This window comes from Paraperlucidibaca baekdonensis (assembly GCF_003387535.1).
GTDB classification, from domain to species: Bacteria; Pseudomonadota; Gammaproteobacteria; order Pseudomonadales; family Moraxellaceae; genus Perlucidibaca; species Perlucidibaca baekdonensis.
In genome coordinates, this window is sequence record NZ_QUNR01000004.1 from 225,688 (window position 1) to 283,358 (window position 57,671).

Sequence of the window (57,671 nt, forward strand, 5' to 3'; positions counted from 1 at the left end):
GCCGTCGTCTTCGGAAATGGCATCGGTGCCGTAGAGTGCGTCGTATAAGGAGCCCCAACGCGCATTGGCGGCGTTTAATGCATAGCGAGCATTTTTGACCGGCACCACCAACTGCGGGCCGGCGATATGAGCAATTTCATCATCCACCTGTTCAGGTGTGACGCTGAAATCAGCGCCTTCGGGCACCAAATAGCCAATCTCAGTCAGGAATGTTTTGTAGGCACTGAACTCGGCTTTGGGGTTAGCTTGGTGCCAGGCATCAATTTTCGCCTGAATGGCATCGCGCTTGGCCAGCAAGGCTTTATTTTTGGGCATCAGGTCGGTCATGATCTGTTCGAACTGCTGCCAAAAGTGCTCAGGGCTAATGCCCGTGCCTGGAGCGACCTCATTATTCACTAAATCAAACAATGATTTGGCGATGTCGAGTTCGCCGTGCTGGACGCGTTGTTCAGTCATATCGATGCCTCAATAATGCAGATGGGAATATTCACGAGGGCAATAGTTTACCCAAGTCTCGCGCGTTGGTCATTCCCGAATACGTCGAATGCGCGCATTGCGCCGCGCCCAGCCCGGCTCATTGACCGCCTTTTCTTCCTGCTCAGTGATCTGCCGTGCCACAAAGGTAATGAGCTGACGCAGCCATCGGTGCGCTGGGCTGTGATGCAGCAGCGGCCCCCAGGCCATCTTTAACTCAAAGGCCGGAATGTGAAATGGCGGCTCTTTAATCACCAACTGCGGATGGTTGTGCTGCAACAAGGCAATGCGCGTTGGCAGCGTCGCCACCAAGTCAGCCTTATGTGCCACCAGCGCGGGCATTTGGTAGTGCCGTGTGTAAATCGTGATGCGCCGGCGCTGACCCAAGCGCTCCAGCGCCGCATCGATTTGGCCTAAATGACCGCGCTCAGGATTGACGCCAAAACCAATGCCCATGCCGGTTTTCGACACCCAAATATGCTGCGAATCGAGATAGCTTTTGAGATTAAAACGCAGCGCGGCGGGATTATTACGATTGAGCAAGCAGGAAAAACTGTCGCTCCACAGGGAAATCTGGTGGAACGATTGTGGAATTTCATTAAATCGGTTGATGGCTAAGTCGACTTTGCCCTGCTCAATGTCTTGCACGCTGACATCCGATGGCGTGAGAAAATCCAAGACCACATCGGGAGCCTCCGAGCGCAGCGCTTTCACCAATGCCGGCACCAGTGTGGCCTCTGCATAGTCACTCGACATGATGCGAAACACACGGCGCGAAGTCAGTGGCCGAAACTCTTGGCGCGGCTCTAATATGTCGGTGACTTGCGAGAGTGCTTGGCGCACCATGGGCGCGAGCTCGAGCGCGCGCTCAGTGGGCGTCATGCCATGGCTGGCACGAATTAATAGCGGGTCATTAAAGAGATCGCGTAGGCGCTTGAGGCCGTTAGACATGGCCGGCTGCGTAATGCCCAATTGGGCGGCGGCGCGCGTGACACTTTGTTCACGCAGCAAAACATCTAAATAGACCAGCAAGTTCAGATCAACGCGTTCAAGATTCATGGCATGAATACCGACTATAAAAACTATAAACTTTGAAAATTATGCCATGAAGTCATACACTGCGCGCACTGTTAATAGTGCCCGTAGCTTTTAACATCCACCCCTCCTGACAGGAAGACGCCATGACTACGTACACCTCTGCGATTGATGCTGTTCGCGCCGTTAAAGCCAAATTTGGCGATACATGGAGCGCAATTAGCCCTGAAGATGCTGCTCGCATGCAAATGCAAAACCGCTTCAAAACCGGTTTAGACATCGCCAAGTACACCGCCGGCATCATGCGCCGTGACATGGCTGAGTACGATGCTGACACCAGCAAGTACACACAGTCGCTGGGTTGCTGGCACGGTTTTGTTGGCCAACAAAAAATGATTGCCAACAAAAAATACTTCGGCACCACCGAGAAAAAATACCTGTACCTGTCCGGCTGGATGGTTGCTGCGTTACGTTCAGAATTCGGCCCACTGCCCGACCAATCCATGCACGAAAAAACTGCCGTGCCAGCATTGATCGAAGAGCTTTATACATTCTTGCGTCAAGCCGATGCAAAAGAAATGAACGATCTTTTCCGCAACTTGAAAAAAGCGCAAGACGCTGGTGACAGCGCCAAAGCGGCTGATCTCGAAGCCCAAATCAACAACTTCGAAACGCACGTTGTGCCAGTGATTGCTGATATCGACGCCGGCTTCGGTAACGATGAAGCGACATACTTGTTGACCAAGAAAATGATCGAAGCCGGTGCCTGCGCCATTCAGATCGAAAACCAAGTATCCGATGCTAAGCAGTGCGGCCACCAGGCTGGCAAAGTCACCGTGCCACACGAAGACTTCATCGCGAAAATCAACGCGGTGCGTTATGCATTCTTAGAGCTCGGTGTTGAGGAAGGCGTGATTGTTGCCCGTACTGACTCCGAAGGTGCCGACCTGACACAAAAAATCCCTGTCTCTAACCAGAAAGGTGATTTGGCATCGCAGTACATCAGCTACTTAGACACGCAAGAAATCGACATCTCCGAAGCACAAGATGACGAAATCCTCATCAAGCGTGACGGCAAACTGCATCGTCCAAAGCGTTTGGCTTCTGGTCTGTATCAGTTCCGCGAAGGCACACAAATCGACCGCGTGGTGCTCGATTGCGTCACCTCGCTGCAGAACGGCGCTGATTTATTGTGGATCGAAACACCAACGCCAAACGTGCAAGAAATCGCTCACATGGTTAACCGCGTGAAAGAAATCGTGCCAAACGCGAAGCTGGTCTACAACAACAGCCCATCGTTCAACTGGACGCTGAACTTCCGTCAGCAAGCCTATGATCGTATGGCCGCTGCTGGCAAAGATGTGTCGGCCTATGATCGCGCCAAACTGATGAGCGTTGAATACGACAACACCGAGTTGGCCAAAGATGCAGATGAGAAAATCCGCACCTTCCAAGCCGATGCAGCCCGTGAAGCAGGCGTATTCCACCACTTGATCACACTGCCTACTTACCACACTACTGCTCTGCACATGCACGAACTGTCCAAAGGCTACTTTGGCGACCAAGGCATGTTGGCTTATGTGGCTGGCGTACAACGCAAAGAGATCCGCGAAGGCGTGTCATGCGTGAAGCACCAAGCCATGGCTGGCTCAGACATTGGCGATGATCACAAAGAGATCTTCGCTGGCGAGCAAGCACTGAAAGCCGGTGATGACAGCAAAAACACGATGAACCAGTTCGGCGGCTAATCGCTTAACTGATTCAAAAAAACCCACGCCACGGCGTGGGTTTTTTTATCAATTAAATTTGTAATAACCGCATTTCCGTCTTGCTATGAGGCTAGTGTCTGTAGGAAATTCAATGTATTAATAACAAGAATATCGAGGATGCTCTATGGTATCGCAACGCCCTCTTTTCACGCTCCGCGCCCTCACCTTCTCTATGCTTTCTCTGGCTGCATCCTCTGGCATAGCCGGTGGTTTGGATTTGCCAACCATTACGGCGTCCCACCAAGGTACTTCCAATGCCAATGGCGCTGAAGCTAACGACCCTTCCGTCCTTTATTACAACCCCGCTGGCCTGGCTCGCCTGAAAGGCGGCTTGCAGGTGTCGCAGGGCTTTTCGTTGCTGATTCTGAACGGCAAGGTTGAGGCCGATAAAGCGGGATCAACCGGCACACCTCAAATGGGAGATACGGAAGGTCGGTCATTAGAAAACGACCCGAATGCCAATGGCGAACCAGGCACATTTTGGCCGCGTCTTCTCGGTGCTGGTGGTGCGTTTATTTCATTACCCGTCGATGACATCGTGACGGTAGGCTTAGGTGTTTTTGCTCCAGGCGGCGGTAACTTGAACTACAAGTCGAACTGGACTGGCGCATATCAGATCGACAGCATTGCCATCGAATTGATCAATATCAACCCATCCATCGGCATTCGCTTTGATGAGCAGCACAGCCTTGGCCTTGGCGTTTCGGTGATTGGTGGCCATATTCGTCAGAGAACGCAGATTGATGTTGTTGGTGTAGAGCCCTATCTACTGAAAAGCGCATTGGATAATGACACTCTCCCTGTACCAACCTCACAGGTTTGTACGCTTCTTCCACCGCTCTGCACAATTGGCACGAGTAATATTTCACTCGTGGAGGCCGGCAGCACAGGCAGTGCAAAAGTTGAAATGTATGGATACGGCCTTGGCTTCAATTTAGGCTACATGTTCGCAGTCAACGATAAAACACGCTTTGGCTTGGCTTATCGCTCAGAATCAACGATGAAGATGCGTGGCAAGTTGGAGTGGGACTTGTCTAATGTTGAGGGCAATAGCACATATTCGCTATTACAACCTGCACTGGGTGGTGCCACGCTTGAAGAACTTCTCAGAAGTAGCTTACGGCCAGATACTACAGCTAAAGGCGACTTGATTCTTCCTGCACGCACATCTGCCAATTTCTTTCATAAGCTAAACGATAAAATTGATCTGATGGCTGATTTCACATTTATTGAAACATCAGCTGTTGATAAGATTCGCGTTGAGTTTCTTGATGTTAAGAAAAAAGATGGCTCAGGCACAATCAAGCAAGGTGCCGGTGGTATCGATACCAAATGGAAGGACTCGTTCAAGGTGTCTGTCGGTGGCAACTATCATTACGATGACAAGCTGACCCTGAAGTCTGGCTTCCAGTATGACAAGACTCCGGTTCCATCAGCTGAATATCGTCATCCAGGTGCACCTGATAGCGATCGCTACATGTTCTCTGTGGGCGCAAACTACAAGCTGAAGAAAAACCTGACTTTGGATGCCGCTTATAGCGTCACATTCTTGGCAGACTCCGAGTCAAACTATCGTGATCGTTGCCGTGTTACATCGCGTGAAAATGAGGATGGCACCGAAGATACAAGCGGTAATGCCGAACCTTGTACCGGCAATGGTGGCACATTCAAGGGCCGCTTCTACGATACATCGATTCAGACACTTGGCATTCAGATGAACCAGAAGTTCTAATAGCAAGGCTATCAAAATATAAAAAGCCGGCAATTGTGCCGGCTTTTTTATGCTCAACTTGATTCAGATCATTATATTGACCAGCTCAAGTTCATTGGCTTTTCGCGCGCGCACCTCAGCCTTGCGACGGTTGTTCTCCAGTCCGACAAAGTCAAAAAAATCAGTGTCTGCCAGCTGCGAGGGCGCAATATTCTGAATGGCCGTGAACATGCTATCCAGACGCTGCGGAAACTGCTTGTCCCAATCTCTCAGCATCTGATTAACCACGGCGCGCTGCAAGTTTGCCTGTGAGCCACACAGGTTACATGGAATAATCGGAAACTCTTTTAGTCTGGCATATTCCGCAATATCTTTCTCTTTGCAGTAGGCCAGCGGCCTGATCAGAATATTCTTGCCGTCATCCGAGAGTAGCTTGGGCGGCATGGCTTTCAAGCGGCCATTATGAAAGAGATTCAGCATTAGGGTTGCCATGATGTCATCGCGATGATGACCCAGCGCCACTTTGGTTGCGCCAATCTCTTGCGCAAAGGCATAAAGATTGCCACGACGCAGTCGGCTACAGACGGCACAATAAGTCTGGCCTTCAGGCGTCAGTTCTTTGACGATGCTGTAAGTGTCTTTCTCGAGAATATAAAACGGTACGCCGCGCTGGGTCAGGTAAGCAGGTAATACCTCTTCTGGAAAGTCTGGCTGCTTTTGGTCCAGATTAACCGCGACAATCTCGAATTTTATCGGGGAACTGATTTGCAGGCTAAGCAAGATTTCCAGCATGGTATAGCTATCTTTACCGCCAGACAGGCAAACCATAATCTTGTCGCCATCCTGGATCATATTGTAATCGGCGATAGCTTGCCCGGTGAGTCGACGCAAGCGCTTTTGTAGCTTATTAAACTCAGTGCGCGATTTACTTTCAGCGGGCTTGGTTGTTTGCATGATGTCAGCAGATGTGGACATATCAGTGCCTAGGCATTCCATAAGTGACGCGCATTTTCGCGAAAGCCGCTGCCCATGTAAACCTAGCTTATGCGTCAAAGACCTCTTTACTTACGATAAAGAGGCCTGGTTGCTATAGCTTAAAAGCGCTGGTTCAGCTGAATGCCGGCAGAATGCACATAGGTGTTTTTAAACACACCACGGAAGGTGCCGCCATTGCCCGTGCACTGCGTTGTTGATGTGGCGCCATCCGCTGGAGCTTGCGAAAGTAAATAGCCCGATGGATGGCAGTCATCCGTATAGTTGGCTGCCGCATCCTCAATCACGATATAGCTATAAGCAAGATCGATATCCAAGCCCTTTCGTGGCGAGATATTCGCACCTAAGGAATACACAAAGCGGTTGTTATCCGGTAGCGCGGCATGACGTGCCTCTGCATCCGGCAATGGTGTTTGCTCATAACCAAAGCCGGTACGCAGCATGAGCTTGTCATTGACGCGATAATTTAGGCCGACGGCCCCTTTAAATGTGTCCCGAAAGCGAGTGTTAACAACAGCATCACCTTGCGTAATAGTGCCATTGGGCCCTTCTCGATCTTCAGCAACAACGCGTAACTCTTGAATGCGACTAGTACGCGTCCACGTTAACGAGCCCATTAGCGCTAAACGGTCATTTACCTGATGAAATAATGCTGTACCGATAGACTCTGGCGTGACTATTTTCAGCTCCGCCTTTGAATCAGGCCGCACATAATTCTCAACATAATCCCGAAGCTCTATACGATTAGTTAATGCACCAACGAGGGATAATAAGTTGCCCTCACGTACACCAGTGATGTCAGGTATCGTGCCCGAAACATCGCTAAAGTCCCAATCATAATCAGCTTTAATGGTTTGGCGTATCAATGAGCGATACGTTAGGCCAAAGCGCGTACGGTCATCATTGAAACGATACATATAACCTGCATTCCAGCCGAAACCATAGCCAAAACCCTCTATGGTTAGCGAGCCCTCACCTTGTGCCTCAGACACTAAAGGCCCTGCGAGTAAGTTAGCTACACCAGTACAGGTAGCGGCAGTTATACCGCCGATTAGCGGTAAGCCAGATGGACTACAAGCTAAGCTAGCGCCTGTTTGAATAGTGCTCTTGCTAATGCCGTATGCCGCCTCTTCGACATCGGCGCCTGCACGTAGCTTCATATGCATGATTTGTGCAGACAAGCCAAAGCCAATGCTGTGCTTATCATCAAAGCGTATAGACATCGAAGGGTTTATATTGACTGTCTCAATCGTGCCTTCATCTTGAAACATCCGACCAACCCAGTCCGATTTATAATTAACATTGGCACCATAGGGAACAAAAATGCCTAGGCCTAAGGTGATGGTGTCGCTATAGGGCATTACGGCGTAAAACTGACCTGCAGGGATGGCTTGTGGATGATAGCTGCCGCCATTGCCACCAGTTTGTAGCTCAGTGCCCGAGCCATTGTTTAAGCGTGTCGTGCCCATGTTTTCAAACTGCCCACGAACAGACAAAACCTGTCCGGCTTGCGAAACCATGGTGGTTTTTAAGCGCGCCATGCCGGCTGGGTTGAAAAATACCGTTGAAGCGTCGTTTGCTTCGGCAGCATTGGCTTGCGCACTCCCCATGGCACTAGTTGATTGCCACGGGTATTCGAGACCGGCTGCGTGCGTAGTTAATGAGAAGCTAGCTATAGCAATAGTAATAGCGGATTGGCGAACAATATGGCGATGCATTGAACACTCGATAATCTGAAAGTGAGGGTTAGTACTGACAAATGTCAGAACTTGCTAGTCACCAGATCATATCGACCATTCGTCGCCAATTGGGAAGCCTTTGTCAGACAAAAATGCTAAATGGTCAAAAGCCATACAAAAACTTAAATTAGTTCGGCGCAGATCGCAGCAAGTGCCGTGCTAGGATTTTTTGCCTGCGTGATTGGCCTACCAATCACTAGATAACTAGAGCCTGCAGCCATTGCTTGAGTGGGCGTCATGATTCGGCGCTGGTCATCGCTGGGATGATCAGCTGGGCGGATGCCTGGCGTGACTAAAACAAAGCCTTTACCAAAGCGCTCGCGCAGCATTGAAGCCTCATGTGCCGAGCATACGACGCCATCGAGCCCACAGCTTGACGTGAGGTCTGCCAACGCAATGACTTGGCTTTCAGGGCTCTGTGTAATGCCGATCTCCAGCAAGTCTGATGCTTCCATGCTGGTAAGCACGGTAACAGCCGTTAGTAAAGTGCAGTAATTACCTTTAACTAGGCGCTCGCTAGCCGCTGTCAGCATACGTCGACCACCACTAGCATGCACATTGACCATCCAGACGCCGAGATCAGCAGCCGCAGCTACCGCAGAGGCTACCGTATTGGGGATGTCATGAAACTTAAGGTCTAGAAAAACTTCAAAACCCCGCTGATGTAGCTCACGCACGAGATTTGGGCCGGCATAGGTAAATAGCTCTTTGCCTACCTTCAATCGCGCTTTTGTTGGATCTATATCATCGGCAAATGCTAAGGCTTGCCCAGCGGACGTGAAATCTAAGGCAATAACAATTGGTGAGCGTTTAACGCTATTAATGACTGACATAAAACGCCTGATTAATACACAGGTGGTGGCGCAGGTGGCTCGTGGCTACGCACAGCGAGTGCTTGCTGGCGCGCAGTTTCACGCACCTGCGCTAGTGCTTCGGCATCGGCGGCCTGGGTCGCTTCTTGCGCTCTCGCCTGCTCAGCCTCACGTGCTTTACGCCACATGCTTAGGCGAGTGCTAAAGCTGCCAGCGATGAAGCCAACAATGACGCCAACGGTTAGTGACATGAAAATAACAAAACCAGCATTTACCGGGCCAGTATTGGTAAACAATAAGTTCAAGCTGACCGAGTCGTTATTAACAATAACCATCCAAAACCCAGTAAATAGAAAAACGAGCATAAAAGCCCAGAAAACAGCCTTTTTAATGGCAGTCATGATTGATTACCCTCAATGGCCGTGTGACTAGCACTTTCATCGACGCGGTCACGTAATGCTTTGCCGGGCTTAAAGTGAGGCGAGCTTTTCGCTTGCAAGGAAACCGATTCGCCAGTCTTTGGGTTGCGACCAATGCGAGGCGCACGATGATGCAGACAGAAACTACCAAAGCCGCGTATTTCAATGCGCTCATTGGTGGCTAGCGTTTCTGACAGCTGCTCGACCATGGTCTTCACAGCAAGCTCCACATCTTTACCTGTGAGCAGCGTTTGACGAGCACTGAGGCGCTCGATGATGTCTGATCGGGTCAATGTCATTGTGGCTCTCTCATTTGCGCGAAATAGTGAAAAATCAACACACTGATTCTAAACATAAAAAAACGGGAGTAGTCACCTACCCCCGTTTATTTTTACCACAGATCGCTAAGATCAGTTACCCATCTGGGCCTTGATCAAATCACCAATGGTCTTAGGACCAGCGGCATCTTCTGGCTGATCTTTCAGATTGGCAATCGCTTCGCGGTCATCAGCTTCGTCTTTGGCTTTCACCGACAAGCTAATTAAGCGAGTTTTACGATCGATGCTGATGATTTTAGCTTCAACAGTATCGCCAACAGTCAGATGCTTAGTAGCATCTTCAACGCGATCGCGGCTCAATTCAGACGCACGCAGGCTGCCTTCCACACCGTCCATCACTTCGATGGTCGCGCCTTTGGCATCAACCGACTTCACCGTGCCTTTGATGATGGCGCCTTTATCGAACTGGGCAACGAAATCACCGAAAGGATCGCGCTCTAATTGCTTGATGCCTAAGGAGATACGCTCGCGCTCTGGGTCAACCGACAAGATGGTGGCTTCGATGGGATCGCCCTTCTTGTAGTTGCGAACAGCTTCTTCGCCTGGCTCATTCCACGAAATGTCGGAGAGGTGAACCAAACCATCGATGCCGCCGTCGAGGCCGATGAAGATACCAAAGTCAGTGATCGACTTGATGTTGCCGGCCACTTTCTCGCCCTTCTCATGTTGACGCGCAAAGGCATCCCATGGATTTTCGCGGCACTGTTTGATACCCAAGGAGATGCGACGACGTACTTCGTCGATGTCCAAGACCATAACTTCCACTTCGTCGCCGATTTGTACGACTTTAGATGGGTGGATGTTTTTGTTGGTCCAATCCATTTCTGATACGTGCACGAGGCCTTCCACGCCTTCTTCGATTTCAGCAAAGCAGCCGTAATCGGTCAGGTTGGTGATCTTGGCTTGGACGCGTGTACCTTCTGGGTAACGGCCCATTAATGCTAACCATGGATCTTCGCCCAGCTGTTTCAGACCCAAGGACACACGATTGCGCTCACGGTCAAATTTCAGCACTTTCACGGTCAGCTCAGTGCCCACTTCAACGATTTCGCTTGGATGCTTGATGCGCTTCCAAGCCATGTCGGTGATGTGCAACAGACCATCGATACCGCCGAGGTCGACGAATGCGCCGTAATCGGTCAAGTTTTTCACGATGCCTTTAACCACTTGGCCTTCTTGCAGGTTGGCCAGTAGTTGTTCGCGTTCTGCGGAGCTTTCAGCTTCCATCACAGCGCGGCGTGACACCACAACGTTGTTGCGTTTAGCGTCGAGCTTGATGAGTTTGAATTCAAGCTCACGGCCTTCTAAATGTGCTGTATCGCGGATTGGGCGAATATCGACCAATGAGCCCGGCAAGAACGCACGAATAGAGCCGATATCGACGGTGAAACCGCCTTTAACTTTGCCAGACATGATGCCTTTGACGATTTCGCTGGCTTCGAAGATTTTCTCTAAGCGAATCCAGGTTTCGGCGCGTTTAGCTTTTTCGCGTGACAGCAGGGTGTAGCCCATGCCGTTGTCGAGAGCATCGACAACAACGTCTACTTCATCACCTACAGCGACTTCTAGCTCGCGGCGATCATTCAAAAACTCTTCGCGGGCAATGACGCCCTCGGATTTCAAGCCAGTGTCGACCGTTACCCAATCACTATCGATGGCAACAACGGTACCCTTGATCAGAGCACCGCGCTCTACATCTAGGGAAACTAAGCTTTCTTCAAACAGGGCGGCAAATGAATCAGTCATGTAATCCTTCCAGTGCCAAGGTGGCACTTCTATTCAGCCGACGGACCAGCTCCGACGGGTTTATGGGGTAAGAATCAATGCCAGCCACACTGGTAGACGCTAGGCATTGATTCGCCAACAGCAAGAACACCGGGCGATGGTCTTGCGCTAGTACTGTAGCCGCCGCTAAGGCGTCGGCTATTAATTCAGAAACTTGGCCAGTTCGGGCGCGGCTCGGGCGGCATCAATAACACGCTGCACAACGGCCTCAATGCCCAAGTCCGTGCTATCGAGCACTAAGGCGCCCTCGGCTGGCTTCAACGGCGCAATGCTGCGCTCCATATCGCGCGTATCACGTGCACGAATATCGTCAATTAGGGCGGCGAGGCTAGCATCAAAGCCCTTTTCAAGCAACTGCTTGTAGCGCCGCTCGGCTCGCGCCTCTGCTGAGGCCGTGAGAAATACCTTGAGATCGGCGTGCGGAAAAACCACGGTGCCCATGTCGCGGCCATCGGCCACTAAGCCGGGTGATTCGCGGAATGCTTGTTGGCGCGCCAACAGGGCATTGCGCACGCGCGGCAGCACGGCCACCTGAGAGGCCGCACGACCGGCCTCCTCGGTACGAATTTCTAAGCTCACGTCTTCGCCTTCGAGCATGATGATGGCGTCGCCATTGGCATCGGCAGTGAATTGCACATCTAAATGCGCCGCCAAGACTTCGAGCGCGGGTTCATTATCGATGGACACCGCATGACGCTTAGCCGCTGCGCCGAGCAGACGATAGAGCGCACCGGAGTCGAGCACATGAAAGCCTAAGCGCGCCGCAACGCGATGGGCAATGGTGCCTTTACCTGATCCGCTCGGGCCGTCAATGGTAAGCACGGGCACATAAATCGTGGCGGTGCGGCGTTCAATTTCATCACTCATGCAAACTTTTACTCTAACGCTTAATGAAGGTCGTGTTCGCTGGCGCGAATGCGAAGACCGCAGCGCCGAGCAAGACCAATAAAGTCTGGAAAACTGGTGGCAACATTGGCGCAGTCACGAATCACTATCGGGCCAGTAGCACGCAAACCAGCCATAGCAAATGACATGGCGATACGGTGATCGCCGTGGCTGATGACCTCACCACTGCCGATCGGGCCGCCGGTAATGACAATGCCATCGGCGGTCGGCACTGCGCTGACACCGAGCGTGAGCAGACCATCAGCCATGACTTGAATACGATCAGACTCTTTTACGCGCAACTCTTCAGCGCCGGTCAGCGTAGTCACGCCTTCGGCACAGGCTGCTGCAATAAATAGGGATGGGAACTCATCGATAGCCAGTGGCACTTGATCTTCGGGGATATCAATGCCCTTTAGCTGCGCACTGCGCACATGCAGATCCGCCACTGGCTCACCGCCGACTTCACGGCTATTGAGCACCTCAATATTGCCGCCCATGGCGCGCAAAATATTGATCACGCCAACGCGTGTGGGGTTCATGCCCACGTGCTCAAGAACCAGGTCGGAGTCCGGTGCGATGCTGGCCGCGACGAGGAAAAATGCCGCCGAGGAAATATCCGCGGGCACATCGATTTGTGTGGCTGTCAGCTTGCCGCCACCTTGCACATTGGCGGTGGCGCCCTCGGTTTTCACCGCATAGCCAAAACCGCGCAACATACGCTCGGTATGATCACGGGTGGGTGCCGGCTCAGTCACCGAGGTCGTGCCCTGAGCCCATAGCCCGGCAAGCAGCACGCCCGACTTGACTTGGGCGCTGGCGATCGGCATGTCGTAATGAATGCCCTTCAGTGCAGCATTGCCAGTAATGGTCACTGGCGGTGTGCCGCGTTCGCCGGTGGTTTGAATATCGGCGCCCATCATACGTAGTGGCTTAGCGATGCGCTCCATCGGGCGTTTTGCCAATGAGGCATCGCCGGTGAGCACGGCATTGAAGGGTTGCGCCGACAGCAAGCCCGAGAGCAGGCGCATGGTGGTGCCGGAGTTGCCAACGTAAATTGGCCCCGGCGGCGCTTTCAGGCCGTGCAGGCCGACGCCATGGACGCGCACGCGGCCAGCGGTTGGCCCCTCAATGACCACGCCCATGTCGCGGAAGGCTTGTAGCGTGGCGAGTGCATCCTCGCCTTCTAAAAAGCCGGTGACATCGGTCACACCGGTGGCCAGCGAGCCAAGCATGATGGAACGATGCGAAATGGATTTATCGCCGGGCACGCGCGCGCGACCCGTGAAATTGCCGCCGGGCTCGACGGTAAAACGTAATTCTTTGGTATGGGTCATGGACTTTGCATAGGCCGTACCGGCCAACATGTGGGTGAAGTGTTCGCGAGCGGCACGAGCACGGGTAAACATGCCGAGCAAGGCGTCGCTGTCATTGCTGGTAATGGCGTCTCGCACGCGTTGAGTACCAGCCTCAAAGGCATCTAAGGCGCTGATCACGGCGTCGCGATTGGCCAGAAAAATATCGTGCCACATGCGTGGATCGCTGGCAGCAATGCGGGTGAAGTCGCGAAAACCGCCGGCAGCATACCGAAAAATGTCGAGATTGTCTGATTCTTGCGCCAAGGTATCGACGAGTGAGAAGGCCAGCAGGTGTGGCAAATGACTAGTTCGCGCTAATACCGCGTCGTGCTGCTCAACGCGCATAGTCATCACTTCAGCGCCAGCAGCCTGCCAAAGTGCCGTCACCAACGCCACGGCATCGGCACTGGTGTGCGTAAGTGGCGTGAGAATGACTTTATGCGCGGCAAATAGATCCGCCCTACCCGCCATCACGCCGCTTTGCTCAGAGCCGGCAATGGGATGACCGGGCACAAAGGTTGCTGGTACGTGGCCCCAGACGGCTTCGGCGGCGGCCACGACATTGCCTTTGGTGCTCCCCACATCGGTGACCACAGCACTTTGGCTCAATGCCGGCTTAATGGCGGCCATGACGGCTTCGGTGGCATTCACCGGCATCGCCAAGATCACTAAATCAGCACCGCGCACAGCATCGGCAGGATTGGCATAACCGATATCGATAATGCCCAACTGCTGCGCAGTGGCGAGAGTTTGGCGACTACGACTGGCGGCGGTAATGCGCTCAACCAGGCCACGCTCGCGCAGCAGTCGCGCTAAGCTCGAGCCAATGAGGCCGAGACCAATAAAGGCGACTTGACGTAATGGCCAGCGTTGCATTAGCCGTCCACCTGCTGATTAAGCACACGCGCTAAGGCATTAATCGCAAAGCTATTTTCTTCTTCCGTGCCAATCGATATGCGTAGGTGATTGGGCAAGCCATAAGCGCCCACGGGTCGCACAATCACGCCCTCGCGCAGCAAGGCCTGAAAGATCGGCATGGCCTCGGCGGCCATATCCACGCAGAGAAAATTCCCGCGCGATGGCAAGCAGCTCAGGCCGAGCGCTTGTGTGGCGGCGAGCCATTGCGACATACCGGCATCGTTTAGTGCACGGGTTTGCTGAACAAAGGCCTCATCGGTGATCGCCGCCTCGGCAGCTATGAGCGCTAAGCTATTGACATTAAACGGCTGTCGCACGCGATTAAGCAGGCCGCTGAGCTCGGCACTGGCCACCCCATAGCCCACGCGCAACGACGCCAGACCATAGGCTTTCGCCAAGGTGCGGGTGACAATCAGGTTGGCGTAACGACCAAGCTGCGCCAGGCCGTTGAGTGCCGATGCATCGCTGACGAACTCGCCATAGGCCTCGTCGAGCACCACAATCACATGAGCGGGTACGCGGGTCATTAAGGCGTGAAAATCGGCCTCGCTAAACCACGTGCCGGTGGGATTGTTGGGGTTGGCGAGGAAAATCACCTTGGTTTTTGTGGTGATGGCCTCCGCCATGGCGACTAAGTCGTGGCCATAATCCCGCGCCGGCACACACACGCCGGTGGCCCCCACGGCTTGCACGCTGAGCGGGTAGACGGCAAAGGCGTATTGGCTATAAATAGCCTCATCACCCTCACCCAAAAACACCCGCGCGATGATATCGAGCAGGTCATTCGAGCCGTTACCGAGTGTGATGGCCTCAAGCGCACAGCCAAACTTGTTGGCAATCGCCTGCTTTAAGCGAAAACCACTGCCATCAGGGTAGCGCCCGAGTTCAAGCGGATTGGCTAAGGCTAGTTGCAGTGCGGCCAAGGCTTTCGGCGATGGCCCGAGCGGATTTTCATTGCTAGCTAATTTCACCACGCGTGTTAGGCCGAGCTCACGCTGTAGCTCATCGACCGGCTTGCCGGGCTGATACGGCGCAAGACCCTGCACACCCAGTCGCGCTTGTTTAATAAAATCAGTCATGTAAAGCGATACCTTCGCGTTGAGCCCTAGCCATTTACAGCACCGCTTTTGGGTAAGAGCCCAGCCATTTAACTTCACGCATGCGCGGCTCCAGCTCGGCCATCACGGCCTGTACGGCGGGATCGTCTTGATGGCCTTCGAAGTCGATAAAAAACGCGTAGGTCCAAATATCGTGCTTGCTCGGGCGGCTTTCAATGCGCGTGAGGTTGATACCGCGGCGATGAAACGGCTCCAGCAGTGTAAACAGTGCACCCGGCTGATTTTTCGCGGTAATGATGATGGAGGTTTTATCCTGACCACTCGCCGCCACGGCCTCTCGGCCAATAATCAAGAAGCGCGTGGTGTTATTGGGGTTGTCTTCAATGCGCTGATGCAGCTGCGTTAAGCCATAAAGCTCAGCGGCAGTCTCGCCAGCAATCGCCGCCGAATGCCATTCGCCTTTGATGCGCCGTGCCGCTTCAGCATTGCTCGATACCGCCACGCGCTCCGCACTTGGGAAATTGGCATCGAGCCATTGCCGGCATTGTGCTAAGGACTGCTGATGCGAATAAATCCGCGAAATGGCCGCTGTTTTGGTGCCCTCACTGACCACCAAATGATGGTGAATTCTGAGCTCAACTTCGCCGATAATACGTAAATTTGATGTTAAAAATGAGTCTAGCGTGTGATTAACCATGCCCTCGGTGGAGTTCTCTACCGGCACCACACCGTAATCGGCAGAGCCGGCGGCGACATCACGAAAGACTTCATCAATAGTTGCTAATGGCGACGTTTTCACGGCATGGCCAAAGTGCTTGACCGCTGCGGTTTGCGTAAAGGTGCCATTGGGACCCAAAAATGCGATGGTCAGCGGATGCTCGAGTGCCAAACACGCCGACATGATTTCGCGAAACAGTCGCGCCATGGTCTCGGGGTGCAGCGGTCCGGCATTGCGCGCCATGACCTTTTGCAGGACTTGCGCCTCGCGCTCCGGCCGATAAAACACCGTGGTCTCGGGGCTTTCGCGGAGTTTTATCTGTGCCACATGCTGCGCGCACTGAGCACGTTCGCTAATCAGCGTTTGAATTTGCGCATCGAGGCTGTCGATGCGTTGACGCACATCATCTAAGTCTGTCATTGGCGAGTTCCGTTAGGGCTTAGCCGTGGCGGCGTTCAAAGTCGGCCATGAAATCGATGAGGGCATCGACGGCGGCTTCTGGCACGGCGTTGTAAATACTCGCGCGCATGCCGCCAACCGAGCGATGACCGGCTAAATTCAGCAAATGCTGAGCCTCGGCTTCTTGCAAAAACGTCGCCTCTAAGCGGGCATCGGCCAGCGTAAAGGGCACGTTCATGCGCGAACGATTGGCGATCGCCACCGGGTTGGCATAGAAGCCGCTGGCATCAATGGCGCCATAGAGTTTGGCCGCCTTGCGGGCGTTCAGCGCAGCTATGGCCTCGAGGCCGCCCTGCGCTTTCAGCCATTGAAAAACCAGTCCAGACAAATACCACGAATAGGTTGGCGGCGTGTTGTACATGGAGCCGTTTTTCGCCGCCACGGCATAGTCCATGATCGTGGGCATGCCAGCAGCATACCGCCCGAGTAAATCCTCGCGCACGATGACCACGACAATGCCGGCCGGACCAATGTTCTTTTGAGCACCGGCATAAATGAGGCCGAACTTTGAGACATCTAAAGGCTCAGACAAGATGCTCGACGAGTAATCGGCGACCAAGGGCACATCGACCGATGGAATAAAGTCGAACTCAACGCCGTGAATGGTTTCATTGGGCGTGTAATGCAGATACGCGGCATGGTTGTCGAGCTGCCAGGTGCTGACATCGGGCACGGCACGAAAGTGATTGGCAACATCGGTGGCAGCGACATTTACCTGAGCAAATTTCTTCGCCTCGGCAATGGCCTTCTCCGACCAAACACCGGTACAAATATAGTCAGCTGATGCCTTGCCGCCGAGCAGATTCATCGGCACTTGCGCGAATTGCTGCGTAGCCCCGCCCTGTAAGAACAACACTTTATAGTTGTCAGGGATCGCTAATAAATCGCGCAGGTCTTGCTCGGCTCGCTCGGCTATCGCAACAAAATCGGCGCCGCGATGGCTCATTTCCATGATCGAGCAGCCACGCCTCTGCCAATCGACTAAATCGGCTTGGGCTTGCTGCAACACGGCCTCTGGTAAGGCTGCGGGTCCTGCACAAAAATTAAACGCTCGACTCATGGCGCGCTCTCATCATCGCCAGCCTCGGCTGGCTTATCTTCTGGGATATCTGCTTCAGCGCCTGCACTGGCCTCAAGAAGGCCTTCGCCGGCAGCGACTTCTGGCATGATGATATTGCCATCTTCATCGAACGCTTCGACCTCAAGCTCATCCACACGCACGGTGCGTACGAGCTTTTCTTCTTTGCCGAGCTTGATCAGCGTCACGCCTTGGGTATTGCGCGAGAGCACGGAGACCTCGCTAATACGCGTACGCACCAGCGTGCCTTGGTTAGAAATCAGCATCAGTTCGTCGCTATCGACCACTTGCACGGCGCCAATCAGCTCGCCATTGCGATCGCTGGTTTGCATGGCAATGACGCCCTGCCCGCCGCGTTTATGGGTGGGGAACTCATCAACAGCCGTACGTTTGCCAAAGCCATTGCTGGAGGCGGTTAGCACGTAAGCCTCGGGGTTGGCGACAATTAAAGACACCACGCGCGCACCTTCGGCGAGACGAATGCCACGCACACCCATGGCGGTACGGCCCATGCAGCGCACATCACTTTCGGCAAAACGCACGGCCTTGCCTTCATTGCTAAAGAGCATGATGTCTTGCTGACCATCAGTGACGGCCGCGCCAATTAAGACGTCATCATCAACGAGATCGATGGCAATAAGACCGGCTGTGCGTTGCCGCGAAAATGCCTGCGCTTCGACCTTTTTTACGGTGCCATCGCCGGTAGCCATAAACACATAATGGCCTTCGGGATACTCGCGCAATGGCAAGATGGTGGTGATACGCTCGCCCTCGACCAGCGGCAAAATATTCACGATGGGCTTGCCTTTAGAGCCGCGGCTGGCTTGCGGCAACTCGTAGACCTTCAGCCAATAGACCTTACCGGCACTGGTGAAACAGAGTACGGTGTCGTGCGTGCTGGCGACCAACAGATGCTCAATATAGTCTTCATCTTTCATTGACGTGGCTGAGCGACCGCGACCGCCACGGCGTTGCGCACGATAATCACTGACCGGCTGAATTTTCGCATAGCCGGTGTGCGATAGCGTCAGCACCACATCTTCTTCGGTGATCAAATCTTCCAGGGTGAGATCCAAGCGCGTGGCAATAATCTCGGTGCGACGCTTGTCACCATAGTTGCTGAGCACATCGGCGAGCTCTTCGCGGATGACATTAAGCAAACGCTCAGGCTCGGCCAAAATCAGCATTAAGGCTTGAATTTTCTCGAGCAAATCGCTGTATTCGGCAACCAATTTGTCTTGCTCAAGGCCGGTTAAGCGGTTTAAACGTAAATCCAGAATAGCCTGCGCTTGTTCCGGCGAAAGCTTGTAGCGACCGTCAATAAAACCCATGCCATTGGCCAAGCCATCGGGGCGACAGGCATTGAGATCCCCGGCGCGCTCAAGCATGCCTTGCACCGCACCAGGCAACCAGGACTCACTCATCAGGCGCTCTTTCGCCTCAGCGGGGCTGGGTGATTTTTTAATCAGCGCAATGACCGGGTCGATATTGGCCAGCGCCACCGCCAAACCTTCGAGGATATGGCCGCGTTCGCGCGCTTTGCGCAGCTCAAACACCGTGCGACGCGTCACCACTTCGCGGCGATGACGAATAAACGCTTCAAGAATCTGCTTCAGATTCATGATCTTAGGCTGACCTTCGTCGATCGCCACCATATTGATGCCAAACACGCCTTGCAGCTGGGTTTGCGCAAACAGGTTATTAACGACAACTTCAGCGACTTCACCGCGCTTTAAATCAACCACAATGCGCATGCCGTCCTTGTCGGACTCATCGCGTAGCTCAGAGATACCTTCGATTTTCTTTTCTTTCACCAGTTCGGCGATTTTCTCAATCACACGCGCTTTATTGAGCTGATAGGGAATCTCAGTAAATACAATGGTTTGCCGATTAGTCTTGGCGTCCGTTTCAATATGATGGCGGGCGCGCATATAGATGCGACCACGACCGGTGCGATAAGCCTCAATGATACCGGCGCGGCCATTAATAAAACCGGCGGTGGGGAAGTCGGGGCCGTGGATATGCTCCATCAGGCCATCGACATCGAGGTTGGGATTGTCGATCAAGGCCAGCACGCCATTGACCACTTCGCTCATATTGTGTGGCGGGATGTTGGTGGCCATGCCCACGGCGATGCCGCTGGAGCCATTGACCAATAAATTCGGAATGCGCGTGGGCATTACGGCCGGGATCATCTCGGTGCCGTCGTAGTTGGGCACCCAGTCGACCGTTTCTTTGTCGAGGTCGGCGAGCAGCTCGTGGGCGAGCTTGGTCATGCGCACTTCGGTGTAACGCATGGCGGCGGCGTTGTCGCCATCGACCGAGCCGAAGTTGCCTTGGCCATCGACCAATAAGTAGCGCAGCGAGAACGGCTGTGCCATGCGCACGATGGTGTCGTAGACAGCGGTATCGCCGTGCGGATGGTATTTGCCGATAACATCGCCAACGACACGTGCGGATTTTTTGTAGGCCTTATTCCAATCGTTGCCGAGCTCATTCATGGCAAATAACACGCGCCGGTGCACAGGCTTGAGGCCATCGCGGACATCGGGTAGTGCCCGACCGACAATGACGCTCATGGCGTAGTCTAGATAGGATTGGCGCAGCTCATCTTCGATGTTTACGGGTTGAATTTCATTACCAACGTCGGTCATGCAGTTTTCTCTTTATTCGGCCGTCGTTAAAGCATGAGATTCTAGCACAGCAGACGCCATTCAGTAGCACCGATGACCACCGCGAAACCCTAGTTTCGAGCTATACTTTGCCGCACATTATTGAGGCGCCAAGCCACTTTCGCCAGCGCCTCCTCAGCGAATTAGGACTGCTTTATGACTCAAGGCCCCGCGCATACGCAAAACGTTGATGCCAGCGAAATCGCTAAGTTTGAGGCCCTCGCCTCACAATGGTGGGATAAGCAATCGCAATTTAAGCCGCTACACGACATTAATCCGCTGCGTCTGAATTGGGTCGATGAGCGCGTGGGCTTGTCGGGCAAACGTGTTTTAGATGTGGGCTGTGGTGGCGGCATTTTGTCGGAAAGTATGGCGCGCCGTGGCGCCGAGGTGCTCGGCATCGATATGGGCGAAGCGCCATTGGCCGTGGCCACGCTTCACGCAGAGCAAGAGCGTGTGACCTCAGTGACTTACCGCCAATGCACGGTAGAGGCCTTGGCCGATGAGATGCCGGGCAGTTTCGACACAGTGACCTGTTTAGAGATGCTCGAGCATGTGCCCGATCCGGCGGCGATTGTGGCGGCATGCTATCGCCTAGTGAAACCCGGCGGCCACGTATTTTTCTCGACGCTCAATCGCAACCCGAAGTCGTGGCTGTTTGCTATTGTGGGTGCCGAGTATGTGTTGCGCATGCTGCCGCGCGGCACGCATGACTACAAAAAGTTCATCCGCCCCGCGGAGCTTGCGCGCTGGGTACGCGAGGCTGGCCTCACGCTCAATGAAATGACCGGCTTGCACTTTAACCCCATCACCGGACGTTATTGGTTAGCGCCCAATGTCGACGTGAATTACATGATCGCCACCACGCGCCCGAGCGCCACGTGAGTCGTCCCGCGGCGGTTTTTTTTGACCTCGATGGCACACTGGTCGACACCGCGCCGGACTTTCACGCTGGCGTCAATCGCCTGCGCGCGGCGCGCGGTGAGTCTGCACTGCCCTATGCACCGATTCGTGCGGCGGTCTCAGCGGGCTCCAAAGCCGTGATGGCAGTGGCCTATCCTGAGCTGGCCGAGCATATTGTAGAGCCATTAAGGCAGGCTTTTCTCGATGACTATGAGGCGCATATTGCCGATCATTCCTTCATTTTCGCTGGGCTCGTCGCCATACTGGCGCAACTGGAGTCCGAAGGCATCGCATGGGGCATCGTCACCAATAAGCCCACGCGCTTCACTCGACCGCTTTTACAGGCGCTTGGACTGGATACACGCGCCAGTGCCGTGGTTTGTGCCGATGAGGTTACGCGCACCAAGCCAGACCCAGAGCCTATGTTATTGGCCTGTGCTCGCGCTGGCGTGAACGCGCGTGCATGTATTTATGTGGGCGATCATGCCCGCGATATTGAAGCCGGACGGCGTAGCCACATGCTCACCATAGCCGCAGGCTGGGGCTATTTGGCCGATGGCGAGCAGCTCAGCGACTGGCAAGCCGATGTCGACTGTGCCACCGTGGCTGACTTCGCTGCCTGGCTCAACACACAGCTGTCGTGAGCCGTTCACCCTCATTTATTTAGGAGCTTGCTATGTCTGCACTCGCCCAACGCGTTATTTTAATTACCGGCGCCAGCCGCGGCATTGGCCGCGCGGTGGCGTTGGCCTGTGCACAAGCCGGCGCCACAGTGGTGCTATTGGGCCGCGAAGAAGCCACACTCAATGCCACCTATGACGCCATCACGGCACAAGGCGGACCAACACCCGCCATCATCACGCTCGATTTAAGCGTGGCGCCGGTGGAGCTTTGCCAACAGGTAGCTGAACAAATCCAAGCCACGTTTGGTCGCCTCGATGGCATTGTCCATAACGCAGCGGATTTGGGCGATATCACGCCGCTGGAAATGTATGACCCCGACACCTACGATCGCGTCATGGCGATCAATCTGCGCGCGCCCTTTGTGCTCACGCAAACGCTATTGCCGCTGCTCAAAGCCAGCCCTGATGCCAGTGTGATCTTTACCGGCAGCAGTGTTGGCCGCCAAGCGCGCGCGTTTTGGGGTGCCTATGCGCTATCGAAGTTTGGCGTTGAAGGCCTGACACAGTTGTTTGCTGAGGAGCTCAAAAATACCAGTGACGTGCGGGTGAACTGCGTCAATCCGGGCGCCACACGAACATCCATGCGCGCCAGTGCCTACCCTGGCGAGAACCCAGAGAGCGTGAAAACACCGGAGTCCATTGCGCATCATTATGTGCATTTATTGAGCGATGCCGCGCGTGGTACCACGGGGCAGTCGTTGGACTTAACGGCCGCCTAGCGCCGGCGAAAGGCGCTTTGTTGGTCGTGCAGCTCTTCAATATCCGCAAGATGCATGGCCAACGCCCGATAGGAAATCAGAATTTCACGCAATGACAAGGCGAGTGAAGCCAGCATCAGCAGCAAGCTCAAAACAAAGCTCACCAACGCCAGCAGCGGCTGACTCAACAGCACCAAACCAATACAGATAATGCACATCACCAGACTCGCCACTCCACAGGCCTGCATATTGCGGATCAGTAGTAAGCGCTGCTGGAGGTGCGCCATCTGCGCTAGAAGTGCCGGCTCGGGCCTCAATTTGTACTGGTCGTGCAACTGGCGAATGAGATTGGCAAGCGCTAAAAAGCGGTTGGTAAATGCCAGCAACAGCAAGGAAATTGCCGGAAACAAAATCGATGGTGTGCTGACATTGATGTCCATCAGTTAGCCCTTATTATCGGAGCCATCACGGCGCTGCTGGCGCAAATAGCCACCTTTGCGCGGCGCTTCAGTTTGGCTGCCTGCCGTGCTATCGCGACGTGCAGGCCTGCCGGTGCGCGCTGGTTTATCATCGCCACGCGTTGCTTTATCGCCGGTACGCGAACTGTTATCGACAAAGCGCGGCTTCAGGGGGTTCTCGCGTTGCTTCTCGGTCCGACGACGGGTCAAGCCAAACAGCCCCGATCCATTGCGACGAGGACGTAACTCCACTGCACCCAAGAGCTTATCAATGTCGGGCTTATCGAGCTCAATCCAGCGGCCTGTGCGTAGCTCGCGCGGCAAGGCTTGAGTGCCATAGCGGGTGCGCAGCAGGCGGCTGACTTTCAGCTCCTGCGACTCAAACAATCGCCGAACTTCGCGGTTACGACCTTCTTTCACAACGACCTGCCACCAGCGGTTAAAGCCTTCACCGCCAAGCTCCGAAACACTTTCAAACTTCGCCGGGCCATCATCTAGCTCAACACCTTCACAGAGCGCGCGCTGAGCATCTTGCGTGAGCTCACCCATTACGCGCACGGCGTATTCCCGCTCAATTTCGCTTGATGGATGCATCAGACGATTGGCAAATTGGCCATCGTTGGTAAATAACAGCAAGCCGCTTGAGTTGATATCGAGGCGGCCCACCATGACCCAGCGCTCGCCGGTGATGCGCGGCAGGCGATCAAACACCGTGGGGCGGCCTTCGGGGTCGGAGCGCGAACAGATTTCGCCCTCCGGTTTGTAATAGGCAATGACGCGGCGCTGTACTTCTGATTCCAGGGAGAAATGCACAAGCCGGCCATCGAGGCGTAACTCATCGCCGACAACGACGCGATCGCCGAGCTTGGCCAAGGCGCCATTGACACTGACACGGCCATCTAAAATGGCCTGCTCCATGTGGCGGCGTGAGCCAAGACCCGAACGGGCGAGAACTTTCTGTAATTTTTCACTCATGAGTTGCTGCTTCCAAGTCGGCCGCAATCTCGGCGAGATCGCGTATCGAGGCCAAAGCGGGTAAGTCCGCCAGGCTTTTCAAATTAAAATCATCGAGAAAATGCCGGGTGGTGGCAAATAATGCGGGCCGCCCCGGCACCTCTTTATGCCCTGCCACGCGCACCCACTCGCGCTCCAATAACGTTTTCACAATCGCCGTGCTCACGGCCACACCACGAATATCTTCAATTTCCGAGCGCGTAATGGGCTGGCGGTAAGCGATTAATGCCAGCGTCTCTAGCAGCGCACGCGAATAGCGCTGTGGACGCTCATCCCAGAGTTTGCTGACCCACGGCCCCACATCATGGCGAACCTGAAAGCGCCAGCCTGAGGCGACTTGCCGCAGCTCCACGCCCCGCTCGCTGTAATCGGCATACAAATCATCAAGTAAGGCTTTGATGCTCGCGCTATCGGGCCGATATGCCTCCTCAAATAGCGCTTGAATCTGCTCAATACTGAGCGCGCGGCCCGCCGCAAATAATGCGCCCTCAATAATCTGTTTGAGTTCATCAGGATTCATCAAATGCCCTCTCATCGCTTGTATCGTCTAAGTCTAGCGCTTGGCCCTGAGCCTCTCCGACACGTGCACGCACATGAATATCAGCGCCGGCATCGGCTTGCACAATGTCTATTAAGCCTTCTTTGACGAGCTCCAAAATCGCCATAAAAGACACCACAACACCCAAGCGCCCTTCCTCAACGGTAAAAAGCTGCACAAATGGCACGAATCGTTGGCCGCTGAGTCGCTCCAAAATCAAGCTCATGCGCTCACGCATAGACAATGATTCACGCGAGACCGTGTGTGACACGCTCAAATCAGCTCGGCTCAAAACATCCTGCAGTGCCAGCAAGAGCTCGCGAAGCTCAACCCGTGGCGGCTCAACAGGGCGCTGATAATCCGGCGCCTGCGCGTGCGCGACAAAAAAATCACGCCCCTCGCACGATAAACTGTCGATATGCTCGGCGGCTTGTTTAAAACGCTCATATTCTTGCAGCCGGCGAATCAACTCGGCGCGTGGGTCCAGCTCGTCGTCGCCGTCGATACTGGCTGGGCGCGGTAACAATAGGCGCGACTTAATTTCACCAAGCCACGCCGCCATCAGCAAATACTCTGCCGCTAAATCAAAGTTAGCCGCCTGCATGACGTTAACGTAGGCCAAGTATTGATGGGTGATTTTGGCGACGGGGATATTGAGAATATCGAGATTTTGCGCGCGAATAAGGTAGAGCAATAAGTCCAGCGGACCTTCGAAGGTATCGAGAAATACGCGCAGTGCATCGGGCGGAATATATAAATCATCTGGCAGCTGCGTGATGCTTTCACCGTTGACCCGCGCAATGGCAAACAGATCAGATGGCGATTCAGGCGCTGTCTGGCTGGGGCTTTCGGCTGCTGTCATAGACTCAGCTGGCATAGGGTTGTCTCGGGCTTTGCCGCTTCGCAGCGGTAGTGTGGGTGGATTATGACGCTATTTACTAGAAATAACCCACCATTTATCGTTTTCCGTTTGTCTAGTCGCGAAACGCGCTGACATCGCCCAAACCTTCGCGCATGACTTCCGGGCTGTCAGTTGTGAAATCAATGACCGAGGTACTGGCGGCATCGCCGTGGCCAGCATCTAAAATAACCTCAATGCGGCGCGCCAAGCGCTCAACCATATCGTCGGGATCCACCATCGGCAAGGCATCGCCCGGCATCAGCAAGGTGGTCGTGAGCAACGGTTCATCGAGCAAGGCCAGCAGGCCTAATGGCACCGGATGCGCCGGGACACGAATACCAATACTTTGCTTTTTCGGGTGCAGCAGGCGCTTCGGCACCTCACGAGTACCAGGCAAGATAAACGTATAAGGCCCCGGCGTGTGCGCCTTGAGCAAACGAAAAACGCTGTTATCGACCTTTGCGTACGTACCGATTTCAGATAAATCACGACACATCAGCGTGAGATGGTGCGACTCGTTGAGCTCGCGCAGTCGCCGTAAGCGCTCGAGGGCGGATTTATCGCCAATGCGGCACGCTAAGACATAGCTGGCATCTGTCGGCATAACAATCAAATCGCCAGCCGTGAGGCGCTCAGCTGCCTGCCTTAACAGGCGTGGCTGTGGGTTATCTGGATGAATTCGCCAATGTTGCGTCATGCTGGCTGTCCTTGAGCAGGTGTAGAAGAACTAAACGCATCAGCTGCCCAGCCCCAGCGCTGCCAGACTGGTTCACAGCCTTTTGGTAGCGAAGGAAAGCGGCCAAGGGCAATCCACGGTGCCGGCTTACCATGATAATCGCTGCCTTGCGACGCCGCTAAACCGCGCTGCTGCGCGAGCTGGCCAAGATATTTCACCATATCGGGCTTTTCAGTCGCGGTGGCCACTTCAATGGCAACACCGCCGGCCGCCTGAAACGCGCTCATCATCTCGCGCATCTTAGTCCGCGACAATGGGTAGCGCCCCGGATGTGCCAACACCGGCACGCCGCCGGCCTGCAAAATCCATGACACAGTGTCTTCTAAGCTGGCCCACGGCATAGGCACTGACGCTGGTTTGCGCGGGCCTAAGTAGCGATCAAAACCCTGTTGCACGGTGCTCACGTGACCGCTGGCAAATAGCCATTGACCATAATGCGTGCGGCTAATACTGGCAGGCTCACGCGCTAATGCTAGCGCCCCTGCATACGCCCCCGTGAGACCCAAGGCCTCCAAGCGTTGACCAATTTCGATGGCACGGCGCTCGCGCGCACCGGCTTGTTGCGCCAGACCGGCCACTAGTACTGGGTGATGAATATCCACCTGCAGGCCGACAATATGGACATTCTGCACGCCCCAGGCCGCTGAGATTTCCACGCCAGGAATCAGTGTGATGCCATGCTGATCTGCCGCTGCTTGTGCTTCAGGTACACCGGAGACGCTGTCGTGATCGGTCAGCGCCAAGGCTTTAACGCCCGCTTTGGCGGCCAAGGCCACCAACTCTGTTGGCGACAAACTGCCATCGGAGTAGCGGCTGTGGCTGTGTAAATCGATCGCGGGCATGGTCGGCGCTCGTGGGCTGCTTTAAGATGCAGCACTTTAGCAGGTTTGCATTCGGTTGCGGCGCAAATGACGCAGCCCGCAACCGCCTCACGATGTGCTGATTATCTGTGGAGTATTCATGAAAGCGTGGTTAGATTTTTTACCGATTATTCTGTTTTTTATTGCCTACAAGCTCGAAGGTGTCTTTGTCGCCGCCGCTGTCTTAATGGTAGCTGTGGTCGTTATTTATGGCGCTATGTGGTGGCAGCAGCGGCGACTAGAAACCAGCCAGTGGATCACTGTTGCCGCCACGCTTGGCCTCGGCTCATTAACGCTGATTTTGCACGATGAAAAATACCTGCAATGGAAAGCGCCAGGCGTTTATGTGCTGCTAGCCCTGGTCTTTTTGGGCAGCCAGTGGTTTGGTTCGCAGCCTATTATTCAGCGCATGATGGGACACGCCGTGACGCTCAAGCCGGCGCAATGGCGCGGCTTAAATCTGTCTTGGGCGGCGTTTTTCTTGCTATCTGCGGCTGCCAATGCCGTCGTTGTGCTGTATTGGACGGCGTACTGGGTCGACTTCAAGCTCTTTGGCAGCATGGCCATGACCTTCATCTTTGTCATCGCGCAAGGGGTTTGGCTGATGAAGCAAGGCGCAATAACCGAAACCAATAGCGCGCCTTAGACCCCATTATTTAACCAATAAGGAATACGTCATGTGGTATGCCCTGTGGTGTGAAGACAGTCCCGACTCGTTGGCGGCACGCTTAAGCGCGCGACCTGCGCATTTAGCACGCCTAACAACACTCAAAGATGAAGGTCGGTTATTACTAGCCGGCCCGCTGCCCGCCATCGACAGCTTAGATCCTGGCCCCGCGGGGTTTTCGGGCAGCTTAGTCGTGGCTGAGTTTAATAGCCTGCAAGAGGCGCAAGCATTTGCTGACAGTGACCCCTACGTTGCTGCGGGTGTCTATGCGCGCGTTACGGTCAAGCCGTTCAAACTCGCCCTACCCTAACCTATGCATGAACATGTGGTGGTCGTCGGCGCCGGCATTGCCGGTGCGACCTGTGCGTGGACGCTAGCGCAACGCGGCTATCGAGTGACGGTGCTCGATGCGGGCAGCGAGCCTGGCCTGGGCGGCTCGGGCAATGCCCTAGCGATTGTTTATCCAAAGCTCGTTGACGCGGAGCTAACGCCACAGCACTTGCAATCCATGGCGTATTTGCACGCGCTTGAGCGCTTAAAAGCGCCCGATTTGGCTGAGCACTTTCGTGCGACCGGCGTGCTGTGGCTTGACCAACCTCGTAGCCTTCGTGATGTCGATGCGCATCACCCATGGTGGCAGCAACATGTCTGGCGCTTGAGCGCGGAAGAAGCCAGTGCATGCGCTGGCGTGCCGCTCATGCAGTCGGCGTTGTGGTTGCCGGCGGCTGGGGTTATTCGCACACATGGGCTGTTGCGCAGTCTGCTGGCCCCAGAGGCGATTCGTTGTGTGTTTAATGCGCGCGTGCAAGCGGCGACCGCACAGGATTCACACTGGCAGGTCAGCACCACGCAAGGCAATTTTCGCGCCGATGCACTGGTCTTAGCCTATGCCGGCGAGGCGCCACTCTCACTGAGTGAGGGCTTACCATTGCGCCCGGTTCGCGGACAAATATCGCAGTTTCCAGCCAACCTAGCGCTGCGTACCACACTGTGCTATGGCGGTTACCTGACGCCAGCAGAGCATGGCTATCACTGCATTGGCGCGACTTTTTCGCCGCAAGATCGCGGCACCGATATTCGTCCTGAAGACAATGCCTACAATGCACAGGCGCTGGCGCAAGTCGCGCCTCAGCTAGCCGCCAAGCTGCCGCCGTTATCGCAATGGCGCGCGCGCGCGAGTCTGCGTTGGCAAACCCCTGATTTTTCGCCGATGGCTGGTCGCCATGACCCCTCGCTGCGCGACGCGCTGCGTGCGCATACGCCACGACGGCATCGTCCTCAACTGCCGCCATCAAAGACGCCACCGCTATTTGTCAGTTTGGGGCATGGTGCTAAGGGGTACACCCAGGCGTGGGTAGCGGCCGATGTGATTGTCGATGCACTCAGTGGGCAGGCCTCGCGTTGGCCTGAGGCACTGACCCAGCAGTTAGACCCAGAGCGTTTTATTTGGCGGGAATGGCAGCGCGGGCGATTATGGACGCCACGCCGAGCACGTGCGTAATTGCTGGCGGTAATTGAGCTCGGTGGCTTGCACGCGATCGGCATAGGCCATCAGCCACGGCTTGCGCAGGTAGTATTGCCGCGTAAAGCCGCCGCGGCCTTCGTGATAAGCGAGGTATAAATTGCGCATATCGGTGGCACTGAGACCAAGCGCTTTGCGCGAACCGTAGTGATACCAACCGACAAAATCGATGGCATCGGCAAAGTTATCGCGCGAGGCAAACCAGCGATTTTGTCGCGACACATATTCATCCCAGGTGCCATCGAGCGCTTGCGAATAGCCATAAGCACTTGATGCGCGGCCCATGGGAATAAAGCCGAGAAAATAGCGTTTCGGCGGGCGCGCATCGTGCCGATAGGAAGACTCGTGGTAGATCGTGGCCATTAAGACGGAAGCGGGAATGCCCCACTGCGCTTGCGCATCGCTAGCCGGTTCGCGCCAGGCGCTTTTTTCAGCAAACACCGCGCACAGATTGAGCGGCTGACGCGGCACCCCAGTCGATGCGCAAGCGCCCAACACTAGCGCCAAACCGGCCACCGCCAACGATTTCATGCGCCCTCCTCATGCTCCGCTAACAGCGCCAATAACGCGGCTTCATCCCAGACGCTCACACCGAGCTGCTGCGCTGAAGCGAGTTTACTGCCGGCTCGCTCACCGGCGACCACGGCATGGGTTTTTTTCGAGACGCTGCCGCTGACTTTAGCGCCCAATGCCTTCAGCCGATCTGCGGCTTCATCACGGCCAATGCTCGACAGTGTGCCAGTCAGCACCCAGGTTTGTCCCGCCAATGGCTGCGGCAAATCTTGCGCGGCGGCTTGGTCTGACCAGTGCACGCCTGCGGCTTGTAACTGCGCGATGATCTGCTGATGATGTGGCTCATCGAGAAATTGGCGAATCGAGTTAGCCACCACCGGCCCCACATCAGGCGTGGCTAATAGCGCCTCTTCGGAGGCCGCAAGCAAGGCATCTAAACGGCCAAACTGACGAGCTAATGTGGCGGCCGTTGTCTCGCCCACATCGCGTATGCCGAGGGCAAATAAAAACCGCGCGAGTGTGGTGTGACGGCTGGCAGCAATGGCATTGAGCAAGTTTGTGGCTGATTTCTCGGCCATGCGCGGCAGCGTTAAGAGCTGCTCAAGGGTCAATGTGTAAATGTCGGCACTGGTTTGCACTAAATTCTGACTAATGAGTAGCTCGATCCATTTATCGCCAAGCCCTTCAATGTCCATGGCACGACGCGAGGCGAAATGCTTCAGCGCCTCTTTGCGTTGCGCTGGACAAAATAGCCCGGCCACACAACGTGCCACGGCTTCATCCTCTGCGCGCACAACCGCTGACCCACAAACGGGGCAATGCGTTGGCAAGCTCACCGGAGCGCGCCGTGTGTGCGCCTCGGCGTTGTCATCTTCGAGGCGGCGCATGACCTTGGGAATAACGTCGCCAGCGCGATAAATCACCACGCGATCGCCGAGGCGTAAATCCAAACGCGAGATTTCATCGATATTGTGCAAGGTGGCGTTACTCACCAGCACACCCCCCACAGACACCGGCGTTAGGCGCGCCACCGGTGTCAGCGCGCCGGTGCGACCGATCTGAAAATCCACCGACTCCAATACCGTGCTGGCTTCTTGCGCAGGGAACTTATAGGCCACCGCCCATCGCGGCGCCCGCGCCACAAAGCCCAAGTCACGCTGCAAGGTTCGATCATCGACTTTGACAACCATGCCATCAATGGCGAACGCCAGTGTCTCGCGAGCATCAAGCAAGTCCTGCCATGCGCGCTGCACAAACACCGAGCCTCGACCTTGTTGCACTAATTGGCTTTGTTTAAACCCTAAGCTGGCCAGCCACTGCAAAGTTTGACCATGACTCGATGGCCATGCGTTGCCCTCAAGCTGCGCCACGGCATAGGCATAAAAATCCAGCGGACGCTGCGCCGTGATGCTCGGGTCGAGCTGACGTAGTGCGCCAGCGGCGGCATTGCGCGGGTTGGCAAAGAGTTTGTCGCCGCGAGCGAGCTGCTGGGCATTGAGTGCCTGAAAGCCGTGTTGCGGCATCAGCACCTCACCACGCACTTCTAACAGTGCCGGTGGCTGATCGCCAAGCAGCCGCAGCGGCACACTACGAATAGTGCGCACATTGGCGGTAATGTCCTCGCCGGCCTGCCCATCACCGCGTGTTGCCGCCTGCACCAACAGCCCATCGCGATAGATCAAGCTAACAGCGAGACCATCAAACTTTGGCTCGCAAACATAGGGCAAACCAACGCTGAGGTCCCAACCTAAGCGTTCACGCGCGCGTTGATCAAAAGCCAGCCACTCGGCTTCATTAAAGGCGTTATCGAGCGATAACATGGGGACTTGATGCACGACACTTTGAAAGGCGGCGTCCGGCGTGGCCCCGACACGCTGGCTGGGAGAGTCGTCAGTGACTAGGTCCGGATGAGCGTGCTCAATAGCCAATAATTCGGCATACAGCGCGTCGTATTCACCATCGGGCAGCGTTGGCTCATCGAGCACATAATAGCGATGCGCATGCTCTCGGATGCGCTCACGCAGGCCCGCCAATTGCGTTTGCAGCGCTGATTTAGCGACCATTAATGCGTTTGGCGGTTGTCGTAGGCCGCCACCTCATCGCGCCAATCGGCTAACTTACCGGCACTGAGAATTTGGCCACGGTCATCGAGCATATCGGCATTCAAGGCACTGGCGAGTCGGCGCGCGGTATCAATCATCAGGTCATAGGCCATGACGCTTTTAAACCCTGGCAGACCCATGAACAAGCTGACGCCGGGCACGTTGTCGCGCGCTAAGGTATCTAAATCAAAGGTGCCGGGCTCCATGGCTTGCGCTAGGCTAAACAAAATCGTGCCTTGACCCGTTGGGTGCTCGTGACGATGAAAAATCGACATGTCGCCATAGCGCAGGCCGTATTGCAGCATGTGCTCCAGCAGCGCACGGCCTGGCATCAGGCCCTCGCGCGCCATGACATGAATCGACAGGACGCGATCAAAGGCCAGCTCGGTGTCGTCGATGCCATCGAAGCTGGGCTCATCTTGCTTTGTCTCATCGGCAGCAAATAAATCCTCTTGGGTAAGGGCCACAGTCTGCTCGGCAACTGGCATGTCGTCTGGCTCGGCAACAGGCTCGGCTGGGCTCATTGCGGGCGGCTCAATGGGCGCTTCATCGGCCTTGAAGACCGGTTGCGCGGGCACAGGGGCATCAACCGTTGGCTCAATATGCGGTTTAGCGCTTTCAGCGGCTACTGAGGTGTTTACGTCATCGCTACGTGATGCGTCCTGCTGACGTGCTCGCACCCGCACCGAGCCAATAATCTCGTTACGATCTACCGGCGTGTTATCGATACGATCAGCGGGTACGGCCTCAATACGCAATGACAAACGATTCTGACGCTGCCGCCAGAACCAAAATCCAAGGCCCGCCACAATCAGCGCGCCAATTAAGTAATGAATCCACTGTGTTTCCATTGTCACACTCAGCTTGATTTGTTCGTCGAAATGCGGGCTTATTGGTTAGCCAGCGCGGCGGCTTCATCGACATTGACCGAGACTAAACGCGATACGCCCGGCTCCTGCATCGTGACACCCATTAATTGCTTAGCCATTTCCATGGCAATTTTATTGTGCGTAATATAAATGAACTGGACCTGCTGTGACATCTCTTCCACTAAGCGAGCAAAACGCGCGACGTTGGCGTCATCAAGTGGCGCATCAACTTCATCGAGCAAACAAAATGGCGCTGGATTGAGCTGAAAGATCGAAAACACCAAGGACAGTGCCGTCAGCGCCTTCTCGCCACCCGACAACAAATGAATCGTTGAGTTTTTCTTGCCCGGCGGCCGCGCCATAATGCTGACACCGGCCTCCAGCAAATCATCATCGGTGAGCGCCAAATAGGCACTGCCGCCGCCAAAGACTTTCGGAAATAACGCCTGCAAGCCATTGTTGACTTGCTCAAAGGTGTCTTTAAATAACGCGCGTGTTTCGCGATCAATCTTACGAATGGCATTTTCCAGTGTCTCAAGCGCTTCCATCAAATCGGCATCTTGCTGATCTAAATAGACTTTTCGCTCAGATGACGCGGTAAACTCATCAATGGCGGCTAAGTTAATGGCGCCCAATCGCGCCACGCGCTGACCCACGCGCTCCAATGACAGCTGCCATTCGGCCTCTTGCGCCTGTGCCGGCAGTTGCGCCAATAGCTCCGTTAAATCGGCCTGCGCCTCATGAAGTAAATCCGCTTGGGCATCGCGTCGTGTCGCGACATTTTGCCACTCCATGCGCAGCGCATTAAGGCTATCGCGAACCGATTGCTGCTGCTGAACCGCGCGCACTCGGCCCGTTTCGGCCTCGCGCAATTGAGCTTGTAAGGTCTCAACCTGATCGCGGAGTTGTGACAGCTGTGTCTCTGTCTCCACGTGCTGCTCAAGAAGTGCCTCTAATAACTGCGGGTCTTCAGAGGTCGCATGATTGATGCTGAGTAATTGTTCTGCCATTGTTTCACGGCGTTCGCGTAAGTCATCAACTTGCGTACCAACGCGCGCCAGTCCATCACGCAGGCCTTGGCAACGAGCAGTCAGTGTTTGCATGGTCAATGCGCAACGGTGCAAGCCCTCACGTTTATCGCGCTGCGCTTGTCGGGCCAGGTCGACACGATCACGCAAGCCCTCGCGTTGGCTCAGTAAGACTTCACGGCGCTGGGTATCGTTGGACATCAAGTCCAGTGCTTCTTGCAGGCTCAAGCGCGCCTCAGCCAAATATTCTCTATCAATTTGCGTTTGCCGACTGACCTCATCGATTTCTTGCAAAATACGATCGCGGCGCGCCACAAACTGCTCAAGGCGCACTTGTCGAGCGCCAATCTGGCCTTGCGTGTCGCTAATTTGGCGGTAGTGCGCGGTGACATCACGCTGCTGCTGCTCGCGATTGATTTCGGCATCACGCAGTGACTCGCGCAACTGCTGCTGATGGCGTTGTGCCTCATCGAGCGCCGAACTTATGTCGTCGCGCTGTGCGGCCAAATCGGCAAGCTCGCGTCGGCGTGCCAATTCACCGCTACTGGCATCGGCGGCTTGGGTGTGCACGCGCAACCAATGCTGGCTCAGCCATAAGCCCTCTGGCGTAATCAGTGAGGCCTGCGCTGACAGTTGATGGCGCGCGGCCAGCGCCTCAGCGAGCGATGTTGCGGTGCGCACCTGACTGAGCGCCTGCAGCAGCCAACCTGGCGCGCCTGACACTTCGGCGGCTAAGCTGCCCTCGATGGTCTCTGGCGCTGCGCTGGCTGCCTCGGCCACCGACAACACACCCTGCGGCAAGTCATTGAGCTGGTCGCTGAGCTCATCTAATGAGCTGACGGAAACACTATGCAACTGTGCGCCCAAAACAGTCTCAACCGCGCGCTCCCAGCCGGGCGTTACCCGCAATGACTGAGCAATCGGCGTGGTATCGATACGATGCGCTTGTAGCCACTCGTTGACGCCACGCTGACCTTTTTCAGAGGCCTCTTGCAGGGCTCGTAGCGCCGACTCACGCCCCGATAAGCCCTGTAATGCCTGGCGCAAGCTATCTAGTCGTGTACCCGCATCGCCCAGTGCAACGCGTTGGCTTTGCAAGGATTGAACGGTGTCATCAAGTCGTAGCTGAGCGTCGTCGGCGATAAGTTGCTGCTCAGCTGCGAGCTCATTAAGCTCGGCCAGCTCCGTCTCCAAGGCGCCGCCAGACAAGCCTGCTTGCTCGGTTTCCAGCCGCGCCAGGCGCTCTTGGCCACGCTGCAACGCTTGTTCTTGATGAGCAATACGCGACTGTTCGACCTCCGCGCGTTGGCGCGGCGCTTGCGAATGCTGTTGAAACTGCTCCCAATCCTGCTGCCACTCATTTAACGCGTGCTCGGCATCGCCGAGCTGCTCATTGGCAGCCTCGGCTTCGGCCTCTAATAACGCTTGCTGCGGGGCAATGGTGGTGAGCTCTGACTCGACTAATGCGAGTGCGTCACGATCAGCACTGATCAGCTGCTGCGCTTGTTCACGCTGGCTCTCAACGCTGTTGATGGCGGCATTAATTTCTTCCATGCGCTCTAGCTGGTAGCGCTGAGACTGTTGCAGACGCGCGATATCGCTACCAAGCTGGTAATACTGACTTTGCACGCGATTAAACTCATCGCTCACACTAAATTGCTGCTCGCGATCGCGGGTAATAGCGGCTTCAAACTCACGCACACTGGCGGTAGCTGCCTCCAGACGCGTCTCAAGCTCGCGAATTTGCCCCTCGTGCTGACTCACGCTGTACTCAAGCGCACGCCACCGCAGAGCGTAGAGCTGATCGCGTAATAAACGCTCCTCTTCTTTCAGCTCTTTGTAGCGCTCGGCATCACGCGCCTGCTTTTCTAAATGCGCTAATTGCTTACCCAGCTCATCGCGAATATCACTTAATCGCGCGAGATTTTCTCGGGTATGACGCATGCGATTTTCAGTTTCGCGGCGGCGTTCTTTGTATTTAGAAATACCCGCCGCCTCTTCTATATAAACGCGTAACTCTTCAGGCTTCGACTCAATCAAGCGCGAAATCATGCCCTGTTCAATGATGGCGTAGGAGCGTGGCCCTAAGCCGGTGCCTAAAAAAATGTCGGTGATATCTTTGCGGCGGCAGCGCGTGCCATTGAGGAAGTAGTCTGAGCGGGCCTCACGCGTCACCACGCGCTTGATGGAGATCTCCGCGTACTGCGCGTATTCGCCGCCTAAGGATTTATCGGCGTTATCAAAGACGAGTTCAATAGCCGCTTGGCCGACGGGTTTGCGGACACTAGAGCCATTGAAGATCACGTCGGTCATCGACTCGCCGCGCAAATGCTTGGCCGAGCTTTCGCCCATGACCCAACGCACGGCATCAATGATGTTGGACTTTCCACAGCCATTAGGGCCAACAACGGCCGCCAGATTGGTGGGGAAATGCGCATTTGTCGGATCAACAAACGACTTGAAGCCCGCCAGCTTGATGGTTTTTAGTCGCATATCAGTTCCCTAGCGGCGATGACGACGAGCCCAGGCCATTTCAATTTGTTTAACCCGCAGCAACGACTCGAGCACTAAGTTGCGTTGATGCAGCAGATACTCTTCGAGTAACTCCACCGCTCGTTCGCTCTGACGCAGCATAATGGCATCGAGTAGGCCTTTTAAAAACCCAAATGCCTCTTCCATTTCGCGGCGGCTGACTTGCAACGCGAGAAATGCGGCTCGCCGTGCGCTGGGCTGAAGATCGGCCAAAATGGCATCTAAATACGGGTTGTTTGCAAAGGGCTGGGCTTGGCGCAACAGGTCAAAACCAAGCTCATAAAAGCGTTCAATGTCTTGGTTGTTTAGCGCGGCCTCCATGTCATTGAGGCCGTTTAAAAAGGGCGGTAAGTCGGCTTGCTGCCACAACAACGACACCCGCCGCACGATCACGCTGTAGTGCAAAATCAGTAACTCATACAAACTTTTTAAGGAAGCCGGACTGAGCTCGGTGACGACAGCGCCTCGACGCGGAAAGATACTAATCAGATGGCGGCGCTGTAGAATGAGCAGCGCCTCACGCACGGCGCCACGGCTGACATCGAGCTCACCGGCAATGCGCATCTCTTGAATTCGCTCGCCCTCGACCAGGTCGCCGGCAATAATCAGCTCGCCAACATGATGGGCAATTTGTTCAGCAAGGCTGTCGTTGGCTCGAAAGCTCATGGGAATCTCTGTGGTGTCGCCAACGGTGTTTACAATCGTTCGGCTATGCTAGCACAGACGTCGTACAGCTCCAGCGCAACGTCGATTGTCCGACAAAAAACACATCAGCAGCATTGCTGATGCAAAAACTCAATAAATCTCAATTTAATTATAAAGACGAGCCTGTTACTGTGCGCGCTGACCCAACCAATGAGTTCGCTATGTATCGTTACGACACTTATGATCAACGCATTGTCGATGATCGTGTGGCCCAATTTAAAGACCAAACCGAGCGTTATTTGGCCGGTGACCTGAGCGAAGATCAGTTCCGTCCATTGCGCTTGCAAAACGGCTTATATATTCAGCGTTACGCGCCGATGCTACGTATTGCCGTGCCCTATGGCATGTTGTTGTCGAAACAATTTCGCCGCATAGCCGATATTACCCGTCGCTACGATCGCGGTTACGCGCATGTCAGCACGCGTCAAAATATTCAGCTGAATTGGCCCGCCTTGGAAAATGTCCCCACGATTTTAGCCGAACTAGCTGACGTGCAAATGCATGCCATCCAAACCAGTGGCAACTGCATTCGTAATACCACCACGGATCAATTTGCTGGCGTTACAGCTGGTGAAATTGAAGATCCGCGCCCGACCTGTGAGTTGATTCGTCAATGGTCAACATTTCACCCCGAGTTCGCCTTCTTACCGCGCAAATTTAAAGTCGCGGTTAATGCATTAGCCGAGATTGATCGTGCCGCGGTCAAAGTACACGATATTGGCGTCTACATTGTGCGCAATGACGCTGGTGAGATTGGCTACCGTATTTTGGTTGGCGGAGGCCTTGGCCGCACGCCGATGCTGGGCGCGATCATCCGCGATTTTTTACCACGCGAAGACCTGATTGCTTATTTGGATGCGATTTTGCGCGTCTACAACCTGCATGGTCGGCGAGATAACAAATACAAGGCGCGTATTAAAATCTTGGTAAAAGCCCTCACCCCTGAGGTGTTTGCTGAGCAGGTTGAGGCCGAGTTTGCGCATTTACGCGGCGGTCCATTAACGGTACCGGATGCCGAGTTCAAACGCTTGGCGAGCTTCTTTACCGCACCCGACTATGCATCGTTTGCCGGTGATCATGGCGAATACTTAAACGCTCGCGCCGCCAACCCGGTCTTTGACAACTGGGCGCACCGTAACGTGAGCGAGCACAAAGTGCCTGGCTATGCCATTGTTACCCTTTCGTTGAAGCGAACCGGCATTGCCACTGGCGATATGACCGCGGAGCAAATGCACGCCATTGCTGACCTCGCCGATCGCTACAGCTTTGGTGAGATTCGCACCACGCACGAACAAAATGTCGTGCTCGCCGATGTGGCCCAGCAGGATTTGTTAGCGCTCTACGGCGAGCTCAAAACACTGGGCTTTGACACGGCCAATATTGGCTTTTTGACCGACATCATCAGCTGCCCCGGTGGTGATTTTTGCTCGCTCGCCAATGCCAAATCGATCCCCATTGCAGAGGCAATCCAACGCCGCTTCGATGATATTGACGCTGTTTATAATATAGGTCCGCTCGACTTAAACATCTCAGGCTGCATGAATGCCTGTGGGCATCACCACGTTGGCCACATTGGCATTTTGGGTGTCGATAAAAAAGGCAGCGAGTTCTATCAGGTTTCGCTCGGCGGCAATCAAGGCCACGATGCCAGCATCGGTAATATCTTAGGTCCATCATTTGATGCGGCGGATATGGCTGATGTGGTTGAAGAGATCATCAATACTTACCTGGACCATCGTGCCGATGGCGAAGCGTTTTTAGCCACCTATCGCCGCATAGGCATTGCTGTTTTCAAGGAGCGTGTCTATGCCAACGCTGATTAAACATGGCCGTATTAGCCCAGACAGCTACGTTGAAATTGTCAGCGATGAAGCCGGCCTAATCATCCCTGATGGCGATGTTTTATTGTCGTTGGCCTGCTTCACAGCGCACCGCGACGCGGTGCTGGCACACCCCGGCCGTAAAGGCGTGATCTTAGCGCCCGATGAGTTTGCCGAGAGTGTGGCGGACGTCATTGATCAGCTAGATGTGGTGGCCATTCGCTTCCCAAGTTTTGCCGATGGTCGCGGCTACTCCACGGCTTATTTGCTGCGTACACGCTATGGCTTTCGTGGCGAACTGCGCGCCATTGGCGACATCTTTAAAGACACACTGTTTTATCAGCAGCGCGTGGGTTTTGATGCTTTTGTGTTAGGCAGCGATGCCGCTGCAGTGGCTGCGCTGCCGGGCTTGACCACGTTTGCAGAGGTTTATCATGGCTCCGCCGATGATCAACGACCACTGTTTTTGCGGCGCGGCGCGTAATCATTAAGCCCCTAAAATAAGCAGCATAAAAAAGGCCCCGATTCAGGGGCCTTCTTTATAGCGTAGGTACTTATTTTTTGAAAAATAAGCGAAAACCAAAATAGCTCATCGCAACGAGGCCTAAGCTGCTCAGCAAGAGCATGAGCTGGCCTGACCAACCCCAGTATTGGCCGGTATGTAGCATCTTCCACGACAGCGTGAGCTGCTCACCCAATGGCTTTTGAGCAAACAAGCGATGCTCAATACGCTGACCACGTGCATTAAAGCGAATGTCATTTTTCTCGCGAATATGCGCCGCGCCTGGCAGCCAGTACGCTACCGCTACATCGTCCGCTTTGGGCGTGAAAATAGCGCGATCAAAGGCACCTACGTCACGCACAAAGGCAGGCCAAGCGGCACTCATATCGCTGGCAAAATGCGCTGAGTCATAGGTCGACGGCGCGGTACGCGGCGCCTTGGCTTTATAAGGCACCGACAAGACCTGATAAATCGCCTTTTTATAAGGCTCATAAGACCACGATAGTCCGGTGGCGGCTGAAAAAATTAGCAGCGCACCCAACCACGTTCCCAATACGCCATGCCATTGAAATGCGTGTGCACGCGTACTGGTGCTTGAGCGCACCCATAACCATCCCTTCAGCGTTTTGGGGCGGCGCTGCCAGCGCATATAACTACCGGCCAGCACCATGCCGAGCAATAAAATAGCCGAGATGCCGGTGATGTTTTTACCGACATCGCCGAGCAGCAAATCACGGTGCAAATGCTCAATAGTCTCAAACCAATCCTCGCCAATCACATCAGGCAAGCGCTCGCCGGTGCTCGGATGAAAGTAGGCAGCCTGTACTGGCGCACCGGGCTGCACGCTGAGCAATGCTTGAGCGGGAGCTTGATCATGCCCGGCCAGCTCAATCGATGCCCATTGCGCCTGAGGATGGCGCGCGGAGACCACGGCAATAAGCTCATTGGGGCTCAAACGCGGGCCATTGGCAGTCACCATCAGGGTGTCGGCATTGATCACACGGAGCAATTGCGGCTGAAAAGCCATCAGTGCGCCTGTGAGGGCAACCCAGGTCATCAGCACGCCGGCGGTAATACCAATCCAGCCATGCAGGCGTTTAGTGAGAGCGTACATTGGGTTTCCTATTTCGGTAGTTCGGTGACAAAACCCACTTTCGCCAAGCCGGCTTCTGCACAGGCAGACAGTACTTGAGCCAAGGCTTCATAGGGTGTGGTTTTATCGGCGCGCAAGTGTACTTCAGTGTCTTTGGCGAAGGTAGTCAGACGCGCGGGTAGCTCACTAAACGTAGTACTTTCGCCGTTGAGCAGCAGCTCACCACTCTCCGTCATGGCAATATCAATGGGCTTGGCCACTGGCGCTAATGGTTGTGAGCTGGCTTGCGGCAAATTTACTTTCACTGCATGTGACATTAATGGCGCGGTGATCATAAAAATGATCAGTAACACCAACATGACATCAATGAACGGCACCATATTGATCTCAGCGTTAGCTTCGATCTCATCGGTTTGCTCAAACGAACCAAATGCCATTTACGAAGCCTCTGTGGTTTTTTTCAAGGGCATGACGCGCGGGCTATCGCCGGGAATTGTGCCGCTCACCATACCGGTAGATAAGAACGCAAAGACATCATGCGCAAAGGAATTGAGCTGCACCAGCGTGTTGCGGTTCAAACGAACAAAGACGTTGTAGGCCACGGCACTGGGGATCGCCACGGCTAGGCCCAGACCCGTCATAATCAACGCTTCGCCAATCGGACCGGCAACTTGATCAAGGCCGCCTTGGCCTGATGCACCAATGGCCAGCAGCGCGTGGTAAATGCCCCAAACGGTGCCAAACAAACCAACGAAAGGTGCACTAGATGCCACTGTGGCTAAAAACGTTAGGCCGCCTTCAAGTCGCGACTTATCTTGGTCGATGGCACGCTTGAGTGAGCGAGTCAAAAACTCCTCAGCACTGCCCGCCTCAATCAGTGAGTTTCCTTTGCGTGAACGATGCTGCTCCAACGCCGTAAAGCCGTGATGCACCAAATGCGAAAACGGATCGCTAATGCCGGTGCTACGAATACGCTGGGCTACGGCCTCGAGGTTGGGTGCTGCCCAAAAAGTGCGCAGAAACTCGCGCGACTGTTTGCTCGTTTGTGCATAGCGCCAGCCCTTCACAATAATGTAGTACCAGCTACCCACCGACATAATGAGCAGCAAGGACAGGATAAATAACGCCACCCCATCGGCCTGTTGAATAAAACTTGCAAACCCCATGAACGACTCCAGTTAGCGGGTTAATTTAAACTGCAACGGCACCAGCACCCATTCGGTGATGGCTTGATCACCTTGGCGCGCCGGTACAAAACGCCAACGCTTAACGGCAGCTAGCGCGGCTTCATCTAGGCGCGCAAACTGACTACTTTCAGCAATCGTGATGGTTTTCGGCAAGCCATCGGCACCGACTTGCACGCGCAATAAAACTCGCCCTGTCTCGCCATTGCGCCGTGATAACGCGGGATAGCGCGGCGTTGGGTTATTAAGATAGGCCGCATCAAAGCGCGGCGGAACCACCGCTGGTGCCAGTGCCGGCTCATCAGGTACCGGCGTTGGTGGCGTCTTTATGGCTGGCGCTGGCTGCTCAATAGGCAGTGGTTTGGGCTCCGGCTTGGGCGCCGCCACGGGCTTTGCTGTGACTACCCGTTTTACCACCGGCTTGGGCGGCGGCTTCTTCACTGGCACAGGCTTTGGTAGCGTGGGCTTTGGCTTAACGGGTGCCTCAACCGGCGGACTGGCTTGCAGCATGCGTATCGATAACACATCGAGCACAGGCGCTGTCGTAGCGCTGCGCAAGGACACCAACACCAGCGCAATGACGACGTGCAAAGCAATCACGAGCAGCAATACCCAAGTCTCAGGTGTTTGCCAGTAGCGTGCGAAAGCGGAGGGATGTTGGGCGGCGGCGATCATGGGCATGATGGTACTGGGATTTATCGGGCTAATCAATAAATGAGAATCACTATCGTTGCATATCTATCCATGCCCTCATTAAAAAAAGCCCCGATCAGATCAGTGAATGGGGCTTTTTTTAAAACGCTATATCAGCCCGGTACGCGTACCCAGCCTTCCATCAAAATACGCGCACTGCGGCTCATGATGGCTTTCGTCACCGTCCATTGGCCATTAACTTGAGTGGCCGCCGCACCCACGCGTAGCACGCCCGAGGGATGGCCAAAGCACACCGACTCACGCGCCCCACCACCGGCGGCGACATTAACCAAGGTGCCAGGAATCGCCGCCGCCGTGGCAATCGCCACTGAAGCTGTACCCATCATGGCGTGATGCAGCTTACCCATCGACATGGCGCGCACGAGCAGATCAATGTCGCCGGCCTGAATGGTTTTACCGCTCGACGCCACATAGTCTGCTGCCGGTGCCACAAAGGCGATTTTCGGCGTGTGTTGGCGGCTCGCGGCCTCCTCTGGCGTCTTGATCAAGCCCATGCGCAAGGCTCCTGCAATGCGCAGCGACTCAAGACGCGCCAGTGCTTTTGCGTCGCCATTGATGGCCTCGCGCAGCTCGCGCCCGGTGTAGCCAATATCGGCGGCATTGACAAACACGGTGGGAATGCCAGCACTGATCATCGTGGCCTTGAGCTTGCCACCGGCAACGACATCCTCTGGCACGTCGAGTTCATCGACCAAATTGCCGGTCGGGAACATTGAGCTATCTTCGCCATCATCCGATGGATCCATGAACTCCAGCACAATTTCAGCCGCCGGAAAGGTCACGCCATCGAGCTCAAAATCACCGGTCTCTTGCACCTGGCCATTGCTTATCGGCACATGAGCAATGATGGTTTTTTTGATATTGGCCTGCCAAATACGCACCACGCAGATACCGTTTTCCGGTACGCGCGCAGCGTCGACCAAGCCAGCATGTAGCGCAAATGCACCGGCCGCCGTGGATAAATTACCGCAGTTGCCGCTCCAATCGACAAAGGCTTTATCGATAGCGACTTGGCCATAGAGATAGTCGACGTCGTGATCGGGCTGCGTACTTTTCGAGACGATCACGCATTTGCTCGTGCTCGATGTCGCACCACCCATGCCATCGATATGCGCGGCATAGGGGTCGGGACTGCCGATCACACGCATAAACAGTTGGTCACGCGCTTCACCGGGTACTTGGCAGCTCGCCGGTAAATCTTGCCGGCTGAAAAATACGCCCTTGGAGGTGCCGCCACGAATATACGTGGCGGGGATTTTGATTTGAGGCGTCATCATACGGCGGTCGCTTTTAAGAAGTCTTTGGCGAAGCGCTGCAACATGCCGCCGGCGGCATAAACCGAGACTTCATCGTCGGAGTCTAAGCGGCAAGTCATTGGCACGCGCACGCTTTCACCGCTGCGACGATTGATCACCAAAGTCATCTCAGCACCGGGAGCGCACTCGCCTTCCACATCGAAGGTTTCCGTACCATCAATGCCGAGTGTGAGGCGTGTGGTGCCGGCCTTAAACTGCAATGGCAACACGCCCATGCCGAGTAAGTTGGTGCGGTGAATACGCTCAAAGCCTTCCGCCGCAATGACCTCAACACCGGCCAAGCGAACGCCTTTCGCCGCCCAATCGCGCGATGAGCCTTGGCCATAATCGGCACCGGCAACAATAATCAGCGGCTGCTTGCGCTCCATATAGGTCTCAATGGCTTCCCACATGCGCGTGACTTTGCCTTCTGGCTCAATACGCGCCAACGAGCCTTGACGCACCTCGCCATTGGCATCGCGCACCATCTCATTGAGCAATTTGGGGTTGGCAAATGTGGCACGCTGCGCCGTGAGGTGATCGCCGCGATGGGTGGCGTAGGAGTTAAAGTCTTCCTCCGGCACCTTCATTTTGTGCAAGTACTCACCGGCCGCCGAGTCCATCATGATCGCATTTGAGGGCGACAAATGGTCGGTGGTGATGTTATCGGGCAGCACCGCCAACGCGCGCATACCGGTCATGGTGCGCTCACCAGCCAGGGCGCCTTCCCAATACGGCGGACGGCGAATATAGGTGCTCATTTCACGCCAGTCATACAGCGGTGAATCGGCGCGCTCGCTGTCTTTCTTTTCAAACATCGGAATATAAATATCGTTGAACTGCGACGGCTTCACCGACTGCGCCACAATGGCATCGATTTCTTCATCGGATGGCCAAATGTCATGCAAACGAATCTCTTTGCCATCGGCGACACCCAAGACATCTTTCTCGATATCAAAGCGCACGGTGCCGGCAATCGCGTAGGCCACCACGAGCGGTGGTGAGGCCAGGAATGCCTGTTTCGCGTAGGGATGAATGCGTCCGTCGAAGTTGCGGTTACCCGACAGCACCGCCGTGGCGTAGAGATCACGATCGATAATTTCTTGCTGAATCACCGGATCGAGCGCGCCCGACATGCCATTACAGGTGGTGCAGGCAAAGGCCACGATACCGAAGCCGAGGTCTTCTAGGTCCTCGAGCAAGCCGGCATCTTTCAAATACAACTCAACGACTTTCGAGCCTGGCGCTAATGAGGACTTCACCCACGGTTTACGCGTTAGGCCGAGCTTGCGGGCGTTACGCGCAATCAAGCCGGCGGCAATCACGTTGCGTGGGTTTGAGGTATTGGTGCAGCTGGTAATGGCCGCAATGATGACCGCGCCATCGGGCATTTGGCCGTCGGCCTCTTGCGCTTGCGCTTTGTCGTAATCAACGGCAATACCGCGCTCGGCCAAAGCCGACACGGGCAAGCGTTTATGCGGGTTCGATGGCCCGGCCATATTGCGCACCACACTCGATAAATCGAAGCTCAGCACGCGCTCATGCACGGCGCTGCTGAGGCTATCAGCCCAGAAGCCGGCCTGCTTCGCGTAGGTCTCAACGAGTGCCACTTGCTCATCGCTGCGGCCAGTCAGACGTAGATAAATCAGCGTTTGCTCATCGATCGAGAACATCGCCGCGGTAGCGCCATACTCAGGCGCCATATTGGTGATGGTGGCGCGGTCGCCGATGGTCAGGCCCGGCACGCCTTCGCCATAAAACTCCAAATACGCGCCGACGACTTTTTGCTGACGCAAAAACTCAGTCAGAGCCAAGACAATATCGGTCGCGGTGATGCCGGGTTGGCGCTTGCCGGTCAGCTCAACGCCGACCATTTCTGGCGTACGCATCATCGACGGGCGACCGAGCATGACATTTTCAGCTTCTAGGCCACCCACACCGACCGCGATGACACCAAGAGCATCGACATGAGGCGTGTGCGAGTCGGTGCCCACGCAGGTATCGGGAAAGGCCACGCCATCGTGGTTATGCACAACAGGCGACATTTTCTCGAGATTGATTTGGTGCATGATGCCGTTGCCGGCCGGGATCACATCGATATTATCGAAAGCGGTTTTGCTCCACTCAATAAAATGGAAACGGTCTTCGTTGCGGCGCTCTTCAATGTCGCGGTTTTTCTGAAATGCATCGGGGTCAGCACCACCACATTCCACGGCCAGCGAGTGGTCAACAATCAGCTGCACCGGCACCACAGGATTGACTTTTGATGGGTCACCGCCCTGCTCGGCAATGGCATCGCGCAGGCCAGCGAGATCGACCAAGGCGGTTTGCCCCAAGATATCGTGGCAAACCACACGCGCCGGGAACCACGGAAAATCACGATCACGGCGACGCTCAATGAGCTGCGTTAAGCAATCATTAACAATGGCAGGATCGGCTTTACGCACGATGTTTTCGGCATGAACGCGCGCCACATACGGCAGGCCATCCCAAGCACCGGGCTTGATGGCATCGACGGCGGCACGGGCATCGAAATACTCGAGTGCGGTGCCGGCTAAGGGTTTGCGAAATTCGTTATTCATAAGAGCTCTCGTATTAATAATGCGCTGAGCGGCGCTGGGCATTGGTATTTAGCAAAACGCCCCGCCCTCTATCGAGAGCAGGGTTGAGCATGCCGCATGAACTTATTTGCGGTCTTTAATGGGCACAAATTTCTGATCTTCAGGGCCGGTGTAGTTGGCGCTGGGACGAATAATCTTGCCATCAATGCGCTGCTCGATGACGTGCGCCGACCAACCGCTGGTACGCGCCATAACAAACAACGGCGTAAACATATCCGTTGGAATACCCATCATGTGATAGCTCACGGCCGAGAACCAATCGAGGTTGGGAAACATCTTTTTCGCATCCCACATGGTGGCTTCCAAGCGCTCCGCGATGTCGTACATTTTCATATTCGACTGCTCTTCGGAGAGCTCTTTCGCCACCTGCTTGATGACTTTGTTGCGTGGGTCGGAGACGGTATAGACCGGGTGGCCAAAGCCAATCACCACTTCTTTGCGCTCCACACGGGCACGGATATCGGCCTCAGCTTCATCGGGATTGTCATAGCGCTTCTGAATTTCAAAGGCAACTTCATTGGCACCGCCATGCTTTGGCCCACGCAACGCGCCAATGCCACCACAAATGGCCGAGAACATATCAGAGCCAGTGCCGGCCACCACGCGTGAGGTAAAGGTCGAGGCGTTGAACTCGTGCTCAGCGTACAAAATCAGCGAGGTGTGCATGGCACGAACCCAGCTCTCGCGTGGCGCTTCGCCGTGCAGCAAATGCAAGAAATGGCCGCCAATGGAGTCGTCGTCGGTTTCCACATCGATGCAATTGCCGTTGTAAGCGAAGTGGTACCAGTACAGCAGCATGGAACCTAAGCAGGCCATGAGCTTGTCGGCAATATCGCGTGCGCCAGGATGGTTATGATCTTCTTTCTCAGGCTTCACGCAGCCTAATACCGACACGCCGGTGCGCATCACATCCATGGGATGAGCCGATGGCGGCAGCTGCTCGAGCGCAACTTTCACCGCCGCTGGCAAGCCGCGCAGGGCTTTTAATTTGGCTTTATAACCGGCCAGTTCGGCGGCATTTGGCAGTTTGCCATGCACCAATAAATGCGCGACTTCTTCAAACTCGCTGGTGGTCGCCAGATCAAGGATGTCATAGCCACGATAGGCCAGATCATTGCCAGTGCGGCCCACGGTGCACAGCGCGGTATTACCGGCAGCGGTGCCTGACAGCGCGACAGATTTTTTGGGTTTAGGCAGGGTGCTTTTAACGTCAGTCATGGTCAGACTCCTTATTTATTTTGAGAAAATAGCTGATCGATTTTGTCTTCGTAGCTGTGATAGTTGAGGAATTCGTAGAGCTCTTTGCGCTGCTGCATGGTTTCTAAGACATTGACCTGTGTGCCTTCTTTGCGCACCGACTCATAAACAGCGAGCGCGGCTTTTTGCATGGCGCGCGTGCCCGACAAGGGGTATAGCACCATGCTGATGCCCTGCTCGCCGAGCTCTTGGGTGGTGTAGTACGGCGTGTCACCAAACTCCGTGATATTGGCCAACACCGGCACATTGACGGCGTCGCAGACTTGGCGATACATGGTGATGTCGGTCATGGCTTCGGCGAAAATGGCGTCGGCGCCGGCCTCCACATAGGCACTGATGCGATCAATCACACCATTTAAGCCTTCTTTTTGCAGCGAGTCGGTACGCGCCATCACGACAAAATCGCTGTCGGTTTTGGCGTCGACAGCGGCCTTCACGCGATCAACCATCTCGCCAACGGGCACGATTTCTTTATTGGGGCGATGACCACAGCGCTTTTGCGCGACTTGATCTTCGATGTGGACAGCGGCCACACCGGCACGAATCATTTCGGTCACCGTGCGCGAAATATTGAACGCCCCGCCCCAGCCGGTGTCGATATCCACGAGTAGCGGCGTATCGGTGACGCTGGTGATGCGACGCGCGTCAATCAGCACATCTTCTAATGAGGTCAGGCCAAGATCGGGCAAGCCATAGGAGTAATTCGCCACCCCAGCGCCAGACAAATAAATCGCTTTATAGCCGACTTTGGTGGCCATCATGGCGGCATAGGCATTGACCGTGCCCATAACCTGTAATGGCTTTTCGCTGGCAATGGCGTCGCGAAAACGACGACCTGCTGAGTGACTGTGTGAATGATCGTGGCAAGCCATTTAGGCGCTCCTGACCGGAGAATCCGGCGTAGTAGTGGTGGATGATTTTGCAGAGGCATCTGGGCCTGAGCGTTTAGAAAGCGTGGGGTCGAGCTTGGCCGAGCCGGCTGGCGGCACACGCGCGGCAATATTGGCGCGCGCGGTGGCAATGTGGCGGCGCATCAGAAATTCAGCAAGCTCGCCATCGCGCGCTTCAATGGCGTCGAGGATGCGCTGATGCTCAGCCAAGGCCTGCTGGGGGCGGCCCTCGGTAATGGAAAACTGACCGCGATAAATGCGCACACGATGATACAGCTCGCCACACAGCATATTAATCAGCACAGCATTATGGCTGCCGTGAATCACACGGTAATGAAAGTCCACGTTGCCTTCTTCTTGGATATACACGCGACCATCATGCTCAGCAATTTGCTCGGCATGCTTGACGAGCAGCGCCTTTAATTCAGCAATTTCAGCATCGGGCATGTGTTGCGCGGCTAAGCGACACGCGAGCCCTTCGAGGGTTTCGCGGACTTCATAAATTTGCAGCAGCTCTTCGAGCGAGAGCGCCATGATGCGCACCCCCACATGCGGAATCCGCGTGATCAGCTGCCGGCCCTCTAAGCGCCGCAATGCCTCGCGCAATGGCCCGCGCGAGACACCATAGCGCGCCGCCAACTCAGCCTCTGAAATACGCGCGCCAGCGGCCAAATCACCGCGCACAATGGCCTCTTGCATGAGCGCAAAGACACGATCGGCGAGCGTGGTGCGCGCCAGCGGTGATTCAGCAGCAATGTCGGGAGGAACTGGCATGCATATTGTCTACAATCTCTGCAATGACCGAACCTTATCTCGCGAAAACTCAAGCGTCAATAGCTATCAAGCCAATGCTAATTGATTGTAGACAAAGCAAAGCGCTACTTTTGTCTACAATCAAGGCGGACTGAGTTTTAGCGCAGTGTCTCGGGATACACCGGCAACGTCGCCATGGCTTGCGGATCATGGGCAGGAATGAAGGTGATCTGTGGAAACTGCTGCGCAATTGCCACCACATGGCTCAGTCCCTGGCGCACCGCATCGGTATCCTCATCAATAAGCCTGCGCGCAATCCAAGGCTTTTCGGCCAGCTCAGTAATGCCATCAAGCTGCCAAACCAAATCGCCCAGTAATGCCAAGCGTTGACCCGAGGGCAAGCTCAAAAACACCAACACCGATCCCGGCGAATGCCCGGGCGCGGGCACTAACACCACACTGCCATCGCCCCAGACATCAAACTGCTGGGCAAAACCTAAGTAAGGCTTGTCGGTAAAGGCATAGCTTTTTAAGCGCCCTGCCGTGAGCTGCTGGGCCAATTGCGAGGCCTCGTGACCGCTGGCAATAAAGGCCTGCTCCGAGCTCGGCACCAATATCGGCGTTTTTGGCAGGCTATCGAGACCACTAACATGGTCCCAATGCGCGTGTGTCAGCACCACGCCCGCTAAACTATTGATGTCATAAGCCGCGGCGCTGAGCTGATCGGCAACAGGCGTGCCTTTGTCATACTCGGTGGTGAGCTGCATGAGCAATGGTAGCAGCTTGACCTGTGCATCAACCTCACGACCAAAGCCCGTATCAATCAGCAAATCGCCGCGTGGATGTTGGACTAATACGGCGGTCATGCTGAAGTCGCGGGGCTCCATAGGATTGCCGCCGCGAAATGCCAGCATGGCCGATGAATGCATGACACCGGTGGGAAGCGCGCTCACGCGCATGGACTCGGGCGGTGAAGCCGCAGGGAGTCTATCGGGCAAAGTCACGGACTGCGGTGAGATCGACCACGGCAAAAAGCTGCTACCGAATAAAACAAGTACTACGATCAGCAACCATCGAGTCCAACGCCACATAGACACTCCGTTTTTTTGTTTTCGTTAAGGGCAAACGACCTTAGCATGTCGACGCAATAAGTTTGACCATTTGCTTATCGCTAAGCCTAAATTGACGCGCAAAGTCTAGTAAGCTCTGCCTTTTATATCCCCGCATATCAAGGTTCAGACACACAAAACATGATGAACACCCCACCAAAATTGCTCTCTGTTGCGCCCATGATGGATTGGACCACGCGCCATGCGCGCAATTTTTTGCGCCTATGCAGTCCCCAGGCGCGGCTTTACACCGAAATGGTCACCACACAGGCCTTGGTTTTTGGTGATATTCCCCGCCACTTGCGCTTTGAAGCACTCGAGCACCCGATTGCGCTGCAACTCGGTGGCAGCGATATCAACGATCTAGTGCATTGTGCCAAGCTCGGTGAAGACTGGGGCTACGACGAGATCAACCTCAATGTTGGCTGCCCGTCGGACCGTGTTCAGCAAGGCCGCATTGGTGCTTGTTTAATGGCTGAGCCGGCTCATGTCGCCGATGCATTAGCCGCCATGCAAGCCGCCGTGCGCGTGCCGGTGACAGTCAAGCACCGCATAGGCATTGATGGCCTCGAGCACATTGACGACCTACTTAATTTTGTTGATACGGTCGCTGCGCAAGGCTGTCAGCACTTTATTGTGCATGCGCGCATTGCCATTTTGGCGGGCTTGAGCCCGAAGGAAAATCGTGAGGTGCCACCGCTGCGCTACGATGATGTCTATCGCCTGAAAGCGCTAAGGCCAAATCTGACCGTCGAAATCAATGGCGGCATTAAAACCGTGGCTGAGATTGCCCAGCATTGGCAACATACCGATGGCGTGATGATTGGTCGTGAGGCCTATCAAAATCCCTACCTATTGGTCGAGGCACAACGCTTGTGGGGCACCACTGAGCTACCATCACGCGGCGATATTATTCGTGCTTATGAGCCATTTGTGGCGCGTGAACTGGCCGATGGTGTGCCACTGAAACAGATGACGCGGCATATTTTGGGCCTATTTCATGGCCAAGCCGGCGGCCGGCGTTATCGCCAAATGTTGAGCAATTTAGCCCCAGATGCTGGGCTTGAAGCATTACAGGCGGCGCTTGCTGCCACTGGAGAACACTGAACATGGCCAACCCACTAGAACAATTAATGGCTTGCACGACGGTGGTTGCCGACACCGGCGACATCGATAGCATCATCCGCCTGAAGCCGGTCGATGCCACGACCAACCCCTCGCTGATTTTAAAAGCGGCCAATACGCCACAGTACGCGGCACTGATCAATCAGGCCTTGGCCCCGATTAAACAGCGGCCAACAGCCGAGCAATTACCGGCGGCGCTTGAGGCTGTCTCGGTTGCTTTTGGCGCGGAGATTCTCAAGCATATTCCTGGTGTGATTTCGACAGAGGTCGATGCGCGCTACTCATTTGATATCGCCGCCACGCTTGCGCAAGCACGACGCGTCATTGCGCAATACCGTGCGTTGGGCGTTGGCCGCGAGCGCGTATTGGTGAAAATCGCCAGTACCTGGGAAGGCATTTGCGCCGCCCGCTTACTCGAACAAGAAGGTATTTGCTGCAACCTTACGTTGCTATTTAGTTTCGCGCAGGCACAAGCAGCGGCCGAGGCCAATGCCACCTTAATTTCACCATTTGTTGGGCGCATCCTGGATTGGTACGCCGCGAAAACTGGTGAGACTTACACGCCAACGACTGACCCGGGCGTGTGCTCGGTAAAAGCCATTTATGATTACTACAAGGCCGTTGGCCACGAGACTATTGTGATGGGCGCGAGCTTTCGCAATACCGGCGAAATCCGCGCACTCGCTGGATGCGACAAACTCACCATTGGGCCTGCGTTGCTTGATGCGCTGGCTCTGGAGTCTGAGGCGCTGTTCGCGCAGCTCAGTGCTGAGCAGGTCAACCCACGCCCGCGCCTGGCGGCGCTGACCGAGGCGCAATTTCGCTGGCAGCTCAATAATGATGCCATGGCTACCGAAAAGCTCGCCGAAGGTATTCGATTATTTGCGGCTGATTTGGAAAAGCTTGAGATAGTCTTGCTAGCAAAGCTCGCGCATTAAACGCGGCCGCGCTGGCGCTTAATCGCGGCAGCGCTTCTCACTCTCGAGGGCATCGACCAAACTGCGAAACGCCTGCGAATTGGACTCGTTCAAGCTCATCAGTGTGCGGTGCGCGTCAATGACCTGCTGCGCAACCGCATCCTCACTAATATCTCCGCTGCTCGGCAGCTCATCTAAGCCGCTGCTCAGTGCCGATGTGGTGTGCAACATACGAAACACGGTGTTGAAGCCCATGCTTAATAAAATGCGCTCAATATCGGGATTAATGCACAGTAGCACTGGCCGACCCAGGCCACGTTGCTTCAGCACAACCGCAATGCGCGCCAATAAGCCCAACGCGGTGGAATCAATGGATTCGGTGGCCGTGAGATCAATGAGGACCGCACGAAGCGCTTCGTCGTGTTTGATATGTTGCTCAACGAACGTTTCTAACGCCGTGCACGTGGGCACGCGCACGTCACCAACGAGTTTTAAAACATACGTGCCGTTGAGCACGGCGTATTGCATCTTGCAGGCGTCCATGGTCACTCGTCGCGCGTAATCATCAGTAGCGCAATATCATCGGGCAGGTCTTTTGCAGAGGGCAAACCTAAGCGCATGTTTAAGGCCTCAAAATCATGTGTAGCAGCAGCAACGTGCGCCTGAAGTAGCGCTTCTTTACTGGGCAAATCACCCGTTGGCATAATCTCTAGGATACCATCGGAAAGCGCGATAATGGAAAATTGCGGCGCTAAAGCGATCTCATGCTCTTCAAATTGCGCATCAGCAAATAAGCCCAGCGGCAAACCACTGCCCACCAACGGCGTGACCTCACCATGTTGGCATAAAAATGCCGGTGGATAATGCGCAGCCAGAGCGTAGGTTAAGGTGTTATTTGTGGTGTCAATAACGCCACAAAATACGGTGAGATGCTTGCCGGTTTCCAAGGCACGAAGTTCTTCATTCATGGCATGCATGAGCTTAGCTGGTGACAGCAGCGAGACCTTGGTGCGCTTCTCAAAATGTCGGCGGATGCGGTTTGTCAGGGTCTTCAAAAATACCGTAACAAAAGCGCTTGAGGCGCCATGACCTGAGACATCCGCCAAGTAAAACGCCGTACGGCCTGGCCCTAGGCTGAAGTAATCAACAAAGTCACCCGACAAATACAGCGACGGCAAAATGACATGACTGAGCGTTAAGCCATTGGTTTCGTGTGGCGTTGGGGGCAGTAATTTACTTTGTACCTGACGGCCAGCGCGCTGATCGTACTCGAGTAGCTGTAAGCTTTTTTGCAATCGCGCATTGCTGTCTTCTAACGCGGCGCGGTAATGCTGGTTCTCAAGTCGCAATGAGCGCCGCTCTAAAGCACGTTGCACAGATAAATGCAGAATATCTTCATTGAGCATGGACTTCACCAGGAAGTCACTGGCGCCCTCTTGCAATGCCGATACAGCTTGGTCAAGCGTGGCAGACTCGGTCACCACAATCAGCGATGTTTCGGGCAAATCATCCAATAGTGCTCGCAGCAGGGACATGCCAGTCGCGGTGGGCTGGTTCAGCTCACCCAAGACCAACGATGGCTCAAGCTGTTTGGCTAGCACCAAGCCACTATCGGCATCGGCAGCCATATGAACGGTATGGCCATCTTGGCGCAGCCACTCACTGAGCCGGCGCGTTTGAGATTCATCGCCCTCAATAACCAGGACAGGTCCTGGTGGCACATATTTCATTATTCGGCAGGTCCAGTCTCAGGACCGAAGCTATCATCTAAAAAGGGATCAGACTCCACCACGCCATCGGCGATATCAAAAGCGCGCGTTTGCAGGTAATACTCACGAATAAAGCGGTAGCGGTCGCCTTCCACGAGGCGTTCAGCTGAAAGTAAATCAGCGCGTGTATCGAGTAAGTTTAGGCCTAAGATGCCATAAGCGGCATCGCGGCTGATGTGTGCGCGAGGGTCGGCTGGGGCATCCGCAAAGCGTCCAAAGAAGTCGCGTACCGTGCTTGGCCCAAGCAAAGGCAACATTATATAGGGCCCCTGACCAACGCCCCAAACGGCTAGGGTCTGACCGAAGTCTTCATTCGTGCGTGGCATGCCCATTTTGGCGCCAACATCAAAGAACCCGCCCAGGCCAAGGGTGGTGTTAAACATCAAGCGCGACATGGTAGCTGCCGCCGCTGCAGGCTTGCCTTGCAGAAGCTCATTGACCAAGGTGATGGGCGACAACAAGTTGTTTAAAAACCGGCTAATGCCGTCATCGACAGGCTGAGGCGTTATGGCTTGGTAGGCTTGAGCAGCAGGTTTTGCCACATAACGATCAATGACATCATTGAAGCGATACACGCCGCGGTTAAAACCCTCCCACGGGTCACTGCTTTCGGCAACAGCAGCAGATGGTAGTAACGCAACACAGGCGCACGCAGCCAGTAATAATCGAGTCATCATGAGCTAAATCCTTGTAATGCAATCGTTAGCAGCGCCGAACCACAACGCTACCAATCGAATATCCGGCGCCGAATGAGCAAATCACGCCAGCGTCTCCCACCGCAAAGTCCTCTCGGTGCCGATGAAATGCAATAATCGACCCCGCCGAACTGGTGTTGGCAAACTCATCTAAAATAACCGGCGCATCGGTGCGATTAAATTCACGACCCAATACCCGTTTGGCGATCAACTCATTCATGCTGAGGTTGGCCTGATGCAACCACAAACGCTTCAAGTCTGGCACCGATAAACCGCAATCGCCGCTGTGCGCGAGAATTTGCTCGGCAACCATGGGGCAGACTTCCTTAAAGACTTTGCGCCCTTCTTGCTTAAAGAGCTTGTCACGGGCATCAACACCGGAGGCGTCACAGCGGTTTAAAAAGCCAAAATTATTACGAATAGCCGATGAGAATTGCGTGTGTAAGCGCGTACCGAGCACCTCAAAGGCACCATCGACTTGGCAGGTATCGGCCGCCTCGACCACTATCGCCGTGGCCACATCACCAAAAATGAAATGGCAATCGCGATCGCGCCATTCTAAATGTGCCGAGGTAATTTCTGGGCTAACGACAATCATGCAGCGCGCTGAGCCACCACGCACGGCATCAACCGCTGCCTGCAAGCCAAACGTGGCTGAGGAGCACGCCACATTCATATCGTAAGCAAAGCCGCCGGCACCCAAGGCTTGCTGAATTTCAATCGCCACCGCCGGATAAGCGCGCTGCATATTGGAGCAAGCCACGATGATGCCGTCGATATCGGCAACCGTTTTGCCGGCATTCGCCAGCGCATCACGCACGGCGGCAACGCCAATCTCAGCCTGAATACCCAGCTCGTCGTTGGCGCGCTCAGGAATCACTGGATACATGCGCTCGGGGTCAATAACGCCCGATTTATTGATGACGTAACGCGACTTGATACCCGAGGCCTTCTCAATAAACTCAACACTCGAAGGCGCGAGTGCAGTCACTTCGCCTCGTGAAATAGCATCGGCATAGCTGGCGTTGTATCGCTCAACATAGGCATTAAATGAAGTCACAAGCTCGGCATTTGAAACCGACTCGCTAGGCGTAAACAAGCCGGTACCGCTGATTACTACTTTTTGCATAACGCCCTCAAAACACACATAAAATGCCAGAAAATATGGCTTGAATAATTAAAAACATAAATCAGTGTATCTCAGCGCGCTAACGCATACCACGATCGATGCGACTAAATAAATAACAGCGCTTACTGCGTTAATGTCTGCCAAAGCTTACTTAAGCGTTTTGCGGAAACTGGCTCAGCCGTTTTCATTGGTTGTGCAAATAACGAAATACGATACTCCTCAAGCAACCAGCGATACACAGCAAGCGCCTCACTATCGCCACCGCGCGCCTCGGTCCGCTCCAACAAGGCTGTCCATTGCTGCCAAAGCGCCTGTAACTCTGCACTGGCACGATCATCGCGCACAACGTTATGCGGCAGCTTCTCCAAACGCATCGATAAGGCCTGCAAATAGCGCTCATAATGCTGCCAACGTGACACTGGCCAATGCTGCATAAAGCCAGCAAAATCATACGCATCGAGTTGACACTGCATATCTTTTACAGCCAATGAATACACTGGTTGGGTAAGCGAATCGAGCTGCCGATAAGCCTCATGTGCCAAGCGATAAATAGCGCTCACGCATGGCAAAAGTGTCAAGGCAGTTGGCACCAAACGCGCACGAATGCGCGGCAGTATTTGCTGAAAATCGCTATGCGTGCGTGGCAGGTCATCGGCTAATAGTTGCGCAATAATACCCAGCATAAACTGTTGCTCAAGTGCTGCAGGCGCAAGCCATTTTGCCGACTGTAAGAGCAAGCCCGGTGATTTTTTCATGGCGGCGGCAATGGTTTTTTGCTCACTGGCACAGGCTTGTCGTAAGAGCTCCGCCACGCCCATTTCATGTGCACGTTGCGCCTGCGCGGCATTGGCCATGAGCTTCAGCGCCAAGCCCTGTGGGCCCAGCTGCAAAGCCGGATAGGCGCGTGCTGGCAGGCCATCGACATCGGTATCAATGGCCTCGGGCAAGTCGGGAAAGTCCCATTTGCTAATCCCTGAGCGCTCCCATTGGCGGCGAGTCTCCGGCGCACTGCCAGTGGCAGCCTCGGGTTGGCGTGCCAGCAAAGCGCGCAAACGCGCGAGATCACGGCCCTTGGCCAAGACTTGGCGACTCGCACCAATCACCGCCATATTGACGAGAAAATGCGGTGCCAGCGCGACTTCAGCCCAAATGGCTCGCTCAATCACTACCCCGCGTTGGCGCAATGCCGCCGACAGCGCTGAAATTAAGCTGCCCTCAGCAAAGCTCAGCTGATCCATGAGCTGGCGTGCGGTATCGGGCAATGGCACGAGCTGGCGACGATACGCCTTGGGCAGCCCACGCAGCAGCGCCTCAACTTTATCGGTCACTAAGCCCGGCACCAGCCAATCCAAGCGCTCCTCGCTGACCTCATGCAATAACCCCGCGGGAATGCGCAAAGTCACGCCATCATCATCGTGTCCTGGCTCAAAGTGATAGCTCAGCGCTAAGCCATGACCGGCAATCGCCATGGTGTCGGGAAAGTCAGTCTCGGTATGCTCATCGGCGGCGCGCGCCAGGACTTCCTCGGCGGTCAGAAACAACACCTGTGGCTGACTTTTTTCAATGCGATGACGCCAGTCTTCAAAGGTTTTCTGGCTGGCGACATCGGCGGGGATGCGTTGCTCATAAAAGCTAAAAAGCGTGTGCTCATCGACCAATAAATCGCGCCGCCGGGTTTTGTCTTCAATGCGCGTAACATCGTCGATGAGCGCTTGGTTATGCTGCAAAAACGCCGCTTTAATGCTGATGTCGCCGGTTACTAGCGCATCGCGAATGAAAATTTCACGCGCCTCAGGTTTGGCAATCGGCTCGTAATTGACTAAGCGCCGCGAATGTAAAATCAAGCCA

52 protein-coding genes (2 of these 52 only partly in view) are annotated in these 57,671 nt (G+C 54.9%); 12 read left to right on the forward strand and 40 right to left on the reverse strand.

Annotated elements, in window-relative coordinates:
* Both DFR26_RS09895 and DFR26_RS09900 read right to left on the reverse strand, forming a co-directional pair.
* Positions 1 to 456 carry the 5' portion of a malate synthase G gene (locus tag DFR26_RS09895; RefSeq protein WP_116208802.1) on the reverse strand. It extends 1,716 nt beyond the left edge of the window, so 456 of the gene's 2,172 nt are visible here — the first part of the coding sequence; its start codon is at positions 454 to 456; the stop codon falls past the left edge of the window.
* Positions 457 to 525: 69 nt separating this feature from the next.
* On the reverse strand, positions 526 to 1,533 hold the full coding sequence (locus DFR26_RS09900) for a LysR family transcriptional regulator (protein WP_116208803.1): 1,008 nt from the start codon (positions 1,531 to 1,533) through the stop codon (positions 526 to 528).
* Between the two features lie 122 nt (positions 1,534 to 1,655).
* Between DFR26_RS09900 and DFR26_RS09905 the strand changes: the two genes are divergently transcribed.
* Positions 1,656 to 3,257, forward strand: a complete 1,602-nt coding sequence (locus DFR26_RS09905; RefSeq protein ID WP_116208804.1) for an isocitrate lyase — start codon at positions 1,656 to 1,658, stop codon at positions 3,255 to 3,257.
* Positions 3,258 to 3,402: 145 nt separating this feature from the next.
* The gene (locus tag DFR26_RS09910) at positions 3,403 to 5,010 is read left to right on the forward strand and encodes an OmpP1/FadL family transporter (RefSeq protein ID WP_116208805.1); all 1,608 of its coding nucleotides are present in this window, start codon (positions 3,403 to 3,405) and stop codon (positions 5,008 to 5,010) included.
* Positions 5,011 to 5,073: 63 nt separating this feature from the next.
* Here DFR26_RS09910 and ttcA read toward each other — a convergent pair whose 3' ends face one another.
* The 12 genes from ttcA to gyrA all read right to left on the reverse strand — a co-directional run bounded on the left by ttcA (position 5,074) and on the right by gyrA (position 20,203).
* Positions 5,074 to 5,943: a tRNA 2-thiocytidine(32) synthetase TtcA gene (gene ttcA / locus DFR26_RS09915; RefSeq protein WP_425453369.1), complete on the reverse strand. Its 870-nt coding sequence runs from the start codon at positions 5,941 to 5,943 to the stop codon at positions 5,074 to 5,076.
* Positions 5,944 to 6,083: 140 nt separating this feature from the next.
* Positions 6,084 to 7,700 (reverse strand): OmpP1/FadL family transporter, encoded by a 1,617-nt coding sequence (locus DFR26_RS09920; protein ID WP_116208806.1) that lies wholly within the window; start codon positions 7,698 to 7,700, stop codon positions 6,084 to 6,086.
* 143 nt (positions 7,701 to 7,843) lie between these two features.
* Positions 7,844 to 8,554: an orotidine-5'-phosphate decarboxylase gene (gene pyrF, locus DFR26_RS09925; protein WP_116208807.1), complete on the reverse strand. Its 711-nt coding sequence runs from the start codon at positions 8,552 to 8,554 to the stop codon at positions 7,844 to 7,846.
* An 11-nt stretch (positions 8,555 to 8,565) separates the two neighbouring features.
* Complete coding sequence (locus DFR26_RS09930; RefSeq protein WP_116208808.1) at positions 8,566 to 8,934, reverse strand: lipopolysaccharide assembly protein LapA domain-containing protein; 369 nt, start codon at positions 8,932 to 8,934, stop codon at positions 8,566 to 8,568.
* A complete protein-coding gene (ihfB, locus tag DFR26_RS09935; protein WP_181899050.1) occupies positions 8,931 to 9,251 on the reverse strand; it encodes an integration host factor subunit beta in 321 nt (106 codons plus the stop codon). The genes DFR26_RS09930 and ihfB overlap by 4 nt, the downstream gene beginning before the upstream one ends.
* 111 nt (positions 9,252 to 9,362) lie before the next feature.
* A complete protein-coding gene (rpsA, locus tag DFR26_RS09940) occupies positions 9,363 to 11,036 on the reverse strand; it encodes a 30S ribosomal protein S1 (protein WP_116208809.1) in 1,674 nt (557 codons plus the stop codon).
* A 180-nt stretch (positions 11,037 to 11,216) separates the two neighbouring features.
* Positions 11,217 to 11,909, reverse strand: coding sequence for a (d)CMP kinase (gene cmk / locus DFR26_RS09945; protein WP_281269901.1), 693 nt, complete (start codon positions 11,907 to 11,909; stop codon positions 11,217 to 11,219).
* Positions 11,910 to 11,962: 53 nt separating this feature from the next.
* Positions 11,963 to 14,194 carry a bifunctional prephenate dehydrogenase/3-phosphoshikimate 1-carboxyvinyltransferase gene (locus tag DFR26_RS09950; RefSeq protein WP_116208811.1) on the reverse strand — a complete coding sequence of 744 codons (2,232 nt, stop codon included), beginning with the start codon at positions 14,192 to 14,194 and terminating at the stop codon, positions 11,963 to 11,965.
* A complete protein-coding gene (hisC, locus tag DFR26_RS09955; protein ID WP_116208812.1) occupies positions 14,194 to 15,315 on the reverse strand; it encodes a histidinol-phosphate transaminase in 1,122 nt (373 codons plus the stop codon). Before hisC ends, DFR26_RS09950 begins: the two co-directional genes overlap by 1 nt.
* Before the next feature lie 34 nt (positions 15,316 to 15,349).
* A complete protein-coding gene (pheA, locus tag DFR26_RS09960; RefSeq protein WP_116208813.1) occupies positions 15,350 to 16,432 on the reverse strand; it encodes a prephenate dehydratase in 1,083 nt (360 codons plus the stop codon).
* Positions 16,433 to 16,451: 19 nt separating this feature from the next.
* The gene (gene serC / locus DFR26_RS09965; protein WP_116208814.1) at positions 16,452 to 17,531 is read right to left on the reverse strand and encodes a 3-phosphoserine/phosphohydroxythreonine transaminase; all 1,080 of its coding nucleotides are present in this window, start codon (positions 17,529 to 17,531) and stop codon (positions 16,452 to 16,454) included.
* Positions 17,528 to 20,203 carry a DNA gyrase subunit A gene (gene gyrA, locus DFR26_RS09970; RefSeq protein ID WP_116208815.1) on the reverse strand — a complete coding sequence of 892 codons (2,676 nt, stop codon included), beginning with the start codon at positions 20,201 to 20,203 and terminating at the stop codon, positions 17,528 to 17,530. The genes serC and gyrA overlap by 4 nt, the downstream gene beginning before the upstream one ends.
* 174 nt (positions 20,204 to 20,377) lie before the next feature.
* Here gyrA and ubiG point away from each other — a divergent pair, with 174 nt between their 5' ends.
* The 3 genes from ubiG to DFR26_RS09985 are packed head-to-tail and all read left to right on the forward strand — an operon-like array spanning position 20,378 to position 22,526.
* Positions 20,378 to 21,106 carry a bifunctional 2-polyprenyl-6-hydroxyphenol methylase/3-demethylubiquinol 3-O-methyltransferase UbiG gene (gene ubiG / locus DFR26_RS09975; protein WP_116208816.1) on the forward strand — a complete coding sequence of 243 codons (729 nt, stop codon included), beginning with the start codon at positions 20,378 to 20,380 and terminating at the stop codon, positions 21,104 to 21,106.
* Positions 21,103 to 21,768, forward strand: coding sequence for an HAD family hydrolase (locus DFR26_RS09980; protein ID WP_116208817.1), 666 nt, complete (start codon positions 21,103 to 21,105; stop codon positions 21,766 to 21,768). Before ubiG ends, DFR26_RS09980 begins: the two co-directional genes overlap by 4 nt.
* A gap of 32 nt (positions 21,769 to 21,800) precedes the next feature.
* Positions 21,801 to 22,526 (forward strand): YciK family oxidoreductase, encoded by a 726-nt coding sequence (locus DFR26_RS09985; protein ID WP_116208818.1) that lies wholly within the window; start codon positions 21,801 to 21,803, stop codon positions 22,524 to 22,526.
* Here the strand turns inward: DFR26_RS09985 and DFR26_RS09990 are convergent.
* From DFR26_RS09990 to DFR26_RS10015, 6 genes are all read right to left on the reverse strand, one after another.
* Positions 22,523 to 22,945: a DUF2721 domain-containing protein gene (locus DFR26_RS09990; protein ID WP_116208819.1), complete on the reverse strand. Its 423-nt coding sequence runs from the start codon at positions 22,943 to 22,945 to the stop codon at positions 22,523 to 22,525. The two genes, DFR26_RS09985 and DFR26_RS09990, sit on opposite strands and share 4 nt — an antisense overlap.
* A 3-nt stretch (positions 22,946 to 22,948) precedes the next feature.
* Positions 22,949 to 23,938: a 23S rRNA pseudouridine(2605) synthase RluB gene (gene rluB / locus DFR26_RS09995; protein ID WP_116208820.1), complete on the reverse strand. Its 990-nt coding sequence runs from the start codon at positions 23,936 to 23,938 to the stop codon at positions 22,949 to 22,951.
* Complete coding sequence (scpB, locus tag DFR26_RS10000; protein WP_116208821.1) at positions 23,931 to 24,497, reverse strand: SMC-Scp complex subunit ScpB; 567 nt, start codon at positions 24,495 to 24,497, stop codon at positions 23,931 to 23,933. Before scpB ends, rluB begins: the two co-directional genes overlap by 8 nt.
* Complete coding sequence (locus tag DFR26_RS10005) at positions 24,487 to 25,377, reverse strand: segregation/condensation protein A (RefSeq protein ID WP_116208822.1); 891 nt, start codon at positions 25,375 to 25,377, stop codon at positions 24,487 to 24,489. The genes scpB and DFR26_RS10005 overlap by 11 nt, the downstream gene beginning before the upstream one ends.
* A 112-nt stretch (positions 25,378 to 25,489) precedes the next feature.
* Positions 25,490 to 26,113, reverse strand: a complete 624-nt coding sequence (locus DFR26_RS10010; RefSeq protein ID WP_116208823.1) for an L-threonylcarbamoyladenylate synthase — start codon at positions 26,111 to 26,113, stop codon at positions 25,490 to 25,492.
* Entirely contained in the window at positions 26,110 to 26,994 is an 885-nt protein-coding gene (locus DFR26_RS10015) for a PHP domain-containing protein (protein ID WP_116208824.1), read from the reverse strand. The genes DFR26_RS10010 and DFR26_RS10015 overlap by 4 nt, the downstream gene beginning before the upstream one ends.
* 118 nt (positions 26,995 to 27,112) lie before the next feature.
* Between DFR26_RS10015 and ispZ the strand changes: the two genes are divergently transcribed.
* Genes ispZ through mnmC1 form a run of 3 tightly spaced genes read left to right on the forward strand, consistent with a single transcriptional unit; the run spans position 27,113 to position 29,180 of the window.
* Entirely contained in the window at positions 27,113 to 27,658 is a 546-nt protein-coding gene (gene ispZ / locus DFR26_RS10020) for a septation protein IspZ (protein WP_116208825.1), read from the forward strand.
* A 31-nt stretch (positions 27,659 to 27,689) separates the two neighbouring features.
* A complete protein-coding gene (locus DFR26_RS10025; RefSeq protein WP_116208826.1) occupies positions 27,690 to 27,989 on the forward strand; it encodes a YciI family protein in 300 nt (99 codons plus the stop codon).
* Positions 27,990 to 27,992: 3 nt separating this feature from the next.
* A complete protein-coding gene (mnmC1, locus tag DFR26_RS10030) occupies positions 27,993 to 29,180 on the forward strand; it encodes an FAD-dependent 5-carboxymethylaminomethyl-2-thiouridine(34) oxidoreductase MnmC1 (RefSeq protein WP_116208827.1) in 1,188 nt (395 codons plus the stop codon).
* On the opposite strand, the gene DFR26_RS10035 is transcribed toward mnmC1, so the two are convergent.
* The 5 genes from DFR26_RS10035 to DFR26_RS10055 are packed head-to-tail and all read right to left on the reverse strand — an operon-like array spanning position 29,151 to position 36,911.
* Positions 29,151 to 29,732, reverse strand: coding sequence for a transglycosylase SLT domain-containing protein (locus DFR26_RS10035; RefSeq protein WP_116208828.1), 582 nt, complete (start codon positions 29,730 to 29,732; stop codon positions 29,151 to 29,153). The two genes, mnmC1 and DFR26_RS10035, sit on opposite strands and share 30 nt — an antisense overlap.
* Positions 29,729 to 31,777 carry an NAD-dependent DNA ligase LigA gene (ligA, locus tag DFR26_RS10040; protein WP_116208829.1) on the reverse strand — a complete coding sequence of 683 codons (2,049 nt, stop codon included), beginning with the start codon at positions 31,775 to 31,777 and terminating at the stop codon, positions 29,729 to 29,731. Before ligA ends, DFR26_RS10035 begins: the two co-directional genes overlap by 4 nt.
* The gene (gene zipA, locus DFR26_RS10045) at positions 31,777 to 32,667 is read right to left on the reverse strand and encodes a cell division protein ZipA (protein ID WP_116208830.1); all 891 of its coding nucleotides are present in this window, start codon (positions 32,665 to 32,667) and stop codon (positions 31,777 to 31,779) included. The genes ligA and zipA overlap by 1 nt, the downstream gene beginning before the upstream one ends.
* A 38-nt stretch (positions 32,668 to 32,705) precedes the next feature.
* Positions 32,706 to 36,206, reverse strand: a complete 3,501-nt coding sequence (gene smc, locus DFR26_RS10050) for a chromosome segregation protein SMC (RefSeq protein ID WP_116208831.1) — start codon at positions 36,204 to 36,206, stop codon at positions 32,706 to 32,708.
* Between the two features lie 9 nt (positions 36,207 to 36,215).
* Positions 36,216 to 36,911 carry a GntR family transcriptional regulator gene (locus DFR26_RS10055; RefSeq protein ID WP_116208832.1) on the reverse strand — a complete coding sequence of 232 codons (696 nt, stop codon included), beginning with the start codon at positions 36,909 to 36,911 and terminating at the stop codon, positions 36,216 to 36,218.
* A 200-nt stretch (positions 36,912 to 37,111) separates the two neighbouring features.
* Here DFR26_RS10055 and DFR26_RS10060 point away from each other — a divergent pair, with 200 nt between their 5' ends.
* On the forward strand, positions 37,112 to 38,773 hold the full coding sequence (locus tag DFR26_RS10060; RefSeq protein ID WP_116208950.1) for a nitrite/sulfite reductase: 1,662 nt from the start codon (positions 37,112 to 37,114) through the stop codon (positions 38,771 to 38,773).
* The gene (locus DFR26_RS10065; protein WP_116208833.1) at positions 38,757 to 39,254 is read left to right on the forward strand and encodes a DUF934 domain-containing protein; all 498 of its coding nucleotides are present in this window, start codon (positions 38,757 to 38,759) and stop codon (positions 39,252 to 39,254) included. Before DFR26_RS10060 ends, DFR26_RS10065 begins: the two co-directional genes overlap by 17 nt.
* 70 nt (positions 39,255 to 39,324) lie before the next feature.
* Here DFR26_RS10065 and DFR26_RS10070 read toward each other — a convergent pair whose 3' ends face one another.
* The 10 genes from DFR26_RS10070 to DFR26_RS10115 all read right to left on the reverse strand — a co-directional run bounded on the left by DFR26_RS10070 (position 39,325) and on the right by DFR26_RS10115 (position 50,170).
* Positions 39,325 to 40,386, reverse strand: a complete 1,062-nt coding sequence (locus tag DFR26_RS10070; RefSeq protein WP_116208834.1) for a PepSY-associated TM helix domain-containing protein — start codon at positions 40,384 to 40,386, stop codon at positions 39,325 to 39,327.
* A gap of 8 nt (positions 40,387 to 40,394) precedes the next feature.
* Positions 40,395 to 40,802 carry an ExbD/TolR family protein gene (locus DFR26_RS10075; protein WP_116208835.1) on the reverse strand — a complete coding sequence of 136 codons (408 nt, stop codon included), beginning with the start codon at positions 40,800 to 40,802 and terminating at the stop codon, positions 40,395 to 40,397.
* Positions 40,803 to 41,531 (reverse strand): MotA/TolQ/ExbB proton channel family protein, encoded by a 729-nt coding sequence (locus DFR26_RS10080; RefSeq protein WP_220375770.1) that lies wholly within the window; start codon positions 41,529 to 41,531, stop codon positions 40,803 to 40,805.
* 12 nt (positions 41,532 to 41,543) lie between these two features.
* Positions 41,544 to 42,230 carry an energy transducer TonB gene (locus DFR26_RS10085; RefSeq protein WP_116208837.1) on the reverse strand — a complete coding sequence of 229 codons (687 nt, stop codon included), beginning with the start codon at positions 42,228 to 42,230 and terminating at the stop codon, positions 41,544 to 41,546.
* Positions 42,231 to 42,355: 125 nt separating this feature from the next.
* Positions 42,356 to 43,540 carry a 2-methylaconitate cis-trans isomerase PrpF gene (prpF, locus tag DFR26_RS10090; RefSeq protein WP_116208838.1) on the reverse strand — a complete coding sequence of 395 codons (1,185 nt, stop codon included), beginning with the start codon at positions 43,538 to 43,540 and terminating at the stop codon, positions 42,356 to 42,358.
* A complete protein-coding gene (acnD, locus tag DFR26_RS10095) occupies positions 43,537 to 46,140 on the reverse strand; it encodes a Fe/S-dependent 2-methylisocitrate dehydratase AcnD (protein ID WP_116208839.1) in 2,604 nt (867 codons plus the stop codon). Before acnD ends, prpF begins: the two co-directional genes overlap by 4 nt.
* Positions 46,141 to 46,242: 102 nt before the next feature.
* Positions 46,243 to 47,397 carry a bifunctional 2-methylcitrate synthase/citrate synthase gene (gene prpC / locus DFR26_RS10100; protein WP_116208840.1) on the reverse strand — a complete coding sequence of 385 codons (1,155 nt, stop codon included), beginning with the start codon at positions 47,395 to 47,397 and terminating at the stop codon, positions 46,243 to 46,245.
* Between the two features lie 11 nt (positions 47,398 to 47,408).
* Positions 47,409 to 48,308 carry a methylisocitrate lyase gene (gene prpB, locus DFR26_RS10105; RefSeq protein ID WP_116208841.1) on the reverse strand — a complete coding sequence of 300 codons (900 nt, stop codon included), beginning with the start codon at positions 48,306 to 48,308 and terminating at the stop codon, positions 47,409 to 47,411.
* The gene (locus DFR26_RS10110; RefSeq protein WP_116208842.1) at positions 48,309 to 49,100 is read right to left on the reverse strand and encodes a GntR family transcriptional regulator; all 792 of its coding nucleotides are present in this window, start codon (positions 49,098 to 49,100) and stop codon (positions 48,309 to 48,311) included.
* 137 nt (positions 49,101 to 49,237) lie between these two features.
* The gene (locus DFR26_RS10115) at positions 49,238 to 50,170 is read right to left on the reverse strand and encodes an MBL fold metallo-hydrolase (protein ID WP_116208843.1); all 933 of its coding nucleotides are present in this window, start codon (positions 50,168 to 50,170) and stop codon (positions 49,238 to 49,240) included.
* A 159-nt stretch (positions 50,171 to 50,329) separates the two neighbouring features.
* On the opposite strand from DFR26_RS10115, the gene dusA reads away from it, so the two are divergent.
* Together dusA and tal are read left to right on the forward strand one after the other, a co-directional pair.
* Positions 50,330 to 51,295, forward strand: coding sequence for a tRNA dihydrouridine(20/20a) synthase DusA (dusA, locus tag DFR26_RS10120; protein WP_116208844.1), 966 nt, complete (start codon positions 50,330 to 50,332; stop codon positions 51,293 to 51,295).
* Positions 51,296 to 51,297: 2 nt separating this feature from the next.
* Entirely contained in the window at positions 51,298 to 52,251 is a 954-nt protein-coding gene (gene tal, locus DFR26_RS10125; protein ID WP_116208845.1) for a transaldolase, read from the forward strand.
* A gap of 18 nt (positions 52,252 to 52,269) precedes the next feature.
* Here the strand turns inward: tal and DFR26_RS10130 are convergent, their stop codons facing one another.
* From DFR26_RS10130 to hrpA, 5 genes are all read right to left on the reverse strand, one after another.
* Positions 52,270 to 52,773, reverse strand: coding sequence for an STAS domain-containing protein (locus DFR26_RS10130; RefSeq protein WP_116208846.1), 504 nt, complete (start codon positions 52,771 to 52,773; stop codon positions 52,270 to 52,272).
* 2 nt (positions 52,774 to 52,775) lie between these two features.
* On the reverse strand, positions 52,776 to 53,960 hold the full coding sequence (locus tag DFR26_RS10135; protein ID WP_116208847.1) for a PP2C family protein-serine/threonine phosphatase: 1,185 nt from the start codon (positions 53,958 to 53,960) through the stop codon (positions 52,776 to 52,778).
* Positions 53,960 to 54,676, reverse strand: a complete 717-nt coding sequence (locus DFR26_RS10140) for an MlaA family lipoprotein (protein ID WP_116208848.1) — start codon at positions 54,674 to 54,676, stop codon at positions 53,960 to 53,962. The genes DFR26_RS10135 and DFR26_RS10140 overlap by 1 nt, the downstream gene beginning before the upstream one ends.
* A 25-nt stretch (positions 54,677 to 54,701) precedes the next feature.
* Positions 54,702 to 55,823: a beta-ketoacyl-ACP synthase III gene (locus tag DFR26_RS10145; protein ID WP_116208849.1), complete on the reverse strand. Its 1,122-nt coding sequence runs from the start codon at positions 55,821 to 55,823 to the stop codon at positions 54,702 to 54,704.
* A 122-nt stretch (positions 55,824 to 55,945) separates the two neighbouring features.
* Positions 55,946 to 57,671 carry the end of an ATP-dependent RNA helicase HrpA gene (hrpA, locus tag DFR26_RS10150; RefSeq protein ID WP_116208850.1) on the reverse strand. It continues 2,033 nt past the right edge of the window, so only the last 1,726 of its 3,759 coding nucleotides appear in the window; the start codon falls outside the window, past its right edge — the gene reads right to left on this strand; its stop codon occupies positions 55,946 to 55,948.

Excerpts from the sequence above, each read along its gene's own strand:
- DFR26_RS09900 (WP_116208803.1), bottom strand. The coding sequence starts at position 1,533 with ATGAATCTTGAACGCGTTGATCTGAACTTGCTGGTCTATTTAGATGTT.
- DFR26_RS09905 (WP_116208804.1), top strand. The coding sequence starts at position 1,656 with ATGACTACGTACACCTCTGCGATTGATGCTGTTCGCGCCGTTAAAGCC.
- DFR26_RS09910 (WP_116208805.1), top strand. The coding sequence starts at position 3,403 with ATGGTATCGCAACGCCCTCTTTTCACGCTCCGCGCCCTCACCTTCTCT.
- ttcA (WP_425453369.1), bottom strand. The coding sequence starts at position 5,943 with ATGCAAACAACCAAGCCCGCTGAAAGTAAATCGCGCACTGAGTTTAAT.
- DFR26_RS09920 (WP_116208806.1), bottom strand. The coding sequence starts at position 7,700 with ATGCATCGCCATATTGTTCGCCAATCCGCTATTACTATTGCTATAGCT.
- pyrF (WP_116208807.1), bottom strand. The coding sequence starts at position 8,554 with ATGTCAGTCATTAATAGCGTTAAACGCTCACCAATTGTTATTGCCTTA.
- DFR26_RS09930 (WP_116208808.1), bottom strand. The coding sequence starts at position 8,934 with ATGACTGCCATTAAAAAGGCTGTTTTCTGGGCTTTTATGCTCGTTTTT.
- ihfB (WP_181899050.1), bottom strand. The coding sequence starts at position 9,251 with ATGACATTGACCCGATCAGACATCATCGAGCGCCTCAGTGCTCGTCAA.
- rpsA (WP_116208809.1), bottom strand. The coding sequence starts at position 11,036 with ATGACTGATTCATTTGCCGCCCTGTTTGAAGAAAGCTTAGTTTCCCTA.
- DFR26_RS09950 (WP_116208811.1), bottom strand. The coding sequence starts at position 14,194 with ATGCAACGCTGGCCATTACGTCAAGTCGCCTTTATTGGTCTCGGCCTC.
- hisC (WP_116208812.1), bottom strand. The coding sequence starts at position 15,315 with ATGACTGATTTTATTAAACAAGCGCGACTGGGTGTGCAGGGTCTTGCG.
- pheA (WP_116208813.1), bottom strand. The coding sequence starts at position 16,432 with ATGACAGACTTAGATGATGTGCGTCAACGCATCGACAGCCTCGATGCG.
- serC (WP_116208814.1), bottom strand. The coding sequence starts at position 17,531 with ATGAGTCGAGCGTTTAATTTTTGTGCAGGACCCGCAGCCTTACCAGAG.
- gyrA (WP_116208815.1), bottom strand. The coding sequence starts at position 20,203 with ATGACCGACGTTGGTAATGAAATTCAACCCGTAAACATCGAAGATGAG.
- ubiG (WP_116208816.1), top strand. The coding sequence starts at position 20,378 with ATGACTCAAGGCCCCGCGCATACGCAAAACGTTGATGCCAGCGAAATC.
- DFR26_RS09985 (WP_116208818.1), top strand. The coding sequence starts at position 21,801 with ATGTCTGCACTCGCCCAACGCGTTATTTTAATTACCGGCGCCAGCCGC.
- DFR26_RS09990 (WP_116208819.1), bottom strand. The coding sequence starts at position 22,945 with ATGGACATCAATGTCAGCACACCATCGATTTTGTTTCCGGCAATTTCC.
- rluB (WP_116208820.1), bottom strand. The coding sequence starts at position 23,938 with ATGAGTGAAAAATTACAGAAAGTTCTCGCCCGTTCGGGTCTTGGCTCA.
- scpB (WP_116208821.1), bottom strand. The coding sequence starts at position 24,497 with ATGAATCCTGATGAACTCAAACAGATTATTGAGGGCGCATTATTTGCG.
- DFR26_RS10005 (WP_116208822.1), bottom strand. The coding sequence starts at position 25,377 with ATGACAGCAGCCGAAAGCCCCAGCCAGACAGCGCCTGAATCGCCATCT.
- DFR26_RS10010 (WP_116208823.1), bottom strand. The coding sequence starts at position 26,113 with ATGACGCAACATTGGCGAATTCATCCAGATAACCCACAGCCACGCCTG.
- DFR26_RS10015 (WP_116208824.1), bottom strand. The coding sequence starts at position 26,994 with ATGCCCGCGATCGATTTACACAGCCACAGCCGCTACTCCGATGGCAGT.
- ispZ (WP_116208825.1), top strand. The coding sequence starts at position 27,113 with ATGAAAGCGTGGTTAGATTTTTTACCGATTATTCTGTTTTTTATTGCC.
- DFR26_RS10025 (WP_116208826.1), top strand. The coding sequence starts at position 27,690 with ATGTGGTATGCCCTGTGGTGTGAAGACAGTCCCGACTCGTTGGCGGCA.
- mnmC1 (WP_116208827.1), top strand. The coding sequence starts at position 27,993 with ATGCATGAACATGTGGTGGTCGTCGGCGCCGGCATTGCCGGTGCGACC.
- DFR26_RS10035 (WP_116208828.1), bottom strand. The coding sequence starts at position 29,732 with ATGAAATCGTTGGCGGTGGCCGGTTTGGCGCTAGTGTTGGGCGCTTGC.
- ligA (WP_116208829.1), bottom strand. The coding sequence starts at position 31,777 with ATGGTCGCTAAATCAGCGCTGCAAACGCAATTGGCGGGCCTGCGTGAG.
- zipA (WP_116208830.1), bottom strand. The coding sequence starts at position 32,667 with ATGGAAACACAGTGGATTCATTACTTAATTGGCGCGCTGATTGTGGCG.
- smc (WP_116208831.1), bottom strand. The coding sequence starts at position 36,206 with ATGCGACTAAAAACCATCAAGCTGGCGGGCTTCAAGTCGTTTGTTGAT.
- DFR26_RS10055 (WP_116208832.1), bottom strand. The coding sequence starts at position 36,911 with ATGAGCTTTCGAGCCAACGACAGCCTTGCTGAACAAATTGCCCATCAT.
- DFR26_RS10060 (WP_116208950.1), top strand. The coding sequence starts at position 37,112 with ATGTATCGTTACGACACTTATGATCAACGCATTGTCGATGATCGTGTG.
- DFR26_RS10065 (WP_116208833.1), top strand. The coding sequence starts at position 38,757 with ATGCCAACGCTGATTAAACATGGCCGTATTAGCCCAGACAGCTACGTT.
- DFR26_RS10070 (WP_116208834.1), bottom strand. The coding sequence starts at position 40,386 with ATGTACGCTCTCACTAAACGCCTGCATGGCTGGATTGGTATTACCGCC.
- DFR26_RS10075 (WP_116208835.1), bottom strand. The coding sequence starts at position 40,802 with ATGGCATTTGGTTCGTTTGAGCAAACCGATGAGATCGAAGCTAACGCT.
- DFR26_RS10080 (WP_220375770.1), bottom strand. The coding sequence starts at position 41,531 with ATGGGGTTTGCAAGTTTTATTCAACAGGCCGATGGGGTGGCGTTATTT.
- DFR26_RS10085 (WP_116208837.1), bottom strand. The coding sequence starts at position 42,230 with ATGCCCATGATCGCCGCCGCCCAACATCCCTCCGCTTTCGCACGCTAC.
- prpF (WP_116208838.1), bottom strand. The coding sequence starts at position 43,540 with ATGATGACGCCTCAAATCAAAATCCCCGCCACGTATATTCGTGGCGGC.
- acnD (WP_116208839.1), bottom strand. The coding sequence starts at position 46,140 with ATGAATAACGAATTTCGCAAACCCTTAGCCGGCACCGCACTCGAGTAT.
- prpC (WP_116208840.1), bottom strand. The coding sequence starts at position 47,397 with ATGACTGACGTTAAAAGCACCCTGCCTAAACCCAAAAAATCTGTCGCG.
- prpB (WP_116208841.1), bottom strand. The coding sequence starts at position 48,308 with ATGGCTTGCCACGATCATTCACACAGTCACTCAGCAGGTCGTCGTTTT.
- DFR26_RS10110 (WP_116208842.1), bottom strand. The coding sequence starts at position 49,100 with ATGCCAGTTCCTCCCGACATTGCTGCTGAATCACCGCTGGCGCGCACC.
- DFR26_RS10115 (WP_116208843.1), bottom strand. The coding sequence starts at position 50,170 with ATGTGGCGTTGGACTCGATGGTTGCTGATCGTAGTACTTGTTTTATTC.
- dusA (WP_116208844.1), top strand. The coding sequence starts at position 50,330 with ATGATGAACACCCCACCAAAATTGCTCTCTGTTGCGCCCATGATGGAT.
- tal (WP_116208845.1), top strand. The coding sequence starts at position 51,298 with ATGGCCAACCCACTAGAACAATTAATGGCTTGCACGACGGTGGTTGCC.
- DFR26_RS10130 (WP_116208846.1), bottom strand. The coding sequence starts at position 52,773 with ATGGACGCCTGCAAGATGCAATACGCCGTGCTCAACGGCACGTATGTT.
- DFR26_RS10135 (WP_116208847.1), bottom strand. The coding sequence starts at position 53,960 with ATGAAATATGTGCCACCAGGACCTGTCCTGGTTATTGAGGGCGATGAA.
- DFR26_RS10140 (WP_116208848.1), bottom strand. The coding sequence starts at position 54,676 with ATGATGACTCGATTATTACTGGCTGCGTGCGCCTGTGTTGCGTTACTA.
- DFR26_RS10145 (WP_116208849.1), bottom strand. The coding sequence starts at position 55,823 with ATGCAAAAAGTAGTAATCAGCGGTACCGGCTTGTTTACGCCTAGCGAG.